Origin of the sequence: Streptococcus mitis subsp. hohhotensis, assembly GCF_020089495.2 — a bacterium.
Taxonomy (GTDB): Bacteria; Bacillota; Bacilli; order Lactobacillales; family Streptococcaceae; genus Streptococcus; species Streptococcus hohhotensis.
In genome coordinates this window covers 1-55,365 of the sequence record NZ_JAIRCA020000004.1, presented here as the reverse complement: position 1 = coordinate 55,365, position 55,365 = coordinate 1, and the positions used below count along the sequence as shown (strand labels likewise).

At 41.1% G+C, this 55,365-nt stretch carries 55 protein-coding genes; 43 read left to right on the top strand and 12 right to left on the bottom strand.

The annotated features are described in order from the left end of the window. Together K4Z77_RS02745 and K4Z77_RS02740 are read right to left on the bottom strand one after the other, a co-directional pair. Positions 1 to 1,169, bottom strand: a 1,169-nt coding sequence (locus tag K4Z77_RS02745) for a transposase (RefSeq protein ID WP_224218361.1), incomplete at its 3' end; no start/stop codon positions are given. Between the two features lie 84 nt (positions 1,170 to 1,253). Next, entirely contained in the window at positions 1,254 to 1,979 is a 726-nt protein-coding gene (locus K4Z77_RS02740; protein ID WP_224218360.1) for a 16S rRNA pseudouridine(516) synthase, read from the bottom strand. A 161-nt stretch (positions 1,980 to 2,140) separates the two neighbouring features. Between K4Z77_RS02740 and typA the strand changes: the two genes are divergently transcribed. The 7 genes from typA to pyrE all read left to right on the top strand — a co-directional run bounded on the left by typA (position 2,141) and on the right by pyrE (position 9,638). Further along, the gene (typA, locus tag K4Z77_RS02735) at positions 2,141 to 3,982 is read left to right on the top strand and encodes a translational GTPase TypA (protein WP_000164111.1); all 1,842 of its coding nucleotides are present in this window, start codon (positions 2,141 to 2,143) and stop codon (positions 3,980 to 3,982) included. Positions 3,983 to 4,001: 19 nt separating this feature from the next. Beyond that, positions 4,002 to 4,256, top strand: a complete 255-nt coding sequence (locus K4Z77_RS02730) for a DUF3165 family protein (RefSeq protein ID WP_000262672.1) — start codon at positions 4,002 to 4,004, stop codon at positions 4,254 to 4,256. A 114-nt stretch (positions 4,257 to 4,370) separates the two neighbouring features. Then, positions 4,371 to 5,723: a UDP-N-acetylmuramoyl-L-alanine--D-glutamate ligase gene (gene murD, locus K4Z77_RS02725; RefSeq protein ID WP_224218359.1), complete on the top strand. Its 1,353-nt coding sequence runs from the start codon at positions 4,371 to 4,373 to the stop codon at positions 5,721 to 5,723. A 1-nt stretch (position 5,724) separates the two neighbouring features. Further along, positions 5,725 to 6,783: a UDP-N-acetylglucosamine--N-acetylmuramyl-(pentapeptide) pyrophosphoryl-undecaprenol N-acetylglucosamine transferase gene (locus K4Z77_RS02720; protein WP_224218358.1), complete on the top strand. Its 1,059-nt coding sequence runs from the start codon at positions 5,725 to 5,727 to the stop codon at positions 6,781 to 6,783. Between the two features lie 9 nt (positions 6,784 to 6,792). Next, positions 6,793 to 8,037 carry a cell division protein FtsQ/DivIB gene (locus tag K4Z77_RS02715; RefSeq protein ID WP_224218357.1) on the top strand — a complete coding sequence of 415 codons (1,245 nt, stop codon included), beginning with the start codon at positions 6,793 to 6,795 and terminating at the stop codon, positions 8,035 to 8,037. A gap of 233 nt (positions 8,038 to 8,270) precedes the next feature. Continuing rightward, a complete protein-coding gene (gene pyrF / locus K4Z77_RS02710) occupies positions 8,271 to 8,972 on the top strand; it encodes an orotidine-5'-phosphate decarboxylase (protein ID WP_224218356.1) in 702 nt (233 codons plus the stop codon). A gap of 33 nt (positions 8,973 to 9,005) precedes the next feature. Continuing rightward, entirely contained in the window at positions 9,006 to 9,638 is a 633-nt protein-coding gene (gene pyrE / locus K4Z77_RS02705; protein WP_004261667.1) for an orotate phosphoribosyltransferase, read from the top strand. Between the two features lie 61 nt (positions 9,639 to 9,699). On the opposite strand, the gene K4Z77_RS02700 is transcribed toward pyrE, so the two are convergent. From K4Z77_RS02700 to K4Z77_RS02685, 4 genes are read right to left on the bottom strand one after another with little or no spacing between them, the layout of a single operon-like run. Further along, positions 9,700 to 10,566: a cysteine ABC transporter substrate-binding protein gene (locus tag K4Z77_RS02700; RefSeq protein ID WP_224218355.1), complete on the bottom strand. Its 867-nt coding sequence runs from the start codon at positions 10,564 to 10,566 to the stop codon at positions 9,700 to 9,702. A gap of 11 nt (positions 10,567 to 10,577) precedes the next feature. Further along, positions 10,578 to 11,336 (bottom strand): amino acid ABC transporter ATP-binding protein, encoded by a 759-nt coding sequence (locus tag K4Z77_RS02695; protein WP_000004999.1) that lies wholly within the window; start codon positions 11,334 to 11,336, stop codon positions 10,578 to 10,580. Then, a complete protein-coding gene (locus tag K4Z77_RS02690; protein ID WP_224218354.1) occupies positions 11,337 to 12,014 on the bottom strand; it encodes an amino acid ABC transporter permease in 678 nt (225 codons plus the stop codon). Continuing rightward, a complete protein-coding gene (locus K4Z77_RS02685) occupies positions 11,974 to 12,654 on the bottom strand; it encodes an amino acid ABC transporter permease (protein WP_224218353.1) in 681 nt (226 codons plus the stop codon). Before K4Z77_RS02685 ends, K4Z77_RS02690 begins: the two co-directional genes overlap by 41 nt. 215 nt (positions 12,655 to 12,869) lie before the next feature. On the opposite strand from K4Z77_RS02685, the gene lctO reads away from it, so the two are divergent. From lctO to K4Z77_RS02655, 6 genes are all read left to right on the top strand, one after another. Continuing rightward, positions 12,870 to 14,006, top strand: a complete 1,137-nt coding sequence (lctO, locus tag K4Z77_RS02680) for an L-lactate oxidase (RefSeq protein WP_000120723.1) — start codon at positions 12,870 to 12,872, stop codon at positions 14,004 to 14,006. Between the two features lie 273 nt (positions 14,007 to 14,279). Further along, positions 14,280 to 14,675, top strand: a complete 396-nt coding sequence (locus K4Z77_RS02675) for a CopY/TcrY family copper transport repressor (RefSeq protein ID WP_001167204.1) — start codon at positions 14,280 to 14,282, stop codon at positions 14,673 to 14,675. 10 nt (positions 14,676 to 14,685) lie between these two features. Beyond that, entirely contained in the window at positions 14,686 to 15,057 is a 372-nt protein-coding gene (locus K4Z77_RS02670; RefSeq protein WP_049552159.1) for a cupredoxin domain-containing protein, read from the top strand. A gap of 9 nt (positions 15,058 to 15,066) precedes the next feature. Further along, positions 15,067 to 17,310 carry a heavy metal translocating P-type ATPase gene (locus tag K4Z77_RS02665; RefSeq protein ID WP_224218352.1) on the top strand — a complete coding sequence of 748 codons (2,244 nt, stop codon included), beginning with the start codon at positions 15,067 to 15,069 and terminating at the stop codon, positions 17,308 to 17,310. A 322-nt stretch (positions 17,311 to 17,632) separates the two neighbouring features. Continuing rightward, positions 17,633 to 19,408 carry a pyruvate oxidase gene (spxB, locus tag K4Z77_RS02660; protein ID WP_050253167.1) on the top strand — a complete coding sequence of 592 codons (1,776 nt, stop codon included), beginning with the start codon at positions 17,633 to 17,635 and terminating at the stop codon, positions 19,406 to 19,408. A gap of 154 nt (positions 19,409 to 19,562) precedes the next feature. Further along, on the top strand, positions 19,563 to 19,910 hold the full coding sequence (locus tag K4Z77_RS02655; protein WP_224218351.1) for a VOC family protein: 348 nt from the start codon (positions 19,563 to 19,565) through the stop codon (positions 19,908 to 19,910). 165 nt (positions 19,911 to 20,075) lie between these two features. Here K4Z77_RS02655 and K4Z77_RS02650 read toward each other — a convergent pair whose 3' ends face one another. Next, the gene (locus K4Z77_RS02650) at positions 20,076 to 20,420 is read right to left on the bottom strand and encodes a lipopolysaccharide assembly protein LapA domain-containing protein (protein WP_000913393.1); all 345 of its coding nucleotides are present in this window, start codon (positions 20,418 to 20,420) and stop codon (positions 20,076 to 20,078) included. Between the two features lie 326 nt (positions 20,421 to 20,746). On the opposite strand from K4Z77_RS02650, the gene K4Z77_RS02645 reads away from it, so the two are divergent. The 3 genes from K4Z77_RS02645 (at position 20,747) to manA (ending at position 23,720) form a co-directional block, all read left to right on the top strand. Further along, positions 20,747 to 21,007, top strand: a complete 261-nt coding sequence (locus K4Z77_RS02645; protein WP_001291472.1) for a SemiSWEET family transporter — start codon at positions 20,747 to 20,749, stop codon at positions 21,005 to 21,007. A gap of 208 nt (positions 21,008 to 21,215) precedes the next feature. Further along, a complete protein-coding gene (locus K4Z77_RS02640; protein WP_224218350.1) occupies positions 21,216 to 22,655 on the top strand; it encodes a 6-phospho-beta-glucosidase in 1,440 nt (479 codons plus the stop codon). Positions 22,656 to 22,775: 120 nt separating this feature from the next. Then, entirely contained in the window at positions 22,776 to 23,720 is a 945-nt protein-coding gene (manA, locus tag K4Z77_RS02635) for a mannose-6-phosphate isomerase, class I (protein WP_224218349.1), read from the top strand. A gap of 40 nt (positions 23,721 to 23,760) precedes the next feature. On the opposite strand, the gene K4Z77_RS02630 is transcribed toward manA, so the two are convergent. After that, positions 23,761 to 25,098 carry a sodium-dependent transporter gene (locus tag K4Z77_RS02630; RefSeq protein WP_224218348.1) on the bottom strand — a complete coding sequence of 446 codons (1,338 nt, stop codon included), beginning with the start codon at positions 25,096 to 25,098 and terminating at the stop codon, positions 23,761 to 23,763. Between the two features lie 235 nt (positions 25,099 to 25,333). Here K4Z77_RS02630 and K4Z77_RS02625 point away from each other — a divergent pair, with 235 nt between their 5' ends. Beyond that, positions 25,334 to 26,074 carry a MerR family transcriptional regulator gene (locus tag K4Z77_RS02625; RefSeq protein WP_224218347.1) on the top strand — a complete coding sequence of 247 codons (741 nt, stop codon included), beginning with the start codon at positions 25,334 to 25,336 and terminating at the stop codon, positions 26,072 to 26,074. 41 nt (positions 26,075 to 26,115) lie between these two features. Here the strand turns inward: K4Z77_RS02625 and K4Z77_RS02620 are convergent, their stop codons facing one another. From K4Z77_RS02620 to K4Z77_RS02610, 3 genes are read right to left on the bottom strand one after another with little or no spacing between them, the layout of a single operon-like run. After that, positions 26,116 to 26,637, bottom strand: a complete 522-nt coding sequence (locus K4Z77_RS02620; protein ID WP_224218346.1) for a DUF1697 domain-containing protein — start codon at positions 26,635 to 26,637, stop codon at positions 26,116 to 26,118. A 48-nt stretch (positions 26,638 to 26,685) separates the two neighbouring features. Next, the gene (gene aao, locus K4Z77_RS02615) at positions 26,686 to 27,858 is read right to left on the bottom strand and encodes an aminoacetone oxidase (protein ID WP_224218345.1); all 1,173 of its coding nucleotides are present in this window, start codon (positions 27,856 to 27,858) and stop codon (positions 26,686 to 26,688) included. Between the two features lie 57 nt (positions 27,859 to 27,915). Continuing rightward, a complete protein-coding gene (locus tag K4Z77_RS02610) occupies positions 27,916 to 28,761 on the bottom strand; it encodes a DegV family protein (RefSeq protein ID WP_224218344.1) in 846 nt (281 codons plus the stop codon). A 124-nt stretch (positions 28,762 to 28,885) separates the two neighbouring features. Between K4Z77_RS02610 and K4Z77_RS02605 the strand changes: the two genes are divergently transcribed. The 17 genes from K4Z77_RS02605 (at position 28,886) to K4Z77_RS02525 (ending at position 44,945) form a co-directional block, all read left to right on the top strand. Then, on the top strand, positions 28,886 to 29,443 hold the full coding sequence (locus K4Z77_RS02605; protein ID WP_000004146.1) for a TetR/AcrR family transcriptional regulator: 558 nt from the start codon (positions 28,886 to 28,888) through the stop codon (positions 29,441 to 29,443). A gap of 18 nt (positions 29,444 to 29,461) precedes the next feature. Beyond that, a complete protein-coding gene (locus K4Z77_RS02600; RefSeq protein ID WP_000136976.1) occupies positions 29,462 to 29,929 on the top strand; it encodes a deoxycytidylate deaminase in 468 nt (155 codons plus the stop codon). An 88-nt stretch (positions 29,930 to 30,017) separates the two neighbouring features. Further along, on the top strand, positions 30,018 to 30,647 hold the full coding sequence (upp, locus tag K4Z77_RS02595) for a uracil phosphoribosyltransferase (protein WP_000515974.1): 630 nt from the start codon (positions 30,018 to 30,020) through the stop codon (positions 30,645 to 30,647). A 175-nt stretch (positions 30,648 to 30,822) separates the two neighbouring features. Further along, positions 30,823 to 31,413, top strand: coding sequence for an ATP-dependent Clp protease proteolytic subunit ClpP (gene clpP, locus K4Z77_RS02590; RefSeq protein WP_000613477.1), 591 nt, complete (start codon positions 30,823 to 30,825; stop codon positions 31,411 to 31,413). 78 nt (positions 31,414 to 31,491) lie between these two features. Beyond that, positions 31,492 to 31,779, top strand: coding sequence for a YlbG family protein (locus tag K4Z77_RS02585; RefSeq protein WP_020903478.1), 288 nt, complete (start codon positions 31,492 to 31,494; stop codon positions 31,777 to 31,779). A gap of 65 nt (positions 31,780 to 31,844) precedes the next feature. After that, positions 31,845 to 33,005: an ABC transporter substrate-binding protein gene (locus K4Z77_RS02580; RefSeq protein ID WP_000726113.1), complete on the top strand. Its 1,161-nt coding sequence runs from the start codon at positions 31,845 to 31,847 to the stop codon at positions 33,003 to 33,005. A 116-nt stretch (positions 33,006 to 33,121) separates the two neighbouring features. After that, positions 33,122 to 33,991: a branched-chain amino acid ABC transporter permease gene (locus K4Z77_RS02575; protein WP_000941427.1), complete on the top strand. Its 870-nt coding sequence runs from the start codon at positions 33,122 to 33,124 to the stop codon at positions 33,989 to 33,991. Positions 33,992 to 33,994: 3 nt separating this feature from the next. Continuing rightward, positions 33,995 to 34,951: a branched-chain amino acid ABC transporter permease gene (locus K4Z77_RS02570; protein WP_000662280.1), complete on the top strand. Its 957-nt coding sequence runs from the start codon at positions 33,995 to 33,997 to the stop codon at positions 34,949 to 34,951. Further along, positions 34,951 to 35,715 (top strand): ABC transporter ATP-binding protein, encoded by a 765-nt coding sequence (locus tag K4Z77_RS02565; protein ID WP_224218343.1) that lies wholly within the window; start codon positions 34,951 to 34,953, stop codon positions 35,713 to 35,715. The genes K4Z77_RS02570 and K4Z77_RS02565 overlap by 1 nt, the downstream gene beginning before the upstream one ends. After that, a complete protein-coding gene (locus K4Z77_RS02560) occupies positions 35,715 to 36,425 on the top strand; it encodes an ABC transporter ATP-binding protein (RefSeq protein WP_000062200.1) in 711 nt (236 codons plus the stop codon). Before K4Z77_RS02565 ends, K4Z77_RS02560 begins: the two co-directional genes overlap by 1 nt. Positions 36,426 to 36,727: 302 nt before the next feature. Then, on the top strand, positions 36,728 to 37,384 hold the full coding sequence (locus tag K4Z77_RS02555; protein WP_000268660.1) for a CBS domain-containing protein: 657 nt from the start codon (positions 36,728 to 36,730) through the stop codon (positions 37,382 to 37,384). 119 nt (positions 37,385 to 37,503) lie between these two features. Next, positions 37,504 to 38,599, top strand: a protein-coding gene (prfB, locus tag K4Z77_RS02550; protein ID WP_224218342.1) for a peptide chain release factor 2 whose coding sequence is annotated in 2 segments (ribosomal slippage) — positions 37,504 to 37,575 and positions 37,577 to 38,599 — 1,095 coding nt in all. Because the reading frame shifts where the segments join, the coding sequence is not laid out codon by codon here. Between the two features lie 17 nt (positions 38,600 to 38,616). After that, entirely contained in the window at positions 38,617 to 39,309 is a 693-nt protein-coding gene (gene ftsE, locus K4Z77_RS02545) for a cell division ATP-binding protein FtsE (RefSeq protein ID WP_224218341.1), read from the top strand. Then, the gene (gene ftsX / locus K4Z77_RS02540; protein ID WP_224218340.1) at positions 39,302 to 40,228 is read left to right on the top strand and encodes a permease-like cell division protein FtsX; all 927 of its coding nucleotides are present in this window, start codon (positions 39,302 to 39,304) and stop codon (positions 40,226 to 40,228) included. The genes ftsE and ftsX overlap by 8 nt, the downstream gene beginning before the upstream one ends. 184 nt (positions 40,229 to 40,412) lie before the next feature. Further along, positions 40,413 to 42,593 (top strand): PTS transporter subunit IIBC, encoded by a 2,181-nt coding sequence (locus K4Z77_RS02535; protein ID WP_224218339.1) that lies wholly within the window; start codon positions 40,413 to 40,415, stop codon positions 42,591 to 42,593. A gap of 52 nt (positions 42,594 to 42,645) precedes the next feature. After that, positions 42,646 to 43,461: an endonuclease/exonuclease/phosphatase family protein gene (locus K4Z77_RS02530; RefSeq protein ID WP_224218338.1), complete on the top strand. Its 816-nt coding sequence runs from the start codon at positions 42,646 to 42,648 to the stop codon at positions 43,459 to 43,461. A 140-nt stretch (positions 43,462 to 43,601) separates the two neighbouring features. After that, positions 43,602 to 44,945, top strand: coding sequence for a DEAD/DEAH box helicase (locus K4Z77_RS02525; protein ID WP_224218337.1), 1,344 nt, complete (start codon positions 43,602 to 43,604; stop codon positions 44,943 to 44,945). A 991-nt stretch (positions 44,946 to 45,936) separates the two neighbouring features. Here K4Z77_RS02525 and K4Z77_RS02520 read toward each other — a convergent pair. After that, positions 45,937 to 48,054 carry an LTA synthase family protein gene (locus tag K4Z77_RS02520; protein WP_224218400.1) on the bottom strand — a complete coding sequence of 706 codons (2,118 nt, stop codon included), beginning with the start codon at positions 48,052 to 48,054 and terminating at the stop codon, positions 45,937 to 45,939. A gap of 149 nt (positions 48,055 to 48,203) precedes the next feature. On the opposite strand from K4Z77_RS02520, the gene K4Z77_RS02515 reads away from it, so the two are divergent. The 9 genes from K4Z77_RS02515 (at position 48,204) to K4Z77_RS02475 (ending at position 55,244) form a co-directional block, all read left to right on the top strand. Then, on the top strand, positions 48,204 to 49,367 hold the full coding sequence (locus K4Z77_RS02515; protein WP_224218336.1) for a class I SAM-dependent rRNA methyltransferase: 1,164 nt from the start codon (positions 48,204 to 48,206) through the stop codon (positions 49,365 to 49,367). After that, positions 49,364 to 50,041, top strand: a complete 678-nt coding sequence (aroD, locus tag K4Z77_RS02510; protein ID WP_042900899.1) for a type I 3-dehydroquinate dehydratase — start codon at positions 49,364 to 49,366, stop codon at positions 50,039 to 50,041. Before K4Z77_RS02515 ends, aroD begins: the two co-directional genes overlap by 4 nt. Beyond that, positions 50,031 to 50,885: a shikimate dehydrogenase gene (locus K4Z77_RS02505; RefSeq protein ID WP_224218335.1), complete on the top strand. Its 855-nt coding sequence runs from the start codon at positions 50,031 to 50,033 to the stop codon at positions 50,883 to 50,885. Before aroD ends, K4Z77_RS02505 begins: the two co-directional genes overlap by 11 nt. Before the next feature lie 18 nt (positions 50,886 to 50,903). Beyond that, positions 50,904 to 51,971, top strand: a complete 1,068-nt coding sequence (aroB, locus tag K4Z77_RS02500; RefSeq protein ID WP_000702138.1) for a 3-dehydroquinate synthase — start codon at positions 50,904 to 50,906, stop codon at positions 51,969 to 51,971. A 9-nt stretch (positions 51,972 to 51,980) separates the two neighbouring features. Beyond that, positions 51,981 to 53,147, top strand: a complete 1,167-nt coding sequence (gene aroC, locus K4Z77_RS02495; protein ID WP_224218334.1) for a chorismate synthase — start codon at positions 51,981 to 51,983, stop codon at positions 53,145 to 53,147. Between the two features lie 9 nt (positions 53,148 to 53,156). Continuing rightward, positions 53,157 to 54,260, top strand: coding sequence for a prephenate dehydrogenase (locus tag K4Z77_RS02490; protein WP_224218333.1), 1,104 nt, complete (start codon positions 53,157 to 53,159; stop codon positions 54,258 to 54,260). Between the two features lie 10 nt (positions 54,261 to 54,270). Then, the gene (locus K4Z77_RS02485) at positions 54,271 to 54,420 is read left to right on the top strand and encodes a hypothetical protein (protein ID WP_224218332.1); all 150 of its coding nucleotides are present in this window, start codon (positions 54,271 to 54,273) and stop codon (positions 54,418 to 54,420) included. A gap of 144 nt (positions 54,421 to 54,564) precedes the next feature. Beyond that, on the top strand, positions 54,565 to 54,852 hold the full coding sequence (locus K4Z77_RS02480; protein ID WP_224218331.1) for a hypothetical protein: 288 nt from the start codon (positions 54,565 to 54,567) through the stop codon (positions 54,850 to 54,852). Positions 54,853 to 54,905: 53 nt separating this feature from the next. Then, complete coding sequence (locus tag K4Z77_RS02475; RefSeq protein ID WP_224218330.1) at positions 54,906 to 55,244, top strand: YlbF/YmcA family competence regulator; 339 nt, start codon at positions 54,906 to 54,908, stop codon at positions 55,242 to 55,244. Positions 55,245 to 55,365 lie beyond the last annotated feature (121 nt).

Sequence of the window (55,365 nt, the reverse complement as noted above, 5' to 3'; positions counted from 1 at the left end):
CTCTTGCACTTCTCAATGTCAAAGTAATGAGTGACAACTTGATTCTTATTTTGATATTTTTTCCCTGTCCTTGCTTTGCGAACAGCCATGTGTCCTTCTGGACAGACAAATAGCCCTGCATCTTTATTAAATTCAAACGCATCCTCTTCTTTACGGTAACCTTTTGAAACTGAAGGGTTCAGTTTTGACACCAAATGAATCTTTTCTTTGCGAGCTAGTTGAATATTGTCCTTTCCTGAATAAGCCGCATCACCAATAATAGTCTCGATGTCCAGACTATTTTCCTTTGTTTTGGCATATAACTCAGGTAAATATTTCCCATCGCTTTGTTCACCAGAAGTGACCACGCAAGCAGTAATAATCCGTTCATCCGTCATAGCGATATGACTTTTATATCCATAGAAAGAGCTGTCGGCTGTCTTATGTCCAAGCCTAGCCTCCTCCTTAACAGAAGCTTCCAAGTGTTCTAAGTCGTCCTCGACAGCCTCTTTTAGGTAATTGAACTTTTGAGACACAGCCGGTAGGGCTAAGAGTTCCTCGTGTTTTTCAACCACAGCCATTAATTCCTCTGTATAGGTCAACTCTGCTTCGAGGTTATCTTCCTGAGGTTTCTTTGGAAATTCTATTTTGATATCTTCTGAATGTTGATAAATTGTTTTACGTAAAGCTTTTGAACGCTCTCTAAGGATTTCTTGGGGTTTCTTATGATTATAATGAGATTTGGTGTGAGTGGCATCCACAATGAGGATTTTACTCTTAATCAAGTTATGTTCGAGTGCAATTTGAACAGACTTCTGAATCAATACATCAAGCAGTTTATCATCTTTAATTCTTAGCTTTCTAAATTTTGTCAAAGAGGATGGCTCGATAACAGAATCCTCAGGAGCTAGACCAAGAAAAAATTTAAAGGCCATATCTGACAAGGAACGTCCTACCACATCTACATCTGATAACTTATAAATATCTTTTAACAAGAGATATTTGAACATCATAATCGGTGAATAAGCTTTACGCCCAAAATCGGGACGATAATTCTTTTCTAGTTCATCATAAATAAAGCTAAAATCACAGAGTTCAGTTAGCTGACGTAAAAAGTGGGTTTTAGGAACCACGATATCATACAAACTAGAATAAGGACTGACATCCATAGTTAACTGATTATCAAGCATCATTTCACCTCATCTCTAGTATAACAAAAAAGCCATCAATTTGATGACTTTTTCAGTAAGCTCGGATGTTTCCGAGCTCATTTTTTAACCACTTTTTCTGAGAAAGTCACGAATGCTTGTCAGCTCTTCTGAGTTGAGGGGGCGATAGTCTCCTGCTTGAAGATTCTCATCCAAACTCCAAGGCCCAAAATGGGTGCGTTTGAGGGAGGTCACTTTGACACCCACTGAGAGGAACATTTTCTTAACTTGATGAAATTTTCCTTCTGAAATAGTGATAGAGGCTTGACTGAGAGAAGGACTTGCAGATAGAATCTCTAGCCTAGCAGGTTTACAGATAGTGCCATCTAAAAAGACAATTCCTTTTTGAAAGGCTTGGATATGGGCATGTGTCAGAAGTCCATTAACCTGGACTTGGTAGGTCTTATCGACATGATATTGGGGATGAAGGAGTTGAAAGCCCAAAGGGCCGTTATCGGTTAAAAGGAGAAGACCGGTCGTATCTCGGTCCAATCGGCCGACGGCATAGAGCTTGTCAGACCGAATATCAGGTGGAAGCAGGTCCATAACGGTTGGAAGTTCCTTGTCTTTGTTGGCTGTCACGACACCAGCAGGTTTATGAAGCATAAGGTAGGTGTGCTCATAGCCTTGAATGATTCGGCCCTGAAAGAGGAGTTCCTGCAGTCCTGTATCGATATTCTGGGCTAGGGAGCGGGCTGGGCAACCATCGACTAGGATTTCCCCTTTGAGAAGCGCTTGCTTCATGGCCTTTCGGCTGATTTTTTCTTGGGCTAATAAATTATCTAAACGCATACTGTGCCTATCTTATCATAAGTTGTATACTTTGAAAAGGCTTGACGTGAAAAGAAAAGCAGAGTGAAAACATTTACACTTGCTTGAGTTATGTTATTTACTTGAAAATATGGTATAATCGTTCAGTTAGAAAATAAATTTTGAATACTATAGAGGAAATCATGACAAAATTAAGAGAAGATATCCGTAACATTGCGATTATCGCCCACGTCGACCACGGTAAAACAACCCTCGTTGACGAATTATTGAAACAATCAGAAACGCTTGATGCACGTACTGAATTGGCAGAGCGTGCTATGGACTCAAACGACATCGAAAAAGAGCGTGGAATCACCATCCTTGCTAAAAATACAGCCGTTGCCTACAACGGAACTCGTATCAACATCATGGACACACCAGGACACGCGGACTTCGGTGGAGAAGTTGAGCGTATCATGAAAATGGTTGACGGTGTTGTCTTGGTCGTAGATGCCTACGAAGGAACAATGCCACAAACTCGTTTCGTATTGAAAAAAGCCTTGGAACAAGACCTTGTCCCAATCGTGGTTGTTAACAAAATCGATAAACCATCAGCTCGCCCAGCAGAAGTAGTGGACGAAGTATTGGAACTTTTCATCGAGCTTGGTGCAGATGATGACCAGCTTGACTTCCCAGTGGTATATGCTTCAGCGATCAACGGAACTTCTTCATTGTCAGATGATCCAGCTGACCAAGAAGCTACTATGGCACCAATCTTTGACACGATTATCGACCATATCCCAGCTCCAGTAGATAACTCAGATGAGCCTTTGCAGTTCCAAGTCTCACTTTTGGACTACAACGACTTCGTTGGACGTATCGGTATCGGACGTGTCTTCCGTGGTACTGTTAAGGTTGGGGACCAAGTTACCCTTTCTAAACTTGATGGTACAACTAAAAACTTCCGTGTTACAAAACTCTTCGGTTTCTTTGGTTTGGAACGTCGTGAAATCCAAGAAGCAAAAGCAGGTGACTTGATTGCCGTTTCAGGTATGGAAGATATCTTTGTCGGTGAAACTATCACTCCGACAGATGCAGTCGAAGCTCTTCCAATCCTTCATATCGATGAGCCAACTCTTCAAATGACCTTCTTGGTTAACAACTCACCATTTGCTGGTAAAGAAGGTAAATGGGTGACTTCTCGTAAGGTGGAAGAACGCTTGCAGGCAGAATTGCAAACAGACGTTTCCCTTCGTGTTGATCCAACTGATTCACCAGATAAATGGACTGTTTCAGGACGTGGAGAATTGCACTTGTCAATCCTTATCGAAACAATGCGTCGTGAGGGATATGAACTTCAAGTATCTCGTCCAGAGGTTATCGTAAAAGAAATCGACGGTGTTAAATGTGAACCATTTGAACGTGTTCAAATCGACACTCCAGAAGAATACCAAGGGTCTGTTATCCAAAGCCTTTCTGAACGTAAGGGTGAAATGTTGGATATGATTTCAACTGGTAATGGTCAAACTCGTTTGGTCTTCCTTGTTCCAGCGCGTGGTTTGATCGGATATTCAACTGAGTTCTTGTCAATGACTCGTGGTTACGGTATCATGAACCATACCTTCGACCAATACCTGCCATTGATTCCAGGTGAAATTGGTGGTCGTCACCGCGGTGCCCTTGTTTCTATCGATGCTGGTAAGGCTACAACTTACTCAATCATGTCTATCGAAGAACGTGGTACGATCTTTGTCAACCCAGGTACTGAGGTTTACGAAGGAATGATCATCGGTGAAAACTCTCGTGAAAACGACTTGACAGTTAACATCACTAAGGCGAAACAAATGACTAACGTTCGTTCAGCTACTAAGGACCAAACAGCTGTTATCAAGACACCTCGTATCTTGACCCTTGAAGAGTCTCTTGAGTTCTTGAATGATGATGAGTACATGGAAGTAACTCCTGAGTCTATCCGTTTGCGTAAACAAATCCTTAACAAGGCAGAGCGTGAGAAAGCTAACAAGAAGAAAAAATCAGCTGAATAAGAGCTAGAAAGAGATAAAGATGGTTTATTTAATCATAGGACTACTCTTATTACTACTCTATGTATTTGCGACACCAGAAAGCATTAAAGGGACAGTCAATATCGTCCTTGTCGTCTTTGCTTTCGTAGCACTCTTGATTTTGCTCATGTTGTCTGTCCTGCAAATCTTTCAGCTACCGACAGAATTTTTTATCGCAATCGCTATGCTCTTCCTAGCATACTTTAGCTTGCGAGATATTACCCTCATGTCGGTCAGTAAAAACAAAAGAAGATAAAAAGAGAGTTTTGGCTCTCTTTTTGCTTGTTAGAATGCTGAATCTGAGCATTTTCGTTTAGAATTATTTCCATAAAAATGGTAAAATAGTAGGAGTAGAAATGGAGTTCGAGACATGAAAGTAATAGATCAATTTAAAAATAAGAAAGTCCTTGTTTTAGGTTTGGCCAAGTCAGGTGAATCTGCAGCTCGTTTGTTGGACAAGCTAGGTGCCATTGTGACAGTAAATGATGGGAAACCTTTCGAGGACAATCCCGCTGCCCAAAGTTTGCTGGAAGAAGGGATTAAGGTTATCACAGGTGGTCATCCTTTGGAACTCTTGGATGAAGAGTTTGCCCTTATGGTGAAAAATCCAGGTATTCCATACAGCAATCCTATGATTGAAAAGGCTTTGGCCAAGAGAATTCCAGTCTTGACTGAGGTAGAATTGGCTTACTTGATTTCAGAAGCGCCAATTATCGGTATCACAGGTTCAAATGGAAAAACAACCACAACGACTATGATTGGAGAGGTTTTGACTGCTGCTGGTCAACATGGTCTCTTATCAGGAAATATCGGCTATCCTGCCAGCCAAGTGGCTCAAACTGCGTCAGATGCGGATACGCTGGTCATGGAACTTTCTTCTTTCCAGCTAATGGGCATTCAAGAATTCCATCCAGAGATTGCGGTTATTACCAACCTCATGCCAACTCATATTGATTACCATGGTTCTTTTGAGGAATATGTAGCAGCCAAGTGGAATATTCAGAACAAGATGACAGCAGCTGATTTCCTGGTCTTGAACTTTAACCAAGACTTGGCAAAAGAATTGGCTACTAAAACACAAGCCACTGTTGTACCATTTTCAACACAGGAAAAGGTTGATGGAGCTTATCTGGAAGATGGTCAACTCTACTTCCGTGGGGAAGTAGTCATGGCAGCGAATGAAATCGGAGTTCCAGGTAGCCACAATGTAGAAAATGCCCTTGCGACTATTGCTGTGGCCAAGCTTCGTGGTGTAGATAACCAAACCATCAAAGAAACTCTTTCAGCCTTTGGTGGTGTCAAACACCGTCTTCAATTTGTGGATGAAATCAAGGGTATCAAATTCTATAACGACAGTAAATCAACCAATATCTTGGCTACTCAAAAAGCCTTGTCAGGATTTGATAACAGCAAGGTTATTTTGATTGCAGGCGGTTTGGACCGTGGTAATGAGTTTGACGAATTGGTTCCAGATATTACTGGACTCAAGAAGATGGTCATCCTCGGTCAGTCTGCAGAACGTGTCAAACGAGCAGCAGATAAGGCTGGTGTGACTTATGTGGATGCGACTGATATTGCAGATGCGACCCGCAAGGCCTATGAGCTTGCGACTCAAGGAGACGTAGTCCTTCTCAGTCCCGCCAATGCCAGCTGGGATATGTATGCTAACTTTGAAGTACGTGGCGACCTCTTTATCGACACGGTAGCGGAGTTAAAGGAATAATATGAAAAAAATTGTCTTTACAGGTGGGGGGACGGTTGGACACGTGACCCTCAATCTTTTGTTAATGCCCAAGTTCATCGAAGATGGCTGGGAAGTCCACTATATTGGGGACAAGCGTGGTATCGAACACCAAGAAATCCTCAAGTCGGGTCTAGATGTCACCTTCCATTCTATCGCTACTGGGAAATTGCGTCGTTATTTCTCATGGCAAAATATGCTGGATATTTTCAAAGTTGGCTGGGGAATTGTCCAATCGCTCTTTATCATGTTGAGACTTCGTCCACAGGCCCTTTTTTCAAAGGGAGGCTTTGTCTCTGTGCCGCCAGTTATCGCTGCGCGTGTTTTAGGAGTGCCTGTCTTTATTCACGAATCTGACCTGTCTATGGGCTTGGCCAATAAAATAGCCTATAAATTTGCGACGAAGATGTATTCAACCTTTGAGCAAGCTTCAAGTTTGTCTAAGGTTGAGCATGTGGGAGCAGTTACCAAGGTTTCAAATCAAAAAACTCCAGAACCTGATGAATTGGTGGATATCCAAACCCACTTTAATTCCCAATTGCCAACTGTATTGTTTGTTGGCGGTTCTGCAGGTGCTCGTGTCTTTAACCAATTGGTGACAGACCATAAGAAAGAACTGACAGAGCGCTACAATATTATCAATTTAACTGGAGATTCTAGTCTGAACGAGTTGAGCCAAAATCTTTTTCGTGTTGACTATGTGACCAATCTCTATCAACCCTTAATGGAATTGGCTGATATTGTTGTGACACGAGGTGGTGCCAATACGATTTTTGAGCTTTTGGCGATGGCAAAATTACATGTTATTGTGCCGCTTGGTCGTGAAGCTAGTCGTGGAGACCAGATTGAAAATGCAGCCTACTTTGTTAAGAAAGGCTATGCAGAAGAGCTTCAAGAAAGCGATTTGACCTTGGATAGTTTGGAAGAGAAGCTTTCTCACTTACTAAGCCACAAGGAAGATTACCAAGCTAAGATGAAGGCTTCTAAGGAATTAAAATCTCTCGCAGATTTTTATGAATTATTGAAAAAAGATTTATCATAAGGAAAGTAAATGTCAAAAGATAAGAAAAATGAGGGCAAAGAAATCCTCGAAGAATTTAAAGAGTTATCAGAATGGCAGAAACGAAACCAAGAATATCTAAAAAAGAAGGCTGAAGAAGAGGCGGCCCTAGCTGAGGAGAAGGAAAAGGAAAGACAAGCTCGAATGGGAGAAGAATCTGAGAAGTCAGAGGACAAGGGGGGTTCGGAGAGTGAAGCGGACCCAGAAGATGAAGAATCAGCTAAGAGAGAGTCTGAAGAAAAAGTAGTATCCTCAGAGGGTGACAAAGAGGAAGAAGAGATAGAAGAATCAGGGTCTAAAGAGGACGAGAACCAGGATAAAAAGCTTGCTAAAAAGGTTACAAAAGAAAAACCAGCTAAAGACAAGATTCCTGGCCTCCATATCTTACGAGCCTTAACGATTTTATTTCCAAGTCTATTTTTATTGGTCGTCTCTGCCTACCTACTCAGTCCTTATGCGACCATGAAGGATATCCGTATTGAGGGAACGGTGCAAACTACGGCTGATGATATTCGACAGGCTTCAGGCATTCAGGATTCGGATTATACGATTAACCTTCTGCTAGATAAGGCAAAATATGAAGAGCGGATCAAGTCTAATTATTGGGTTGAATCAGCTCAGCTTGTTTATCAATTTCCAACTAAGTTCACTATCAAGGTCAAGGAATATGATATTGTTGCCTACTATATTTCTGGAGAAAATCATTATCCTATTCTTTCTAGTGGTCAGCTTGAGACTAGTTCTGTGAGCCTGGTCAGTTTACCAGAAACTTATTTATCTGTTCTCTTTAATGATAGCGAACAAATCAAAAGTTTTGCGTCAGAACTTGCTCAAATTAGCCCAGAACTCAAGGCGGCTATCCAAAAGGTGGAACTAGCCCCAAGCAAGGTTACATCAGATTTAATTCGATTGACGATGAATGATTCGGACGAGGTCTTGGTTCCCCTGTCTGAAATGAGCAAGAAATTGCCTTACTACAGTAAGATTAAGCCACAATTGTCAGAACCAAGTGTGGTCGACATGGAAGCTGGAATTTACAGCTACACTGTAGCGGATAAATTAATTATGGAAGCAGAAGAAAAAGCTAAAAAAGAGGCCGAAGAAGCTGAGAAGAAACAGAAAGAGGAAGAGAGGAAAAGACTGGAAGAACAGCAGAAAAAATTGGAAGAAGAGAAGAAAAAAATGGAGGAAGAAAGCAATCGAAATCAAACAAGTCAGCGTTCACCGCGTCGCTAGGTTTACCTTTTCTCCTATAGCTCTTTAGTTGCTATGTTTTTACTTGACAAGTGCTAGTAGAAATAATAGAATAGTAAAAAACCTTTAAAGCAGTCCAGAGAGGCAGCTAAGGTTAGACGGTGAAAGGGTGGAGACTACCTATTTTTCGTGGAACCTTGCTGTTGGCAGGTTCCTTTTTTCGTGGCTTCTTGTGTCTAGACTCTCTCACTAGCAAAGGTAAAAAGGAGAAACCTATGCGAGAACATCGTCCAGTCATTGCTCTTGATTTTCCTAGTTTTGAGGCGGTCAAGGAATTTTTAGCTCTTTTTCCAGAGGAAGAAAGCCTTTATCTAAAGGTAGGGATGGAGCTTTATTACGCAGCAGGGCCTGAGATTGTGTCCTACTTAAAAGGCTTGGGTCATAGTGTCTTTTTGGATCTCAAGCTGCATGACATTCCCAATACAGTCAAGTCGGCCATGAAGGTCTTGTCTCAGCTTGGTGTGGACATGACCAATGTTCATGCTGCTGGCGGTGTAGAGATGATGAAGGCTGCGCGTGAAGGTCTTGGAAGTCAAGCCCAATTGATCGCTGTAACGCAGCTGACATCAACGTCAGAAGCCCAGATGCAGGAGTTTCAAAATATCCAAACCAGCCTGCAAGAGTCAGTTATCCACTATGCCAAGAAGACAGCTGAAGCGGGTTTGGATGGAGTTGTTTGCTCGGCTCAGGAAGTGCAACTCATCAAGCAGGCTACCAATCCAGATTTTATCTGTCTGACACCGGGGATTCGCCCTACAGGTGCTGCAGTTGGAGACCAAAAACGCGTTATGACGCCAGCGGATGCCTATCAAATAGGTAGTGACTATATCGTGGTGGGACGTCCCATTACCCAAGCTGAGGATCCTGTTGCAGCTTATCATGCCATCAAAGATGAATGGACACAGGACTGGAATTAAAGAACTAGATTAGAAAAATAAAAGGAGAATACCATGACACTTGCTAAAGATATCGCTAGCCACCTCTTGAAAATTCAAGCCGTTTACCTCAAACCAGAGGAGCCTTTCACTTGGGCATCTGGTATCAAGTCACCGATTTACACTGATAATCGTGTGACACTAGCCTATCCAGAAACTCGTACACTCATTGAAAATGGTTTTGTAGATGCTATTAAAGAAGCCTTTCCTGAGGTAGAAGTGATTGCAGGAACTGCAACAGCAGGGATTCCACACGGAGCTATTATTGCTGACAAGATGAATCTGCCATTTGCCTACATCCGTAGCAAACCAAAAGACCACGGAGCTGGTAATCAAATCGAAGGCCGCGTAGCTCAGGGTCAAAAAATGGTAGTGGTTGAAGACCTTATTTCAACAGGTGGTTCTGTTCTTGAAGCAGTAGCAGCTGCTAAACGAGAAGGAGCAGATGTGCTTGGAGTTGTAGCGATTTTCAGTTACCAATTGCCAAAAGCAGATAAGAACTTCTCAGACGCAGGTGTCAAACTTGTGACGCTTTCTAACTACAGTGAACTCATCCACCTAGCCCAAGAAGAAGGTTACATCACACCAGAAGGATTGGATCTCCTAAAACGCTTTAAAGAAGACCAAGAAAATTGGCAAAATGCCTAAAACATAGAAAATCAGGTAGTCACTAGGATTACCTGATTTCTTTTTGTGATTTCATTGAGTATTAGTCAACTTTTCCGCCCTCAACAACAAGGTCATCTGCTTTAGCAGCGTCACCGTAGGTTGGATGAAGTGTTTTTTCATAGGCCTTGTGGAAGAAGTTTTCCTTACCTAATTTTTCAATATCTTTATTGATGAAGTCTAGCAATTCTTGGTTGCCTTTTTGAACTGCTGCTGCAATGGTATCTGGATTACCGAGGGAAGTAATTCCTACTTCAAATCCTTTGTTTTCAAGCGCCCAAGCTAGGACTTCCGTATTGTCAGTAGAGAAGGCATCTCCACGTCTGTCAAGAAGGGCTTGGTAGGCATCGCTATATTGGTCGTATTTTTGGAGTTTTACTTCTGGGTGATTCTTTTCAAAATAAGTCTCAGCAGTCGTTCCTTTTGTGACAATCAAGGTTTTACCTTCAAGTTGTTTGACGTCTGTAATGAGACCAGTCTTAGGTGATACGACACCAAGTGAAACTTTCATATATGGAAGGGCAAAATCAACTTGTTTCTTACGTTCGTCTGTTACTGTAAAGTTGGCAAGGGTAATATCCACCTTGTTTGAAATCAAGTATTCAGCACGGTTGGCAGCATCGACTGAAACGTATTTAACCTTGACACCAAGGTCCTGAGCCAGTTGGTTCCCAAGTTCAATATCGTAACCTTTGTAGGAACCGTCATTATCAACGTAACCAAATGGTTTCTTGTCTCCAAATACGGCTATTCGTAGCTCACCGCTTTTTTTGATTTCATCGATTGTGCGAGCCTTGGCAGTGGTTTTACCAGATGATGAACCAGCATTTCCACCTGAGCTACAAGCTGTGACAAAGATAAGGGCAAAGGCAAGTGCCAAAACAGTTAAGAGTGGTTTGAATAGTTTCATAAGAATCTCCTTTATAGATATGAGCCAAATTGGCTAAAGTCAAAGACATTTAAAAATTCCTGAGCTCGTTTGGTTTGCGGATTGGTGAAGAAGGCTTGAGCCGTTCCTTCTTCAGCGATTTTCCCTTGGTCGAGGAAGATAATCCGATCGGCAATTGCTTGAGCAAACTGCATTTCGTGGGTTACTAAAATCATGGTACGGCCTTCTTGAGCCAAGTCGTTGATGAGTTCCAGAACCTCACGCACCATTTCTGGATCCAGCGAAGCCGTCACTTCGTCAAAGAGGATAATTTCTGGGTGCATGAGGAGGGCACGAACAATTGCAACACGTTGCTTCTGTCCACCAGATAATTGACGCGCAAAGCTATGTTGTTTATCTAGCAAACCAACACGTTCCAGTAGTTGCAAAGCTTCTTCCGTTACTTCCTTCTTGTCTCTTCCCTGAGCCTTGATAGGACCTAGGATGAGGTTTTGTAGGACGTCCAGATGGGGAAAGAGTTCATAACTTTGAAAGACCATGCCAATCTTTTGGCGAACTAGGTGAAAATCTTTTTTATTTTCAACGATAGACTGACCGTCCAGAAGAATGTCTCCACCTTGAATACTTTCTAAGCCATTGAGGCAACGAAGGAGGGTACTTTTCCCACAACCAGATGGCCCTAGAATAACGACAACTTCCCCTTTTTTGATATCTAGAGAAAGTCCTTGGAGGATAGGATTGTCTCCGAAGGATTTTTTGAGTTCCTTGATTTCTAAGATAGTTTCAGACATTTAGTTCCTCCAATGTTTTTCTAGCTGAGTGGATAGTTTGGAAATAGGGAAGCAAACTGCGAAATACAAGACCAGAATGGTTCCATAAATCCAAAAGGAAGCAGTTGGGATAGTCAGGCGATTGCTATCGATGATTTGTTGTCCAACCTTGGTCACTTCAACAACCCCAATTAAGACAACCAAGGAAGTGGTTTTAATCATCCGAGTAACAAGGTTGATGGCTTGTGGCAATAATCTTCTCAAGACTTGTGGGATGATAATGTGGTAGTAAAGTTGAACATTGGTCAAGCCGAGCGCCTGTCCACTTTCAAACTGATGCTTAGGGAGGGAAGTGATAGCTCCACGGACCAAGTCCCCCATCTCAGCTGTTCCCCAGAAGGTAAAAACAATAATAGCTGAAACCTCACCTGAGATATTGATATTAAAGTTTCGAGCCAAGCCGAAATAAATGATGAAAAGTAGTACCAGCTGGGGCATGATACGGATAAATTCTAGATACAATCGTGTTAAAAATCGTACGATTCTAGAATGGGAGGTCATGATAATCCCCATGACTGTTCCGAATATCATGGATAAGAGGACAGACAGGATGGATATCCCAATCGTAACGCCCAATCCCTGTAAGATTCTCAGGAGATTATTTCCCTGAAAGAGTACTTGGATTCCCGAATCCTGCATGGCGGAGCCTCCTTTCTATCCAGCTAAAGACCAGTGAGATGGGTAGAAGCATCATCAGGTAAGCACCTACCAACATAGCTAGCGCAATGTCTGTCTCATAGTAGAGCCCAATCAAGTCCTTGGCGACGTACATGAGATCGGCCAAAGCCACTGCTGAGAAAACAGAGGTTTCCTTGATGAGGAAAATGACATTGGCACTAAAGGAGGGGAGTGCTACCGCTGTTGCTTGCGGAAGAACCACATAGCGAAAGACTTGTACAGGTGTCAGACCGATTGCTAATCCAATCTCCTGCTGGGTTTGACTGACGGCTTCCAGCCCACTTCGGAAAGATTCTGCCATATAGGAGCCTCCTAAAAAGACCAGTCCTAAAGTGGCACAGACTTCTGAAGATAGGACAATCCCGATTCGGGGAAGACCGAAGTAGAGAAAGAAGAGTTGAATCAAAAGGGGCGTATTACGTGACAATTCAATGTAGGCTGTCGCTACTTGCGCCAAAACAGGGATGCGGTAATGCCGGATGATACTGACGATTAAACCGAGCAGAAAGGATCCCAAAATTCCCCAAACTGCAATATGCAAGGTTAGAAAGAATGCCTTTTGATATAGTGGTAGATATTGTTCAACAATGGACCAATCCAAAAATAGAACCTCCTATCTAGAAATAATACAGTTATTGTAGCACTTAAAAGCTACTTTGAATAATATGTATTTTTTATTGCCGTTATAAGGATTTTTTATCATAGACAGAATCTTTCTGAAATTTCCAAACAAAATATTTGAAAAGTGTTGAAAAAAGAGGTAAGATATTTTTGTAATACACAAAGAAAACGCTTACTTATCAAGGAGGGCATTTTATGTCATACAAAACAAGCAATGCAGAAGGTCATGTAGATTTCATCAATACCTATGATTTGGAACCAATGGCGCAACAAGTTATCCCTAAAGCAGCATTTGGCTATATCGCTAGTGGGGCGGAAGATACTTTCACTTTACGTGAGAATATCCGTGCCTTTAACCACAAACTCATCGTTCCACATACGCTTTGCAATGTAGAAAATCCAAGTACAGAGATTGAATTTGCAGGTGAAAAACTGTCTTCACCAATCATTATGGCGCCTGTTGCGGCTCATAAATTGGCAAATGAACAGGGTGAAGTGGCGACTGCGCGTGGTGTGCATGAGTTTGGTTCTCTCTATACAACCAGCTCTTACTCTACTGTAGACCTTCCAGAAATTACGGAAGCCCTTCAAGGGACACCTCACTGGTTCCAATTTTACTTTAGTAAAGATGACGGAATTAACCGCCACATCATGGATCGTGTGAAGGCTGAAGGTTATAAAGCGATTGTCTTGACAGCAGACGCTACTGTAGGGGGCAATCGTGAGGTGGACAAACGTAATGGTTTTGTCTTCCCAGTTGGCATGCCGATTGTTGAAGAATACCTACCAGAAGGCGCTGGTAAATCAATGGACTTTGTTTACAAATCAGCTAAACAACGTTTGTCTCCACGTGATGTAGAATTTATCGCTGAATACTCTGGACTTCCTGTTTATGTCAAGGGACCACAATGCCGTGAGGATGTTGAACGTTCGCTTGCTGCGGGAGCTTCTGGTATCTGGGTAACCAACCACGGTGGCCGCCAAATCGACGGTGGACCAGCTGCCTTTGACTCACTTCAAGAAGTAGCTGAAGCAGTTGATAAACGCGTGCCAATTGTCTTTGACTCAGGTATTCGTCGTGGTCAACACGTCTTTAAAGCCTTGGCTTCAGGGGCAGACTTGGTAGCTATTGGTCGCCCTGTTATCTATGGCTTGGCCCTTGGTGGTAGTGTTGGTGTGCGTCAAGTCTTTGAACACTTGAATGCGGAATTGAAGACAGTCATGCAGTTGTCTGGAACTCAGACTATTGAAGATGTCAAACACTTCAAACTCCGTCACAACCCATACAACCCAACTTTCCCAGTTGACCCTCGTGACTTAAAATTGTATTGATAAAAGAGATTGCCTCCACTTGATGTGGAGGTTTTTGCTTGTGTTTTAAACACTTCGAAAATCTCTTTAAACCACGTCAGCGTCGTCTTGCCGTACTAAAGTACTGTCTGCGCCTAGCTTTCTAGTTTGCTATTTGATTTTTATTGAGTATTAATCACTTTTGTAATGAAGATTAAAAAAAGAGAAAGATTTGAATTTTATAATTGACAAATGTAGATTTTTAAAGTATACTAATAACTGTAATCGACAAATGTAGATTTAGGAGGTGTGATTATGCAGATTTCAGATGCAGAATGGCAGGTCATGAAGATTATTTGGATGCAAGGAGAGCAGACCAGTACGGATTTGATCAGGGTTCTGGCAGAGCGGTTCGACTGGTCCAAGTCAACCATTCAAACTCTTTTGGCTCGTTTGGTTGAGAAAGAGTGTTTGACTCGGAAAAAAGAAGGCAAGTCTTTTGTTTATTCAGCACTGTTAACTTTGGACCAAAGTCGGGATTTACTTGTCCAAGATATCAAAGACAAGGTTTGTTCCCGTAGGATTAAGAACTTGTTGGCTGATTTGATTGCTGAATGTGATTTTACTCAGGCTGACTTGGAAGACTTGGAAGCTGTGATTTCTGAGAAGAAATCAAGCGCTGTAACAGAAGTAAAATGTAATTGTATGTAAAGGAGACGTCATGTTAAATACTATTGTAACCATTATTTGTATTGCCCTTATCGCCTTTATCTTGTTTTGGTTTTTCAAAAAGCCTGAAAAATCTGGACAAAAGGCCCAGCAAAAAAACGGCTACCAAGAGATTCGAGTGGAAGTCATGGGAGGCTATACGCCTGAGTTGATTATCCTCAAGAAATCAGTGCCAGCCCGCATTGTCTTTGACCGCAAGGATCCTTCACCATGTTTGGACCAAATTGTTTTTCCAGATTTTGGTGTACATGCGGACCTGCCAATGGGTGAAGAGTATGTAGTGGAAATCACGCCTGAGCAGGCTGGAGAGTATGGTTTCTCTTGTGGCATGAATATGATGCACGGCAAGATGATTGTAGAATAGGAGAATGATATGACTGAAATTGTAAAAGCAAGTCTTGAAAATGGTGTTCAAAAAATCCGTATCACGGCAGACAACGGCTACCATCCAGCTCATATACAGCTTCAAAAAGGGATTCCAGCTGAGATTACCTTTCATCGAGCAACTCCTTCAAACTGTTACAAGGAAATTCTGTTTGAAGAAGAAGGCATCTTGGAACCAATTGGCGTAGATGAGGAGAAAGTCATTCGTTTTACACCTCAAGAATTAGGCCAACATGAATTTTCTTGTGGCATGAAGATGCAAAAAGGAAGCTATACAGTCGTTGAGAAGACTAGGAAATCTCTATCACTTTTACAGCGTTTTTGGATTACTAGTATCTTTACTGTGCCTCTTGTGATCCTCATGATTGGGATGTCGACAGGAGGAATTAGTCACCAAGTCATGCGTTGGGGCACCTTTTTAGCCACAACACCGATTATGCTAGTAGCAGGTGGTCCTTATATCCAAAGTGCTTGGGCTAGTTTTAAAAAGCACAATGCCAACATGGATACCTTGGTTGCTCTGGGAACCCTAGTGGCCTATTTCTATAGCTTAGTTGCCCTCTTCGCTGGCCTCCCCGTTTACTTTGAAAGTGCTGCATTTATCTTCTTCTTCGTTCTTATGGGAGCCGTTTTTGAGGAGAAAATGCGGAAAAATACTTCCCAAGCTGTGGAGAAATTACTTGACTTGCAGGCTAAAACAGCAGAAGTTTTGCGTGAGGATAACTATGTTCAAGTTCCTTTGGAGCAAGTCAAGGTAGGTGATCTGATTCGAGTGCGTCCCGGTGAAAAGATTGCGGTTGATGGTATCGTAGTGGAAGGTGTCTCCAGTATTGATGAGTCTATGGTGACAGGTGAGAGTCTGCCTGTGGACAAGACAGTTGGAGATACCGTCATTGGTTCAACCATCAATAATAGTGGAACACTTGTTTTTAGAGCAGAAAAAGTTGGTTCAGAGACTGTTTTGGCTCAGATTGTGGATTTTGTGAAGAAAGCTCAGACAAGTCGTGCGCCGATTCAGGACTTGACGGATAAAATTTCAGGGATTTTTGTCCCAGCAGTTGTCATTTTAGGGATTGTGACCTTTTGGGTTTGGTTCGTCTTGCTCAGGGATAGTGTAGTTGTGCTTGGAGCGAGCTTTGTGTCTTCGCTTCTCTATGGAGTAGCAGTTCTGATTATTGCCTGCCCTTGTGCCTTGGGACTTGCAACACCGACAGCCCTTATGGTGGGGACAGGTCGCAGTGCCAAGATGGGAGTTCTCCTCAAAAATGGAACGGTTCTACAGGAAATCCAGAAAGTTCAAACTATCGTCTTTGATAAGACCGGGACTTTGACTGAAGGGAAACCTGTGGTAACAGATATCATAGGCGACGAAGTAGAAGTGCTTGGATTGGCAGCTTCCTTGGAAGAAGCTTCTCAACACCCACTGGCTGAAGCCGTTGTGAAACGAGCGAGTGAAGCTGGACTTGAGTTTCAAACTGTTGAAAATTTCCAAGCCTTGCACGGAAAAGGTGTCTCAGGGCAAATCAATGGAAAACAAGTTCTGCTTGGAAATGCTAAAATGCTGGGTGGCATGGATATTTCTAGCACTTATCAAGAAAAACTAGAAGAACTAGAAAAAGAAGCTAAGACAGTTGTTTTCTTGGCTGTGGACAATGAAATCAAAGGCTTGCTTGCTCTGCAAGATATTCCTAAGGAAAATGCTAAGCTTGCCATCAGTCAGTTGAAAAAACGAGGTCTTAAAACAGTCATGCTGACAGGAGACAATGCAGGTGTGGCGCGTGCTATTGCAGATCAGATTGGAATCGAAGAGGTCATTGCAGGTGTCTTACCAGAAGAAAAAGCCCATGAAATCCATAAACTACAAGCAGCTGGGAAAGTAGCCTTTGTTGGTGATGGGATTAATGACGCTCCTGCCCTCAGTGTAGCAGATGTGGGGATTGCTATGGGAGCTGGAACAGATATTGCCATCGAGTCAGCAGATTTGGTGTTGACAACTAATAACCTCCTAGGAGTGGTTCGTGCTTTTGACATGAGTAAGAAAACCTTTCATCGTATTCTGCTCAATCTTTTCTGGGCCTTTATCTACAATGTCGCCGGAATTCCGATTGCAGCAGGAGTCTTTTCAGGTGTTGGACTGGCTCTCAACCCAGAACTTGCAGGTCTAGCCATGGCCTTTAGTTCTGTATCCGTTCTGACCAGTTCCCTTCTCTTAAACTTTAGTAAAATAGATTAAAAGCGGGCTTGCTCGCTTTTTATACTCTTTGAAAATCTCTTCAAATCACGTCAGCTTTATCTGCAACCTCAAAGCTGTGCTTTGAGCAACCTGTGGCTAGCTTCCTAGTTTGCTCTTTGATTTTCATTGAGTATTATAAAACAGAAGCTAAAAACGTTTTCAAACTGTACTGTAATAGAGAATAAAAACTTCTGAGCAGATTCTTAGTAAACTAAAAATAAATGTGATAAATTAGTAATGTAAAAATTTACTGAAACGTTTTCAAAAACTATATGAAACCTTTTTTAGTAGATTTAAAAATATTTGAAGGAGAGTTATCACTATGACTCAAGGGAAAATTACTGCATCTGCAGCAATGCTTAACGTATTGAAAACATGGGGCGTAGACACAATCTACGGTATCCCATCAGGAACACTCAGCTCATTGATGGACGCTTTGGCTGAAGAAAAAGATATCCGCTTCTTGCAAGTTCGCCACGAAGAAACAGGTGCTCTTGCAGCGGTTATGCAAGCTAAATTCGGTGGCTCAATCGGGGTTGCAGTTGGTTCAGGTGGTCCGGGTGCGACTCACTTGATTAACGGTGTTTACGATGCAGCTATGGATAACACTCCATTCCTAGCGATCCTTGGATCACGTCCAGTTAACGAACTCAACATGGATGCTTTCCAAGAATTGAACCAAAACCCAATGTACAACGGTATCGCTGTATATAACAAACGTGTAGCTTACGCTGAGCAATTGCCAAAAGTTATTGACGAAGCTTGCCGTGCTGCAGTTTCTAAAAAAGGTCCAGCTGTTGTTGAAATCCCAGTAAACTTTGGTTTCCAAGAAATCGACGAAAACTCATACTATGGATCAGGTTCATACGAGCGTTCATTCATCGCTCCTGCTTTGAACGAAGTTGAAATCGACAAAGCTGTTGAAATCTTGAACAATGCTGAACGTCCAGTTATCTATGCTGGTTACGGTGGTGTTAAAGCTGGTGAAGTGATTACTGAATTGTCACGTAAAATCAAAGCACCAATCATCACAACTGGTAAAAACTTTGAAGCCTTTGAATGGAACTATGAAGGTTTGACAGGTTCTGCTTACCGTGTTGGTTGGAAACCAGCCAACGAAGTGGTCTTTGAAGCAGACACAGTTCTTTTCCTTGGCTCAAACTTCCCATTTGCTGAAGTTTACGAAGCATTCAAGAACACTGAAAAATTCATCCAAGTTGATATTGACCCTTACAAACTTGGTAAACGTCACGCCCTTGACGCTTCAATCCTTGGTGATGCAGGTCAAGCAGCCAAAGCTATCCTTGACAAAGTGAACCCAGTTGAATCTACTCCATGGTGGCGTGCAAACGTTAAGAACAACCAAAACTGGCGTGATTACATGAACAAACTCGAAGGTAAAACTGAGGGTGAATTGCAATTGTATCAAGTTTACAATGCAATCAACAAACATGCTGATCAAGACGCTATCTACTCAATCGACGTAGGTGACACTACTCAAACATCTACTCGTCACCTTCACATGACACCTAAGAACATGTGGCGTACATCTCCACTCTTTGCGACAATGGGTATTGCTCTTCCTGGTGGTATCGCTGCTAAGAAAGACAATCCAGATCGCCAAGTATGGAACATCATGGGTGACGGTGCATTCAACATGTGCTACCCAGACGTTATCACAAACGTTCAATACGACCTTCCAGTTATCAACGTTGTCTTCTCAAATGGTAAATATGCCTTCATCAAGGACAAATACGAAGACACAAACAAACACTTGTTTGGTTGTGACTTCCCTAATGCTGACTATGCGAAAATCGCTGAAGCTCAAGGAGCTGTTGGATTTACAGTTGACCGTATCGAAGACATCGATGCAGTTGTTGCAGAAGCTGTTAAATTGAACAAAGAAGGTAAAACTGTTGTGATCGATGCTCGCATCACTCCACACCGTCCACTTCCAGTAGAAGTACTTGAATTGGATCCAAAACAACACTCAGAAGAAGCTATCAAAGCCTTCAAAGAAAAATACGAAGCAGAAGAACTCGTACCATTCCGTCTCTTCTTGGAAGAAGAAGGGTTGCAATCACGCGCAATTAAATAATTTCTCTCGTCGAAAATCAAATATAAACTGCGTTATCTTCACCTTGCCGTACTCCAGTACTGCCTGCAGTTTGATGCCTTGTTTATTCTTTGATTTTCATAGAGAGAAACATAAAAAGATCGGAGCAATCCGGTCTTTTTATGGAGGATAGTAAATGAATTTAAATCAATTAGATATTATCGTTTCAGATGTTCCCCAAGTCTGTGCTGGCTTGGAGCGTATTTTGGATAAAAAGTCCGATTATGCTGATGATGGTTTTGCTCAGTTTACGATTGGCAGTCACTGTCTGATGTTGTCTCAAAATCATTTGGTTCCTTTGGAAAATTTTCAGTCAGGAATCATTCTTCATATAGAGGTTGAGGATGTAGACCAGAACTACCAACGGTTGAAAGAACTTGGTATCCAGGTTTTAAACGGACCAACTGTAACCGATTGGGGAACAGAGTCCTTATTAGTTAAAGGGCCTGCTGGTCTAGTGATTGATTTTTATCGTATGAAGTAGGTAATTCTATTATCAAATTTTTTATCTAAACATTCTTGGAGTGAAACTTAAAAAGATCGGAGCAATTCGATCTTTTTTGTATTTATGCGACTTTCAGTCCGTCTCGCTCCGTTAGGTGCGAGACAAAAAACCACCCGTTTTCACGGGTGGTTATGATTTCTACACTTATTGTTTGGCTTCCTGTTTTAATTGTTGCACCTGTTCCTCGTACTGGACAAGCTCCCTGTCTTTTATATTGATAGTCGCTTCTGCTTCAGCAATGCGGCTTCTCAGATCTTGAGTCTTGTTATGGTGATAGCTAATACCAATAGCACTACCAGCAATGATCCCGATTACTAGACAAGTAAAAATCACCAAAATCAAGGGAGCAGATAGTTGTGTAAAGACAAGACTGACAGTTACTGTTTGACGATTGAGTAGACCAAATGAGATCACAATGACTAATAAGCTCAAACCGCCAATTAGATAAGCCTTATCTTTCAGTGACAATTCATTAAATTTTTTTAGCATAAGTTCCTTTTCTCCTGACTATGTTGATAGAAAACTACACACCATTTAGGTATTAACAAAATTCATTTTACTAGAAAATTTCGATACTGTCAATAATTTCTAACGGCTTATTTACCATCAATCAATCGATTCATTGAAAAGGAGTATTCATTTTCTAATATTTGATTGAGTAAACAGAACGGAGCAATTCGGTCTTTTTTCTGTTCCCTCTTTCTTATAACAAGATTGTGATAGTTTATATCTTTATAACAAAAGTTTTAAAGACTTGATTGTTTTGAAAGAATATTTTAAAATAAGATTCAGTAAAAATGAAAGAGGTTTTGAAAATGTCTGAAAAACAAATGAAAATTTTAGGTTGGGTAGCGACCTTTATGTCTGTTATGATGTATGTGTCTTACTTCCCACAAATCATGAACAATCTGGCTGGTCAAAAAGGAAATTTCATCCAGCCCTTGGTTGCTGCCATCAACTGTAGTCTCTGGGTTTACTACGGTCTTTTCAAAAAAGAAAGAGATATCCCCCTTGCAGCAGCTAATGCACCAGGTATTATTTTTGGCCTAGTGACGGTTATTACAGCTTTGATTTAAAAGGAACAGAGGAGACTAGTTTTCAGTCTTCTTTTTTGTTTCAGGGGAGGCTATTTACTTTTTCTAGAGGATAATTTTTTAAAAAACAATCTGATAAACTTAAATAGTAGAATAGTATCAGTATGTCACAGTATTTTATAAGAAAAGGTTTACAGAATAAGTTATAATATAAGTAAATGAACAAGCAAATAAGAAAGTGAGTAGAGTTATGACCGAAAAACTGACTTTTCCGGATGGTTTCTTGTGGGGCGGAGCGACAGCTGCCAACCAGTGTGAGGGTGCTTATAATTTAGAAGGTCGTGGATTGGCGAATGTGGATGTCGTCCCCATCGGTCCAGATCGTGAAGCCATTATCACAGGTCAGAAAAAGATGTTTTCGTTTGAGGAGGGCTATTTTTACCCAGCCAAGCAAGCTATTGATATGTACCATCATTACAAGGAAGATATTGCCCTTTTTGCGGAAATGGGCTTTAAGACTTATCGGCTTTCCATTGCTTGGACTCGGATTTTTCCTAAGGGCGACGAAACAGTGCCAAATGAAGATGGTCTAGCCTTTTATGAGGATTTATTTAAGGAGTGCCACAAGTATGGTATCCAACCTCTGGTGACTATCACTCATTTCGACTGTCCTATGCACTTGATTACAGAGTACGGTGGTTGGCGCAATCGTCGGATGTTAGACTTCTATGAAAAACTTTGTCGCACACTCTTTACCCGCTATAAGGGTTTGGTCAAATATTGGCTTACCTTCAACGAAATCAACATGATTCTCCATGCCCCCTTTATGGGAGCTGGGCTCTGTTTTGAAGAAGGAGAAAATCAAGAACTGGTTAAATATCAGGCTGCACACTATGAGTTGGTAGCTTCAGCTCTTGCGACAAAGATTGCCCACGAAATTGACCCAGAAAATAAGGTGGGATGTATGTTGGCTGCAGGGCAATACTATCCTAACACAGCCCATCCAAGAGACTACTGGGCAGCCATGGAGGAAGACCGCAAGAGTTACTTCTTCATTGATGTTCAAGCGCGTGGGGAATACCCAAATTACGCAAAGAAGCAGTGGGAGCGTGAGGGAATTAAGATTCAAATGACGTTAGAGGATTTGGACTTGTTGAAGAATCATACTGTTGACTTTGTTTCCTTCTCTTACTATGCGAGCCGAGTGGCCTCAGGGGATCCAGAAGTGAGGAATATGACCGCTGGAAATGTCTTTGCCTCTATCAAAAATCCTTATCTGGAATCCTCTGAATGGGGTTGGCAGATTGACCCATTGGGACTTCGTATCACCCTCAATGCCATCTGGGATCGTTACCAAAAACCTATGTTCATCGTAGAAAATGGACTCGGTGTTATAGACACGCCAGATGAAAATGGCTATGTAGCGGATGACTATCGAATTGCTTATTTAGAGGCCCACATCAAGGCTATGCGAGATGCCATTTACCAAGATGGGGTTGACTTGCTCGGTTATACGACTTGGGGATGTATCGATTTGGTTTCAGCTGGAACGGGCGAAATGAACAAGCGCTATGGCTTTATCTATGTGGATCGAGATAATGCGAGTCAAGGAAGTCTCAAACGGAGCAAGAAGAAATCCTTCTACTGGTACAAGGATGTCATTGCCAGCAATGGTGCAAGTATTGAGTAGAGCACATTTGTTCACTATTTTTATAAAATCTTCTCTCTACTTTATATAATAGGAAAAAGAGTTCAATTAGACCTGGCTTTTTGCTATAATGAGGGGAGAAAAATCAGACAGGAGAATAAGATGTCAGAACCATTATTTTTACAATCAGTTATGCAAGAAAAAATCTGGGGTGGAACCAAGCTACGTGATGAGTTTGGCTACGACATCCCAAGTGAAAAAATCGGAGAATACTGGACCATCTCAGCTCATCCAAATGGAGTCTCTAAAGTTTCCAATGGTCGTTACGAGGGAACAGACCTAGCTACTTTGTATGCAGAACACCGTGAATTGTTTGGCAATCGTCCAGAACCTGTATTTCCGCTTTTGACTAAGATTCTGGATGCCAACGACTGGCTCAGCGTCCAAGTTCACCCAGATGATGCTTATGGACTGGAGCATGAAGGCGAACTTGGAAAAACAGAATGCTGGTACATTATCGCAGCGGATGAAGGTTCAGAGATTATCTACGGTCACAATGCTAAGTCAAAAGAAGAACTCCGCCAGCAAATCGAGGATAAAAACTGGGAGGACTTGCTGACAAAAGTTCCTGTTAAGGCTGGAGATTTCTTCTATGTGCCAAGTGGCACCATGCATGCTATCGGGGCAGGCATCTTGATTCTTGAAACCCAACAGTCTAGTGATACAACTTACCGCGTCTATGACTTTGACCGTAAGGATGATAATGGCAACTTGCGTGAACTTCACCTTGAAAAATCTATCGATGTTTTGAACATTGGAGAGCCTGCCAATAGCCGTCCTGTAACTGTTAAAGCAGATGATTTGCGTTCCACTCTCCTTGTATCTAATGATTTCTTTGTAGTTTACAAGTGGGAAATTACTGGGAAAGTTGACTTTGAAAAGATAGCTGACTACAGCTTGTTGAGTGTCTTGGCTGGTCAAGGTCAACTGACTGTTGACGGAAAAAACTATCCAATCCAAAAAGGCAGCCACTTTATCCTACCAAGTGATGTTGAAGCTTGGACGATAGAGGGGCAAGGTTTGGAATTGATTGTTAGTCATCCATAAAAAAGAAAGGGCCTGAGTTTACTACTCAAGTCCTTTTTGATTACATAAATTGGGCGATGAAGACCACGATGATGATTGGAATGACGAAACGAAGAAGGAAGAGCCAGACTTGGAAAAGTCCCTGTTTCCATGCTTTTTCATCAAGATGGAGTTCCTCCATAGCAAGTGCCTTCTTAAAGATGTAGCCAGTAAAGAGTGAAAGGCAGAGGGCTCCAAATGGCATGAGGAGATTGGAAACCAAGAAGTCCATAGCGTCAAAGAAGGTCTTCCCAAAGATGTGAACATCCGCCATAACACCGTAAGAAAGGGCTGAAGGAATTCCAAAAACAAAGGTCAAGATTCCTAAAATGGCACTCCACTTAGCCCGCTTGCTGTTGTCCTGGTTGGTGATATTGCCCACATTGATTTCCAGCATAACGACTGAAGAAGTGACCGTCGCAAAGAGGAAGAGCAAGAGGAAAAGGATGTAGAAAATAGTTCCAAAAGGCATCTTGTCAAAGAGCTGTGGCAAGACGATGAAGAGGAGGCTTGGCCCACCTTCGGACTGGATGTTGAAGGCCGACATGGCTGGGAAAATGGCTAGACCTGCCATGATGGATACCGAGATGTTCATGGCTACAATGGAAATCCCTGATTGGACCAGATTGGTTTTCTTGTCTAAGTAGGACGCATAGGTCAGCATGGCTGTGACCCCTAGTGAAAGGGCAAAGAAAGATTGTCCTAGAGCATAAAGGAAACCGGCACTGGTCAGTTTTGAGAAGTCTGGTTTGAGGAAGTAGAGAACGCCTTCCATGGCATTTGGCAAACTGAGAGAGCGTCCAATGATAATGACAAAAATGATAAAGAGCAGGGGCATCATAACTTTTGAGGCTCTTTCAATCCCTTTTTGAACCCCACGTGATACAATAAAGATATTCAATAAGATAAAGGAAGCTTGAGCCCCTAGAGCAATGGCTGGATTTGAAATGATTGAAGTGAATAACTGAGCATAATCACCTGTTCCACCAAGATGGAACAATTTCCCAAACTCAATACCCAGATAGACTAGAATCCATCCTCCGATAACACTGTAAAAGGAGAGAAGGATGAAGAGGGCAAAGGCACCAATCCAACCGATAAAGTTGTACTTGTTATTGTTGCCCAGTTTTCCAAAGGTTTTGATAGCGGAAACGCTAGCACTACGACCAAGGGCAAATTCAGCAAGCAGGAGCGGGAAACCGATTAAAATGGTAGAAATAAGAAAGACTAGTAAAAAGCCTCCACCGCCATTAGCAGCAGTCATGTAGGGAAATTTCCAAACGGCTCCAAGTCCGATGGCTGAACCAGCAGATGCTAGAATAAAGCCTAGTTTCGATCCCCATTGCGATTTTTCTGACATAGTTAAACTCCTAAAATTAGTATTACAAAAGAAAAAGCTACTGCCCTTGGCAAATAGCCTCATAAGTGCTCAAAATGAGCCTTTCTTTTGATTGATAGACTTGACTATCCTATCATGTTTTCTAAGGTCTGTCAAGAAAACCATTTTCATGTTATGATAAAGTAAAAAAATTTCGCAAAAACGCTTGACTCTGACCTAAGGGGAGGGGGTATACTATTAGTGTAAGGAGGAAATCATGTACCATATAAAAGAAGCTGCGCAGCTTTCAGGCGTCTCTGTCAAGACCCTACACCACTATGACAAGATAGGACTCTTAGTTCCTTTAAAGTCGGAAAACGGCTATCGAACCTACAGTCAGGAGGATTTGGAACGCCTTCAGGTCATTCTTTACTACAAATATCTAGGCTTTTCTTTAGAAAAAATAGCAGAGCTATTAAAGGAAGAAAGGACAGATTTATTGCCTCATTTGACTAGGCAGTTGGACTATTTGACTCGAGAAAGGGAACATCTGGATACCTTGATTTCAACCTTGCAGAAAACCATTCAAGAACAAAAAGGAGAAAGAGAAATGAGTATTCAAGAGAAATTTGCTGGATTTAACTACCAAGATCATCAAAAATACCACCAAGAGGCGGTAGAGAAATATGGACAAGAAGTCATGGACCAAGCGCTCGAGCGCCAAAAAGGTCACGAAGACGAAGCTACGGCTGCCTTCAATCAAGTCTTTCGAGACTTGGCACAAAATCTTCAAGCTGGTCTACCGATAACAGCGTCTGAAAACCAAGAAGAAGCCGCTAAACTCTTGCAAGCCATTCGGACTTATGGATTTGACTGTACTATTGAAGTATTCGGTCATATCGGTAAAGGCTACGTCTATAACCCAGAATTTAAGGAAAACATTGACAAATTTGGACCTGGAACAGCCCAGTACACATCAGATGTCATTGCCCACTATGTCCAAACTCAGACAAAATAAAATCGGAGGAGTAATCTTCCGATTTTTACTAAATTCAAGTACTACTTGCTTAATAATTTTTCTACTACATTTAGTTTTCGCATTGTCAAATCTACATTGAAAAGCTTTTCAAGATAGTTGGTATGGAGTTTCTTTTGTTTAGCAGTTCTAGGGAGATAGAGGTAAAGGCAGTGGTTACCGATACAAATTTCTTCTTCATCGTAATCAATTTTCAATTTGTCTAAAGGGAGGCTTTGAATAGATTCTTGATAAAAAATCACGTGTATACGGTCATAAAGATAGTGTTCTCCAAAAGGGTTTTCTTGGACAATGTTTTTAAAAATATCCTTATTCTTAATGATTATTTTGAGATCGGCTCCAATCTTTTCCTTTATTAGAGTATGAACCTGTTCTCGTATTTTTTCTAAGGCTAAGTTACTTTCAAGAATGATATTACCACTTTGAATATAGGTTCGAACTTGTTGAAAACCGGCTTCTGTTAAGATATCTACTAGATAAGACATTTTAGGGATAGCATTTTTTCCATTAGGAGTAACTCCCCTTAACAAGATAATATGTTCCAAAGGACTTCCTTTCTTTTGGGGCTGATTTAGCCATTAAATAATTCAGATTTAGATTGGGTTTGATCCCGCCACCCAACCAGTACAGAGGGCAGAAGTGATGTTAAACCCACCCGTGTGGGCATTGATATCCAGTACCTCGCCAGCAAAGTGGAGTCCAGGTACCAGCTTACTTTCTAGAGTTTTGGGATTGATTTCCTTGAGACTGACGCCCCCTTTGGTAACAAAGGACTTGGCAAGGGACATTTTTCCGGTCACAGGGATTTTGAGTGCTTTGATAGACTGGAGAAGTTGTTCGCGTTCCTTTTCAGTCAGTTGTTTGACTTTTTCTGGATAGCCTTGCACAAAAAATTCTGCTAAACGTTCTGGTAACAAGGTTTTTAAGGCATTTTTCAAGGATTTTTCACGATTCTCTTCTAGAAATGTAGCCAAGCCCTTCTCAGAAAGTTGAGGCAAAACATCTAGCGAGAGAACCTCCCCCCCTTTGACAAAACTTGACATACGCAGAGCAGCAGGGCCTGACAAACCAAAGTGGGTAAAGAGTAAATCATGAGTGATGACATGCTTACCATAACTTAGGGTCACATCGTCTAGTGAAATCCCCTGAAGTGCTTTGTGTGGAAAATCCGTTAATAATGGACTTTCAGCAGCCTCAAGTTCGGTAATGGTGTGTTTAAAATGACGGGCAATCTCATGTCCAAAACCAGTCGAACCAGTGGAAGGATAGGATTTTCCACCAGTTGTGACAATCAGTTTATCGCAAGTGAAGCTTTGGTCTATGGATTTAAGGACAAACTGATTTTCTACCTTTTTAACCGAAACAATTTCGGTTTGAGTAGCAACTTGGCCGCCTAGCTCAGTGATTTTCTTTTCCAAGGCCTCGATAATGGTACGAGACTTGTCACTAGCAGGAAAGACGCGGCCGTGGTCTTCGACCTTAAGTTTAACACCATTTTCTGTAAAAAAGTTGATGATATCATGGTTATCAAATTGGGAGAAGACACTATAAAGAAAGCGCCCATTTCCAGGAATTCCAGCTAGTAGGTCATCTAGAGTTCCGTTGTTGGTTACATTGCAACGTCCCCCGCCTGTTCCAGCTAATTTTTTCCCAAGTTTTCGATTTTTTTCGATGAGTAGAGTTTTCTGACCATAAAAGCTACTGGAAATCGTAGCCATCATGCCAGCAGGACCTCCACCGATGACAATAGTATCAAAATGTTTCATAGCTCTATTGTACCACAAAAAAACAAGAGATGAAGTCACCTCTTGTCAAGAATGCAATTAATCAATTTCATATCCCATCAGCAAACCGCCATCTTCTGCATAGAAACTGCAGAGACCAGAGGTTGGGAGAATTTTGATGTTAGCTTGTGGGAAGGTTTCACGGATTCGCTCTGAGAGCTGTTGACAACATTTTTCGTTATTGCGTTGGGCCATGACAATACGGCCACCAGCATATCCAGCTTTTATTAACTCCTCATAGGCTGCCTGAATCGATTTCTTTGGTCCTCTTGCTTTTTGTAGCAATTCGAGGGTTCCGGTTTCACTAGCTTCTCCGACCATACGGATGTTGAGAAGGCCAACGACTGTACCAATAAGCTTGCTCAAACGGCCGTTCTTCACCAAGTTATCGACTTTGGCTAGGACAAAGAGCAACTTGGTTTTTTCTTGATAGGCAGTGATAGCTTCAACCACTCCTTCAAAAGACAAGCCCTGGTCAATCAAGTCATTTAATTTTTCTACGAGTAGGTCAACTTCACCACCAGCAGATAAACTATCAATTACATGAATCTTAGTGTCAGGATGTTCTTCCAGATAAATATTCTTGGCCAGTTGAGCACTATTGTGACTACCAGAAAGAGTACCAGTGATGGTTACTAGGAAAATGTTTTTGGCACCTTCAAATGCTCGCAAATAATCATCTGGGCTTGGACAAGCTGATTTTGAAGCCTCTGCGGTTGCATACATGGTTTCCATCATATGGTCAATATCAAGACTGGCATCATCAATAAAGACCTGATCAGCTACTTGAATGGTTAAGGGGACACTTACAAAGGTTGTGTTAATAGCTGGTGTTGGCAGTTGACGATAATCACAACCAGAGTCAGCAATAATCTTCCAAGTCATAGAAATTCTCCATCTTTGTCAGTTATACATTGACAAAGGTTCTGTCTTTTTTTACAATTATATCATGAAAACCCTTGAAACAAAAGCCTCATCTGTCTGTTGTGACAAGTAGAAAGAAAATGTTATGTCTGAACGTAGAATCTCTGAAAAGTCTCTTGAAAATCTCAGAAAATCAAACCAAGAATCCAATTTATTAACCAGAGAAGCCATTGAAACAGCCCTCTTGCAACTCTTGGAAAAAAAGGAACTGACCAAGATTAGTATTTCTGAATTGGTCAAACGTGCAGGTGTTTCGCGTGCGGCCTTTTATCGCAATTATGACTCCAAAGAGGAAATTTTAGAGAGCGTCTTTAAACGAACTGTCCATAATATTATGGAACAGCTGCATCATTACGATTTAAAGACAGACCTTTATTTGGTTTGGGTTCACCTTTTCCGGGAGGCCAGAAAGGAAGTTAGAGTGATTCAATTGGCCTTGGATTACCATCTGGAAAAAATCTTTGTCCAAGCCATGCAGGAATTTCTAGAAAAATACCATGGGAAATCAAAAGGTGTCAGCTCTTATCTTCATTCCTTCTGGAGCTCAGCCATCGTCTCTGTCCTTCTAAAATGGATCAAGGATGGCATGAAGGTACCAGCTGAAAAGATTGCAGATTTAGGTTTACCATTTTTTAAAAAATAGAGAAATAGGAGAAAAGAGATGACTGAAAAAAGACTGGCCTGGGATGAGTATTTTGCAGCCCAAGCCCTACTAATTGCCAATCGTTCCACTTGTAAACGTGCTAAAGTGGGCGCGATTCTGGTAAAAGATAATAAGGTTATTTCCACTGGTTACAATGGTTCGGTGTCAGGAACTGAGCATTGTATTGATCACGAATGTTTGGTCATTGAAGGCCACTGTGTTCGCACCCTTCACGCTGAGGTCAATGCTATCCTTCAAGGTGCTGAGCGTGGTGTTCCCAAAGGCTTTACAGCCTATGTGACCCATTTTCCTTGTCTCAACTGTACCAAACAATTATTGCAGGTTGGTTGCAAGCGCGTGGTTTATATCAACCAGTACCGAATGGACGACTATGCCCAATACCTTTATCAAGAAAAGGGAACAGAATTGACTCATTTACCACTTGAGACAGTACAGACAGCTCTTAAAGAGGCAGATTTAATGTAAAAATTATCAAAAATAAATGGTTTAGAAAGATTTTTAAACCGTTTTTTGGTATAATGAGAAGAATAAATTGAAAGAAGGAATTCCAAAAATGGGAAAAATTGAAGTTATTAATCACCCGCTGATTCAACACAAATTGTCAATCTTGCGTCGTACAGATACTTCTACAAAAGCTTTTCGTGAGCTAGTAGATGAGATTGCAATGTTGATGGGGTATGAAGTACTTCGTGATCTTCCACTAGAAGATGTGGAAATCGAAACACCAATTACAAAAACAGTTCAAAAACAATTGGCAGGTAAGAAATTGGCCATCGTTCCAATCTTGCGTGCAGGTATCGGGATGGTTGATGGGCTCTTAAGCTTGGTTCCAGCTGCTAAAGTTGGTCATATCGGTATGTACCGTGATGAAGAAACACTTCAACCAGTTGAGTACTTGGTGAAATTGCCTGAAGATATTGACCAACGTCAAATTTTTGTGGTAGACCCAATGTTGGCAACAGGTGGTTCAGCAATCTTGGCTGTTGATTCTCTTAAAAAACGTGGCGCATCAAATATCAAATTTGTCTGCCTTGTATCTGCTCCAGAAGGTGTAAAAGCCCTTCAAGAAGCTCATCCAGATGTAGAAATCTTTACAGCAGCCTTGGATGAACGTTTGAACGAACACGGATATATCGTTCCAGGTCTTGGAGATGCTGGAGACCGCTTGTTCGGTACGAAATAACATCGAAAAGAAGAAGATTGACTTGGAAAAGAATTCCAGTCACGAAAGGAGGTTGAATTTTTGTTTCTGTCTAATGAAAACAGAGCAAAAATTTGACCTTTTTTGACCAAGATATTATAATAGTCTTATCTTCAGTCATCTGACAAACAAAAATAAAACTCAAAAGGAGAAATGAATGATTCCTGTAGTTATTGAACAAACAAGCCGTGGAGAACGTTCATACGATATTTACTCACGTCTTCTCAAAGATCGCATCATTATGCTGACAGGTCCAGTTGAAGACAATATGGCTAACTCTGTTATTGCCCAATTGCTTTTCTTGGATGCCCAAGATAGTACAAAAGATATTTACCTTTATGTCAATACACCTGGTGGTTCCGTTTCAGCTGGTTTGGCAATCGTTGATACTATGAACTTTATCAAAGCAGATGTCCAAACTATCGTTATGGGAATGGCTGCATCTATGGGGACAGTCATCGCATCAAGTGGGGCAAAAGGCAAACGTTTCATGCTGCCAAATGCTGAATATATGATCCACCAACCAATGGGTGGTACAGGTGGTGGTACCCAACAAACCGATATGGCGATTGCTGCAGAACACTTGCTTAAAACTCGTAATACTTTGGAAAAAATCTTGGCTGAAAATTCAGGTCAGTCAATGGAAAAAGTCCACGCAGATGCAGAACGTGATAACTGGATGAGTGCCCAAGAAACACTTGAATATGGCTTTATTGATGAAATCATGGCCAACAATTCATTGAACTAATGATGAAAGAAGGCAAACTCGACTGAGTTTGCTTTTTTTGGTATAATAGAGGGAGATTTCTTAGAAAGAGGATTTATCATGTTTGAAAAAGTCAATCGATCTGGATTGATTATCTATCTTTACTATAATCGTGATGCCAAAAAACTGCAGGATTATGGAGATATTACCTATCATTCCAAGAAACATCGCTACTTGCAACTCTATGTTCCAACTCAAGAAGTGGAGCAATTGATCGGGCGCTTGAGCAAGGAAAAGTTTATAAAAAAAGTCAGAGTTTGTCATATCCAAGAGTTAGAAACACCCTTTGTGGGCAATCTTTATCGAGAGGAAAACGTTATCATCGAAAAAGTTCAAGAAAAGTGTTGACAATTTTCTGATAATTCGGTATATTCTTAACATGCTATTTATTTAAGAAATAAGGAGACAAAAAGATGAAGAAAAAATTTGCCCTATCGTTTGTGGCGCTTGCAAGTGTAGCACTTCTTGCAGCCTGTGGAGAAGTGAAGTCTGGAGCGTCAAACGCTGCTGGTAACTCAGTAGATGAAAAGACAATCAAAATCGGATTTAACTTCGAAGAAACTGGTGCCGTAGCAGCCTACGGGACATCTGAACAAAAAGGTGCCCAACTTGCTGTTGATGAAATCAATGCTGCAGGTGGTATCGATGGAAAACAAATCGAAGTAGTTGATAAAGATAACAAGTCTGAAACAGCTGAGGCTGCTTCAGTAACAACTAACCTTGTAACCCAATCTAAGGTATCAGCAATCGTAGGACCTGCGACATCTGGTGCAACTGCAGCTGCGGTAGCTAACGCTACAAAAGCAGGTGTTCCATTGATTTCGCCAAGTGCGACTCAAGATGGATTGACTAAAGGTCAAGATTACCTCTTTATCGGAACTTTCCAAGATAGCTTCCAAGGAAAAATTATCTCAAACTATGTTTCTGATAAATTGCAAGCTAAGAAAGTTGTTCTTTACACTGACAATGCCAGCGACTATGCTAAAGGTATTGCCAAAGCCTTCCGTGAAACTTACAAAGGTGAAATCGTTGCAGATGAAACTTTCGTAGCGGGTGACACAGACTTCCAAGCAGCCCTTACAAAAATGAAAGGGAAAGACTTTGATGCGATCGTTGTTCCTGGTTACTACACTGAAGCTGGTAAAATTGTAAACCAAGCGCGTGGCATGGGAATTGACAAACCAATCGTTGGTGGTGATGGATTCAACGGTGAAGAGTTTGTACAACAAGCAACTGCTGAAAAAGCATCAAACATCTACTTTATCTCAGGCTTCTCAACTACTGTAGAAGTTTCAGCTAAAGCAAAAGCCTTCCTTGATGCTTACCGTGCTAAGTACAACGAAGAGCCTTCAACATTTGCAGCCTTGGCTTATGATTCAGTTCACCTTGTAGCAAACGCAGCAAAAGGTGCTAAAAACTCAGGTGAAATCAAGGATAATCTTGCTAAAACAAAAGATTTTGAAGGTGTAACTGGTCAAACAAGTTTCGATGCGGACCACAACACAGTCAAAACTGCTTACATGATGACCATGAACAATGGTAAGGTTGAAGCAGCAGAAGTTGTAAAACCATAATAGAAAAATGATGAAATAGGGAATGAGCCTCTGACTCACTCCCTGTTTCGATGTTTAAGAACCTATCAAAAATTGAGGGAAAACCCTCAAAATTATAAATAGAAAGAGTGAATCTTATGCTCCAACAACTAGTAAATGGTTTGATTCTAGGTAGTGTTTATGCGCTGTTAGCCCTAGGATATACCATGGTTTACGGAATTATCAAGCTCATCAACTTCGCCCACGGTGATATTTATATGATGGGAGCCTTTATCGGCTATTTCTTGATTAATTCTTTCCAAATGAATTTCTTTGTAGCGCTTATTGTAGCTATGCTAGCGACAGCTATTCTTGGTGTCGTGATTGAGTTCCTTGCCTACCGACCTTTGCGCCACTCTACTCGTATTGCTGTTTTGATCACAGCTATTGGGGTTTCTTTCTTATTGGAGTATGGAATGGTCTATCTGGTTGGTGCCAATACTCGTGCTTTCCCTCAAGCGATTCAAACAGTTCGCTATGATTTGGGACCAGTTAGCCTAACAAATGTGCAGTTAATGATTTTGGCCATTTCCTTGATTTTGATGATTTTGTTACAAGTCATTGTCCAAAAAACGAAGATGGGAAAAGCCATGCGTGCAGTATCAGTAGATAGCGATGCAGCACAATTGATGGGGATCAATGTAAATCGTACTATCAGCTTTACCTTCGCTTTGGGTTCAGCTCTTGCGGGTGCGGCTGGTGTTCTGATTGCCCTCTATTATAACTCTCTTGAGCCTTTGATGGGAGTGACTCCAGGTCTTAAATCTTTCGTTGCTGCTGTACTTGGTGGTATCGGAATCATTCCTGGTGCGGCTCTTGGTGGTTTTGTAATTGGTCTATTAGAAACCTTTGCGACAGCCTTTGGAATGTCAGACTTCCGTGATGCCATTGTTTATGGAATCTTGTTGTTGATCTTGATTGTCCGCCCAGCTGGTATCCTTGGTAAGAATGTGAAAGAGAAGGTGTAAACGATGAAAGAAAATTTAAAAGTTAATATTCTATGGTTACTCCTTTTGTTAGCTGGCTATGGCTTGATTAGTGTACTGGTTTCAGTCGGAGTACTCAACCTATTCTATGTACAGATTTTACAACAAATTGGAATTAATATTATTCTGGCTGTTGGTCTCAACTTAATCGTTGGTTTTTCAGGACAATTTTCACTTGGGCATGCTGGTTTCATGGCGATTGGTGCCTATGCAGCAGCTATTATTGGTTCTAAATCACCAACCTACGCTGCCTTCTTTGGAGCTATGCTGATAGGGGCTTTGCTTTCAGGAGCCGTTGCCTTGCTTGTCGGAATTCCAACCTTGCGCTTGAAGGGGGACTATCTTGCGGTAGCGACTCTAGGTGTTTCTGAAATCATCCGTATTTTTATCATCAACGGTGGAAGCCTTACAAATGGTGCGGCAGGTATCTTAGGGATTCCTAACTTTACAACTTGGCAAATGGTATACTTCTTTGTCGTGATTACAACGATTGCAACCTTGAACTTCTTGCGTAGTCCAATTGGTCGTTCAACCCTCTCTGTTCGTGAGGATGAAATCGCTGCTGAGTCAGTTGGGGTTAATACGACTAAAATTAAAATCATCGCCTTTGTCTTTGGTGCTATCACTGCAAGTATTGCAGGGTCGCTTCAAGCAGGATTTATCGGTTCAGTTGTACCGAAAGATTACACTTTCATCAACTCAATCAACGTTTTGATTATTGTTGTATTTGGTGGACTTGGTTCCATTACAGGTGCAATTGTTTCAGCCATTGTTCTTGGAATTTTGAATATGCTTCTCCAAGATGTTGCCAGCGTGCGTATGATTATTTACGCTTTGGCCTTGGTATTGGTAATGATTTTCAGACCAGGTGGACTTCTTGGAACATGGGAATTGAGCCTATCACGTTTCTTTAAAAAATCTAAGAAGGAGGAACAAAACTAATGGTATTACTTGAAGTAAAACAGTTAACCAAACATTTTGGCGGTCTAACAGCTGTTGGAGATGTGACTCTTGAATTGAACGAAGGGGAATTGGTTGGACTAATCGGTCCAAATGGAGCTGGGAAAACCACCCTTTTCAACCTTTTGACAGGTGTTTATGAACCAAGTGAGGGAACAGTAACCTTAGATGGTCACCTTTTGAATGGGAAGTCACCTTATAAGATTGCTTCTTTAGGACTTGGACGTACTTTCCAAAATATCCGTCTCTTTAAAGATTTAACAGTTTTGGACAATGTTTTGATTGCTTTTGGTAACCATCACAAACAACATGTTTTTGCTAGTTTCTTACGCTTACCAGCTTTTTACAAGAGTGAAAAAGAATTAAAAGCTAAGGCTTTGGAATTGTTGAAAATCTTTGATTTAGATGGTGATGCAGAAACTCTTGCTAAAAATCTTGCCTACGGACAACAACGTCGTTTGGAAATTGTTCGTGCCCTCGCTACGGAACCTAAAATTCTCTTTTTAGATGAACCAGCAGCAGGTATGAACCCGCAGGAAACAGCCGAATTGACTGAGTTAATTCGGCGTATCAAAGATGAATTTAAGATTACGATCATGCTGATTGAACACGATATGAATCTGGTCATGGAAGTAACAGAACGTATCTACGTACTTGAATATGGTCGTTTGATTGCTCAGGGAACTCCAGACGAAATTAAGACCAATAAACGCGTTATCGAAGCTTATCTAGGAGGTGAAGCCTAATGTCTATGTTAAAAGTTGATAATCTTTCTGTACATTACGGTATGATCCAAGCAGTCCGTGATGTAAGTTTTGAAGTGAATGAAGGAGAAGTCGTTTCCCTTATCGGTGCCAATGGTGCAGGTAAGACAACTATTCTCCGTACCTTGTCTGGTTTAGTTAGACCAAGCTCAGGAAAGATTGAATTTTTAGGTCAAGAAATCCAAAAAATGCCAGCTCAAAAAATCGTAGCAGGTGGGCTTTCACAAGTTCCAGAAGGACGCCACGTCTTCCCTGGCTTGACTGTTATGGAAAATCTAGAAATGGGAGCTTTCTTGAAGAAAAATCGTGAAGAAAATCAAGCTAACCTGAAGAAGGTTTTCTCACGCTTCCCACGTCTTGAAGAACGCAAGAACCAGGACGCAGCCACTCTTTCAGGAGGAGAACAACAAATGCTTGCCATGGGACGTGCTCTTATGTCAACACCAAAACTTCTTCTTTTAGATGAACCCTCAATGGGACTTGCCCCAATCTTTATCCAAGAGATTTTTGATATCATTCAAGATATCCAGAAACAAGGAACGACCGTCCTCTTGATTGAACAAAATGCCAATAAGGCACTCGCAATCTCTGACCGAGGCTATGTATTGGAAACAGGGAAAATCGTTCTATCAGGAACAGGAAAAGAACTCGCCTCATCAGAAGAAGTCAGAAAAGCATATCTGGGTGGCTAAAACAATCCAGTGGATTGTTTTAGTCGGTGAATAGAGATTGAGAATCAATTATCTTATCCAGTGGATTATCTTAGTTGGCATATTTAGGTTGCAAACAAATCTGCATCTACTTTGAAAGATGAATTTATAATAATTGAAAAATCGAATGAAAGGTATTTTATCTTCATTCATAGAGCTCGATTTTAGAGCTCTTTTTGCTAGCTTATTCATACTTTTCTGAATTTTGAAAAAGAAATGTAAGCGTTTGATAGATTTACAAAAAGATTGTATAATAGGGATAAGAATAGAAAAGGAGAAGTCTCATGGCAGTTAAAGATTTTATGACCCGTAAGGTAGTGTACATTAGTCCAGATACAACAGTATCTCATGCAGCAGATTTGATGAGAGAGCAAGGTTTGCACCGCTTGCCTGTTATCGAAAATGATCAATTGGTTGGTTTGGTGACTGAGGGAACCATTGCGCAAGCAAGTCCATCCAAAGCAACCAGTCTTTCTATCTATGAGATGAATTATCTTCTAAATAAGACCAAAGTAAAAGATGTGATGATTCGTGATGTTGTCACTGTCTCAGGCTATGCTAGTCTAGAAGATGCAACTTATCTGATGTTGAAAAACAAGATTGGTATTCTTCCTGTCGTAGATAACCATCAAGTCTATGGTGTTATTACAGATCGTGACGTTTTCCAAGCCTTTCTTGAAATTGCTGGCTATGGAGAAGAAGGAATTCGTGTGCGCTTTGTTACGGAAGATGAAGTCGGTGTCCTCGGAAAGATTGTTTCTTTGATTGCAGAAGAAAATTTGAATATCTCGCATACAGTCAATATTCCGCGTAAAGATGGTAAGGTGATTATCGAAGTTCAAATCGATGGCTCAATTGATTTACCAGCCTTGAAAGAAAAATTTGAATCAGAGAATATTCAAGTAGAAGAAATTACTCGTACTTCAGCAAAAGTCTTGTAAGAAGGGAAGCCGAAAGGCTTCTTTTTACGTTCTTTTTACGTGTAATAAGGGATTAGAGCAAAAGATGGAAAGAAATGATAAAATATGCTATAATGAAATGATGTAAAAAAGGAGTATTTATGGACATTTCAGTAATTCGTCAGAAAATTGACGCAAATCGTGAAAAATTAGCTTCTTTCAGGGGGTCTCTTTGACCTCGAAGGCTTAGAGGAAGAGATTGCCATCTTAGAAAACAAGATGACAGAACCTGATTTTTGGAACGATAATATCGCGGCCCAAAAAACGTCGCAAGAATTAAATGAATTAAAAAACACCTACAACACCTTCCACAAAATGGAAGAGTTGCAGGATGAAGTCGAAATTTTATTAGACTTTTTAGCTGAAGATGAGTCGGTGCATGAAGAATTGGTAACGCAGTTATCCGAACTTGATAAGATGATGACCAGTTACGAGATGACCTTGCTCTTGTCAGAACCTTATGATCATAATAATGCCATCTTGGAAATCCATCCAGGATCGGGTGGTACTGAGGCTCAGGACTGGGGTGATATGTTGCTTCGTATGTACACTCGCTATGGAAATGCTAAAGGCTTTAAAGTGGAAGTATTGGATTACCAAGCAGGAGATGAAGCTGGTATTAAGTCGGTAACTTTATCATTTGAAGGTCCTAATGCCTATGGTCTTCTCAAGTCAGAAATGGGTGTGCACCGTTTGGTGCGAATTTCGCCGTTCGACTCTGCCAAACGTCGCCACACCTCTTTCACATCTGTAGAAGTGATGCCTGAGTTGGACGATACCATTGAAGTGGAAATCCGGGAAGATGACATCAAGATGGATACCTTCCGTTCAGGTGGTGCCGGTGGACAAAACGTCAACAAGGTTTCAACAGGTGTACGTTTAACCCACATTCCAACTGGAATTGTTGTCCAATCAACAGTGGATCGTACCCAGTATGGAAATAGAGATCGTGCTATGAAACTGTTGCAAGCTAAGCTCTATCAAATGGAGCAAGAGAAGAAAGCTGCGGAGGTTGATTCCCTCAAGGGTGAGAAAAAGGAAATCACATGGGGAAGCCAAATCCGTTCTTATGTTTTCACGCCATATACTATGGTAAAAGATCACCGAACTAGCTTTGAAGTTGCCCAAGTAGATAAGGTTATGGATGGAGACCTAGATGGTTTTATCGATGCCTATCTCAAGTGGCGAATTAGCTAAGATAGAAAGGAACTCACATGTCAATCATTGAAATGAGAGATGTCGTCAAAAAATACGACAACGGAACGACTGCCCTACGTGGTGTTTCGGTCAGCATTCAACCAGGAGAATTTGCTTATATCGTAGGTCCTTCAGGAGCAGGGAAGTCAACCTTTATTCGTTCTCTGTATCGTGAAGTAAAAATCGATAAAGGAAGCCTATCAGTTGCTGGTTTTAATCTGGTTAAGATTAAAAAGAAAGATGTCCCACTTCTACGTCGTAGTGTTGGGGTTGTCTTCCAAGATTATAAACTGTTACCAAAGAAAACCGTTTATGAAAATATTGCTTATGCAATGGAGGTAATTGGAGAAAGTCGCCGTAATATCAAAAAACGGGTGATGGAAGTTTTGGACTTGGTTGGATTGAAGCATAAGGTTCGTTCTTTCCCAAACGAGCTTTCAGGTGGGGAGCAACAGCGGATTGCGATTGCGCGTGCTATTGTAAACAATCCAAAAGTATTGATAGCCGATGAGCCAACAGGAAACTTGGATCCTGATAATTCATGGGAAATTATGAATCTCTTGGAACGGATTAACCTACAAGGGACAACTATTTTGATGGCGACTCATAATAGCCAGATTGTAAATACCTTGCGCCACCGTGTCATTGCCATTGAAAATGGCCGTGTTGTTCGTGACGAATCAAAAGGAGAGTACGGATACGATGATTAGTAGATTTTTTCGCCATTTATTTGAATCGTTAAAAAGCTTGAAACGAAATGGTTGGATGACAGTGGCTGCTGTCAGCTCAGTCATGATTACTTTGACACTTGTTGCTTTGTTTGCATCTGTTATCTTTAACACGGCAAAATTGGCTACGGATATTGAAAACAATGTCCGAGTGATGGTATACATTCGTAAGGATGTAGCTGATAATAGTGAAACTATTGAAAAAGAAGGTCAAACTGTTACAAATAATGACTACCACAAGGTATATAATGCTTTGAAGGGGATGTCTACAGTTAAGAATGTTACTTTTTCAAGTAAAGAAGAACAATATGAAAAATTAACCGAGACAATGGGGGATAACTGGAAAATCTTTGATGGTGACGCCAATCCTCTCTATGATGCATATATTGTAGATACTAACACACCAAGTGATGTAAAGACAGTAGCGGAAGAGGCTAAGAAAATTGAAGGTGTATCAGAAGTTCAAGATGGTGGTGCTAATACAGAACGCTTGTTTAAGTTAGCCTCATTTATTCGTGTCTGGGGACTAGTTATTGCGGGCCTCTTGATTTTCATAGCAGTCTTCTTGATTTCTAATACCATTCGTATTACAATTATTTCCCGCAGTCGAGAAATTCAAATTATGCGCTTAGTTGGTGCCAAGAATAGCTATATTCGAGGACCATTCCTACTTGAGGGGGCTTTCATCGGATTGCTTGGAGCAACTCTTCCATCGGTTTTAGTACTAGTTGTTTATCAAATGGTTTACCAATCTGTTAATAAGTCATTAGTAGGTCAAAACCTTTCTATGATTTCACCAGAAGTATTCAGTCCACTGATGATTGCCTTATTGTTTGTCATTGGAATTTTTATCGGTTCAATTGGATCAGGAATTTCAATGCGCAGATTCTTGAAGATTTAGATAAAATAGCTAATTTTATGAGGAGATTAAGTGATCTCCTTTTTTTGCTACAAAAATTTTAGAAAAAAGTCTACTTTTTTTTGTAAAAGCCTTTACAAAAAAAATTAAAGTGGTATAATTAAATCATAAAAGGTGCAAACGTTTTCGTAAAACGTTTGCCTAAATAAAAATAAAGGAGATTTGAATGATGAAAGATACATTCAAAAATGTCTTGTCTTTCGAATTTTGGCAAAAATTCGGTAAGGCTTTGATGGTGGTTATCGCGGTTATGCCGGCTGCTGGTTTGATGATTTCAATCGGTAAGTCTATCGTGATGATTAACCCAACCTTTGCACCACTCGTTATTACTGGTGGTGTACTAGAGCAAATCGGTTGGGGAGTTATCGTTAACCTTCATATCTTGTTCGCCCTCGCTATTGGAGGAAGCTGGGCTAAAGAACGTGCTGGTGGTGCTTTCGCCGCTGGTCTTGCCTTCATCTTGATTAACCGTATCACTGGTACAATCTTTGGTGTATCAGGCGATATGTTGAAAAATCCAGATGCTATGGTAACTACTCTCTTCGGTGGTTCAATCAAAGTTGCTGATTACTTTATCAGTGTTCTTGAAGCTCCAGCCTTGAACATGGGTGTCTTCGTAGGGATTATTTCTGGTTTTATTGGGGCAACTGCTTACAACAAATACTACAACTTCCGTAAGCTTCCTGATGCACTTTCATTCTTTAACGGAAAACGTTTTGTACCATTTGTAGTTATTCTTCGTTCAATAATTGCTGCAATTGTACTTTCAGCTTTCTGGCCACTTGTGCAAACTGGTATCAATAGCTTTGGTATCTGGATTGCCAACTCACAAGAAACTGCTCCAATCCTTGCACCATTCTTGTATGGTACATTGGAACGTTTGCTCTTGCCATTTGGTCTTCACCATATGTTGACTATCCCAATGAACTACACAGCTCTTGGTGGTACTTATGATGTCTTAACTGGTGCAGCTAAAGGTAGTCAAGTATTTGGTCAAGACCCACTATGGCTTGCATGGGTAACAGACCTTGTAAACCTCAAAGGTACTGATGCTAGTCAATACCAACACTTGTTAGATACTGTTCACCCAGCTCGTTTCAAAGTTGGACAAATGATCGGTTCATTCGGTATCTTGATGGGTGTCGTTGTTGCTATCTACCGTAATGTTGATGCTGACAAGAAACATAAATACAAAGGTATGATGATTGCAACAGCTCTTGCAACATTCTTGACAGGGGTTACTGAACCAATCGAATACATGTTCATGTTTGTAGCAACACCTATGTATCTTGTTTACTCACTTGTTCAAGGTGCTGCCTTCGCTATGGCTGACGTTGTAAACCTACGTATGCACTCATTCGGTTCAATCGAGTTCTTGACTCGTACACCTATTGCAATCAGTGCTGGTATCGGTATGGATATCATTAACTTCATTTGGGTAACTGTTCTCTTTGCTGTAATCATGTACTTTATCGCAAACTTCATGATTCAAAAATTCAACTACGCAACTCCAGGGCGTAACGGAAACTACGAAACTGCTGAAGGTTCAGAAGAATCTAGCAGCGAAGTGAAAGTTGCAGCAGGTTCTCAAGCTGTAAACATTATTAACCTTCTTGGTGGACGTGCAAACATCGTTGATGTTGATGCATGTATGACTCGTCTTCGTGTAACTGTTAAAGATGCAGATAAAGTAGGAAACGCAGAGCAATGGAAAGCAGAAGGAGCTATGGGTCTTGTCATGAAAGGACAAGGGGTTCAAGCTATCTACGGTCCAAAAGCTGACGTGTTGAAATCTGATATCCAAGATATCCTTGATTCAGGTGAAATCATTCCTGAAACTCTTCCAAGCCAAATGACTGAAGCACAACAAAACACTGTTCACTTCAAAGGTCTTACTGAGGAAGTTTACTCAGTAGCAGACGGTCAAGTTGTTGCTTTGGAACAAGTAAAAGATCCAGTATTTGCTCAAAAAATGATGGGTGATGGATTTGCAGTAGAACCTGCAAATGGAAACATTGTATCTCCAGTTTCAGGTACTGTATCAAGCATCTTCCCAACAAAACATGCTCTTGGTATTGTGACTGAACCAGGTCTTGAAGTATTGGTTCACATTGGTTTGGACACAGTAAGTCTTGAAGGTAAACCATTTACAGTTCATGTTGCTGAAGGACAAAAAGTTGCAGCAGGAGATCTCCTTGTCACAGCTGACTTGGATGCTATCCGTGCAGCAGGACGTGAAACTTCAACAGTAGTTGTCTTCACAAATGGTGATGCAATTAAATCAGTTAAATTAGAAAAAACAGGTTCTCTTGCAGCTAAAACAGCAGTTGCAAAAGTAGAATTGTGATATACTTGAGGTTGGAAGCTGTATTCCAACCTCTTACTTTTGGGAGAAAAGAATGAAATTTTTAACACTCAATACTCATAGTTGGATGGAAAAAGAAGCTGAGGAAAAATTCCAGATTTTGCTTGAGGATATTCTTGAAAAAGACTATGATTTGATTTGTTTCCAAGAAATCAATCAGGAGATCACTTCGCCAGTGGTGGAGGTTAATGATCTCTATCAACCTTTGCCAGCAGCTGAGCCTATTCACCAAGATCACTATGTTAGACTCTTGGTTGAAAAGTTGTCTGAGCAAGGGAAAAATTACTACTGGACTTGGGCCTATAACCATATCGGTTATGATCGCTATCACGAAGGTGTGGCTATCTTGTCTAAAACACCTATTGAAGCCAGAGAAATTTTAGTTTCAGATGTGGATGATCCAACAGACTATCATACTCGTCGTGTTGCCTTGGCTGAAACTGTAGTTGATGGTAAGGAACTTGCAGTTGCAAGTGTCCACCTTTCTTGGTGGGATAAAGGTTTCCAAGAAGAATGGGCACGATTTGAGGCTGTCTTGAAAGAATTGAACAAGCCGCTTTTGCTAGCTGGAGATTTCAACAATCCAGCAGGTCAGGAAGGCTACCAAGCTATTTTAGCTAGTCTATTGGGCTTACAAGACGCATTTGAAGTTGCTCAAGAGAAAAGCGGTAGCTATACCGTTCCACCAGAAATTGATGGCTGGAAAGGAAATACTGAACCCCTTCGAATCGATTATGTCTTTACTACCAAAGAGTTAGCGGTGGAAAATTTACATGTCGTATTTGATGGCAACAATAGCCCGCAAGTTAGTGATCACTATGGCTTGAATGCTCTTTTAAACTGGAAATAATGACTGAAAAGAGGTTGGAATCATGAAGTTCCAGCCTTTTTCTGACTAGAGAAGCTACTGGAAATAGCCTAAATAAGTGAGACTACTGTAATGGAATAAAATGTGGTATAATTGATAGGATAGATAGAATCGAGGATATTATGTCATTTACGAAATTTCAATTTAAAAACTATATTAGAGAAGCCTTGGAGGAGTTGAAATTCACAACTCCAACAGAGGTACAAGATAAGTTGATTCCGATTGTTTTGGCCGGTCGAGATTTAGTTGGAGAATCAAAAACAGGTTCAGGTAAGACTCACACTTTCTTGTTACCGATTTTCCAGCAATTAGATGAAGCTAGCGATAGTGTACAAGCCGTGATTACGGCACCGAGTCGTGAGTTGGCTACTCAAATTTACCAAGCAGCCCGTCAGATTGCTGCCCACTCAGAAGTGGAAGTTCGTGTAGTTAACTATGTGGGTGGTACGGATAAGGCTCGTCAAATTGAAAAATTGGCAAGTAACCAGCCTCATATTGTTATCGGTACTCCAGGTCGTATCTACGACTTGGTCAAATCTGGTGATTTAGCTATTCACAAGGCCAAGACTTTTGTTGTCGATGAGGCTGATATGACCTTGGATATGAGATTCTTAGAAACTGTTGATAAGATTGCTAGTAGTCTTCCAAAAGACTTGCAATTCATGGTCTTCTCAGCGACTATCCCACAGAAACTGCAACCATTCTTGAAAAAATACTTGTCAAATCCTGTTATGGAAAAAATCAAGACCAAAACGGTCATTTCTGATACTATTGATAATTGGTTGATTTCTACTAAAGGACGTGACAAGAATGCTCAAATTTACCAGTTGACTCAACTGATGCAACCTTATTTGGCAATGATTTTTGTCAACACTAAGACGCGTGCTGATGAATTGCATTCATATCTGACTGCTCAAGGATTGAAGGTAGCGAAGATTCATGGAGATATTGCCCCTCGTGAACGTAAGCGGATCATGAATCAGGTGAAAAATCTGGATTTTGAGTACATTGTCGCAACAGACTTGGCAGCGCGTGGGATTGACATTGAAGGTGTCAGCCATGTCATTAATGATGCCATTCCACAAGATTTATCTTTCTTTGTGCACCGTGTTGGTCGTACTGGACGAAACGGTCTACCAGGTACAGCTATTACCCTCTATCAGCCAAGTGATGACTCGGATATTCGTGAGTTGGAGAAATTGGGAATCAAGTTTACTCCTAAGATGGTCAAAGACGGAGAATTTCAAGATACCTATGACCGTGATCGTCGTGCTAATCGTGAGAAGAAGCAAGATAAGCTTGATATCGAAATGATTGGTTTGGTTAAAAAGAAAAAGAAAAAAGTCAAACCGGGTTATAAGAAAAAAATTCAATGGGCGGTTGATGAAAAGCGCCGTAAGACCAAACGCGCTGAAAATCGCGCTCGTGGTCGTGCAGAGCGTAAAGCAAAACGCCAAACATTTTAAAAGTAATTGTTGGAGTACTGAGCTCCAACTTTTTTGTTATGTGACGATTAGTCCGTCTCGCTCCGTTAGGTGCGAGGTAAAAAAATACCCACTATGCGGGTGCGCGTCGAAGGTTATACCGAAAAAACTCCAAACGCGATACAATAAAGGTGTTCAAGCCAATTGTAAAGCGAAAGGAGAAAAATATGGCACAAAAGGTACATAGTTTATCGCACACAAAGTGGTACTGTTCTATCACATTGTGTTCACCCTAAATATAAACGAAAAGTCATCTAAAGTCAATATTGAAGTAGTTTATCACATTCGAATCAAAAAAAATTTAAAAAATGGCAATATTTGTTAACAAGGATTTCTTAGTTTGTTATAATGTAGTTGTAAATTATTAAGATTGATAATCAAAAAATAAAGAGGGGAATGTTATGAATAAGAAATATAATATAGTTCTATTATTGTTGTTCATAGTTTATTTATTGGGATTTTTTTCAATTTCAAAAACTTTAATCCCTATAATGTGTCTTTTTCAAGTATTTTTGATAGAACATATATTTAGAGTTCGAAATAGAATTATGCAGATAGGTGAAATTATAATTATTATTGCTTCTATAATATTATTTATTGATAGTATATTGAATTTGTAACAAAAGGCTTCTCTATAGAATCAAATTTTCTAGATATCTACTGAAGCTGATTTATCTTCTCTCTATGCCTCCTCATCTTTCTTCTACAATCCTCGTCACTAAATTTGACAGACACATATTACTGAAGTAGCCTATCGAGCTAATTTACTTCTCTTTTAGGCTTTCTTATACTCTTCGAAAATCTCTTCAAACAAGATCAGCTTTGTCTTATCTGCTAGCTCAAAATAGTATTTTGAGTTGACTTCATCAGCCTTACCTATAATTTTAAAGTTAATCTGAGGCTATTTTCCTAGTTTGCTCTTTGATTTTCGTTGATAAAAAGAAATGCTCCTCCAAGACGGAAGAGCATTTTTTTATTGTGATTTTGATTCAGTTTCTACAGACTCGGGGTGGAGTTCTTGGTAACTTGGTGCCTTGAAAAGGTCAGCACTGGTTTTGCCTTGTCGTTGGCTAAAGAGACTGGTTGATTGACTACCTTTTTCCTGCTCAATCTTTTGCAGAATTTGTAAAGAATTGAGGTAAGAAATACTTTCTGTATCAACTTTTCCAAGATGATCTGCTTGGTAGAAACGTATCAAATCGCCAGTTTGAATCTGGTCGCTGATTTTTAGCTGTTGACTAGCTGCTTGACGAACAATTTCCAGTTCAGTCTGAGCTTGTTCATCAAGGTTGCTGATTTCAAGACCGCTCTCAGTATAGTAGGTTCGTCCGTCATAACTGGTGTATTTTGGTGTAACGAAGGAATTGGCAGTCCGAAAGGCAACGATTTCTTGATGATCTGGAGACAGAAGATCTTGTCCAACTTGTAGGAAGGAATTGGACTCAATACCAAGGAGGTGTTCAAGAGTCGGTAAGATATCGATTTGTCCACCGTAGGTATTGATGATTTGTCCTTTTTCATAGCCAGGCATGACCACCATAAAAGGCACTCGTTGCAACATGGCATTGTCGTAATTCGACCAGTTCTCAGAAGTCTTGCCAATCAAGGGTGCCAGTTCAGGATTGCGGGAGTTAGAAATTCCATAATGGTCTCCGTAGATGACGATGATGGATTTTTCATAGAGGCCACTTTCTTTGAGATAGTCAAAGAAGGCCTTGATAGCACTATCTAGATAGTTAGCTGTTTGGAAGTAGCCATTGATGGTTTCATCTTTGGTTTTAGCCAAGGGGAAACCAAGTTCATCGCCTGTCAGATTGCTAGCATAGGGATAGTGATTGGACACCGTGATATACTTAGCATAAAAAGGCTGCTGCAAGTGCTCTAGATATTGGATAGAATCTTTCATCATGATTTTATCATTTAAACCATATTGGAAAGAATTGCTACTGTCTTGCTTAGTAAAATAAGAAGCATCAAAGAAGTATTGGTAGCCCCATTGTTTGTAGGTCGTATTTCGGTTCCAGAACGTCCCGATATTGCCGTGAAAGACGGCACTCGATTGATAGCCGTTTTTTGATAGGATAAAAGGAGCAGCCTGCTGGGTATTGGTACCACCGTAATTGACCATAAAGGAACCTTGGTCAAGTCCAAACAAACCAGTCTCCAGCATGGTTTCCGCATCTGAGGTCTTACCAGCCTTGACTTGGTTAAAGATATTCGAAAAGGCTAGGGTTGATTGCGAATGGTAGAGGGAGTTGAGGAAGGGAGTGACTTCATGCTCAGTTCCATCTATGTTGAGTTTATAGTCAAGCAGGAACTGTTGGAAACTCTCCAAGTGGAGATAAATCACATTTTTCCCTTTGGCTAAGCCGAAATAGTCTGGATTAGGCTTAGCCGAATGTTCTTGAATATAATCTGTAATAGGTTGAAGGTCGGTCTCAGAGGCCTTAGCACGTTCTTTGTTGGCGCTATAGGATTGGTTGGCACTATAGCCTAAAAATGCTGGCAAACTAAGGGCACGAACAACATAATAATTAGAAAATCCTCGTGATAGGAGATCGGGACGCTCAATTTCAGCCAAGAAAAGATTAGCTGAAAAGAGCAGGGCTGAGAGAGCAGTGATAGCAACACTGGAGCGGAATTTGAAAGGTCTCCTATCCAGCTGGATGAATTTTTTATAGAAAAGGAAAGCCAGCAATGGGAAATCCATAAAATAGATGAAATCCCAAGGACGCAGTAACTCTAGTTCCGCAGTGCCGACAGACACCTTGCTGACCACCTTCATGGTATTAGCCGTGATAAAGTCACTAAATTCTCGATAGTAAAAGACATTGGAATAGAGCCAAATGAATAAAAGGCTATAAATAGCTATACTCAGACCATAAAAGATCTTGGTTGAGCGAGCATAGAGGGCTAGAGCCAGCAGGAGTAGTCCTAGAGGAAGGGGGTTGAAAAAGGCGATAAAGGCAAGGTAATTTCCCTGCAACTTACCTACTTGAATATCTAAATTAAAGTCAACGGTATAGGCTAATAAGGTTTTGAGCCAATAGAGGATTAAAAGGGTTAGGACAAAACCCAGTCTGGTACCCATGGCTTTTTGGATTTTGTTAAAATTAATTCTCACACATTTACTTCCTAATTTTTTATTAGTATTAGTATACCATTTTTTAAAAGAAGAGTAAAAAAGCAAGGGTAGTTTCTTTTTTGAGAATTGGCTAAAAGTTTGATATAATGGTAGTTATGAATAGAATAAGAGTTAGCAAAAGGGTTGAAAAGAAGCTCGCTAAGGGGCTGGTTTTACTAGAAGCCAGTGATCTTGAGAATGTCAATCTTAAGGATCAGGAAGTAGAAGTGCAGAGTCAGGAAGGAACCTTTCTTGGTACTGCCTACCTTTCTCAGCAAAACAAGGGCTTGGGCTGGTTTGTTAGTAAGGACAAGGTGGCTTTCAATCAAGCTTTCTTTGAAACGCTGTTTAGACAAGCTAAAGAAAAGAGAAGCGCCTACTATCAAGATGATTTGACAACTGCCTTTCGTCTCTTCAACCAAGAGGGAGATGGTTTTGGCGGTCTGACAGTGGACCTGTATGGCGACTATGTCGTCTTTTCTTGGTATAACTCTTATGTTTATCAGATTCGCAAGATTATCTTGGAAGCCTTTAGACAGATTTTTCCTGAGGTTTTAGGGACCTATGAGAAGATCCGCTTTAAGGGTTTGGACTATGAATCTGCCCATGTTTATGGTCAAGAAGCACCTGAGTTTTTCACTGTTTTGGAAAATGGTGTTCTGTATCAAGTCTTTATGAACGATGGCTTGATGACAGGGATTTTCCTAGATCAGCACGAGGTTCGTGGTAGTCTAGTTGATGGGTTGGCTATGGGCAAATCCTTGCTCAATATGTTTTCCTATACAGCAGCCTTTTCAGTGGCTGCGGCCATGGGAGGAGCAAGCCAGACTACTTCGGTTGACCTAGCTAAACGTTCACGAGAATTGTCTCAAGCGCATTTTCAGGCAAATGGAATCAGCACAGATGACCACCGTTTTATAGTCATGGATGTCTTTGAGTATTTCAAGTATGCTAAGCGAAAAGGCTTGACTTACGATGTGATTGTCCTAGATCCGCCTAGCTTTGCTCGGAACAAAAAACAAACATTTTCTGTGGCTAAGGATTATCACAAGTTGATTTCCCAGAGTCTTGAGATTTTAAATCCGGAAGGGATTATCATTGCTAGTACCAATGCTGCCAATGTATCCCGCCAGAAATTTACAGAACAAATTGATAAAGGCTTTGCAGGAAGAAGTTACCAGATTTTAAATAAATACGGTCTTCCAGCAGATTTCGCCTATAATAAAAAAGATGAAAGTAGTAATTACCTCAAGGTGATTAGTATGAAGGTTAGTAAATGAAATTAATCGTTTCAGTAATGCCAAGAAGTTTAGAGGAGGCTCAGGCTCTGGATGCCACGAGGTATCTGGATGCCGACATCATTGAATGGCGTGCTGACTATCTGCCTAAGGAAGCGATTTTGCAGGTAGCTCCAGCTATTTTTGAAAAATTCGCAGGCCGTGAGTTGGTTTTCACTCTGCGAACTCGCGCTGAAGGGGGAGAAATTGACCTTTCTCCAGAAGAATATATCCATCTAATCAAGGAAGTGGCGCAACTCTATCAACCAGACTATATTGATTTTGAGTATTACAGCTACAAGGATGTTTTTGAGGAAATGCTGGACTTCCCAAATCTCGTTTTGAGTTACCACAATTTCCAAGAAACACCTGAAAACATGATGGAAATCTTGTCAGAGTTGACGAGCCTAAATCCAAAACTTGTCAAGGTTGCGGTGATGGCTCACACGGAGCAGGATGTGCTAGACTTGATGAACTATACACGAGGCTTTAAAACCCTCAATCCTGAACAGGAATATGTGACGATTTCTATGGGCAAGGTGGGTAAAGTCTCTCGTATCACTGCAGATGTGACGGGTTCTAGCTGGTCCTTTGCTAGTCTAGATGAGGCTAGTGCCCCAGGTCAGATTTCCCTAGCTAATATGAAAAAAATCAGGGAGATTTTGGATGAAGCTTGATGGCTATACACGTTTAGCTGCCGTTGTTGCCAATCCTATTAAACATTCTATTTCCCCCTTTATCCACAATAGGGCTTTTGAGGCGACAGCTACCAACGGTGCTTACGTGGCTTGGGAGATTGAAGCGGGTGACTTGGCAGAAACAGTGGCCAATATTCGTCGCTACCAGATGTTTGGAATCAATCTTTCCATGCCCTATAAGGAGCAGGTGATTCCTTTTTTGGATGAGCTGAGAGATGAAGCGCGCTTGATTGGTGCGGTTAATACGGTTGTCAATGAGAATGGCAATTTAATTGGATATAATACAGATGGCAAGGGATTTTTTAAGAGCTTGCCTTCTTTTACAATTACAGGTAAAAAGATGACCCTACTGGGTGCAGGTGGTGCAGCTAAGTCCATTCTGGCACAGGCTATTTTGGATGGCGTCAGTCAGATTTCGGTCTTTGTCCGTTCCGTTTCTATGGAAAAAACAAGACCTTACCTAGACAAGTTACAGGAGCAGACTGGTTTTAAGGTGGACTTGTATTCTTTAGAAGATGTTTCTGAACTGCAAGCAAGGATTGCTGAGTCGGATTTACTGGTCAATGCGACAAGTGTAGGGATGGATGGTCAATCATCTCCAGTTCCTGAAAACATTGTCCTATCAGAAACTCTTTTAGTAGCAGATATCATTTACCAACCTTTTGAAACCCCGTTTTTGAAATGGGCCAGAAGTCAGGGCAATCCAGCCGTCAATGGTCTGGGGATGTTGCTCTATCAAGCTGCAGAAGCTTTTCAACTGTGGACAGGAAAGGAAATGCCGACAGAAGAAATTTGGCAGTCTTTAACAGAAAAATACCAATAAAGAAAAGGAGATTCTCCTATGAAAATCAGAATCGATATTCCTCATCATCCTTATGATATTCAGATTGAAAAAGGTTGTCTGGCTCAGGCTGGTCAATGGTTGCGAGAACTCTGGCAACCACAAAAGGTAGTCATTGTGACAGACAACCATGTAGCTTCTCTTTATGCAGAGAAGGTCAAGCTCAGCCTAGAAGATGCTGGTTTTCAGGTAGCAGTTTTTGACTTTTTAGAAGGGGAAGAAAGAAAGAATTTAACCACTGTCCAGAAAGTCTATGAATTTTTAGTCAAGCAAGGTCTGACTCGTAGCGATGGAATCGTGGCTCTTGGTGGCGGTGTCGTTGGGGACTTGGCTGGTTTTGTAGCCTCTACCTATATGCGGGGCATTCACTTTGTTCAGATTCCGACTAGTTTGACTGCCCAGGTGGATTCTTCAATCGGTGGAAAGACGGGCGTCAATACTCCATTTGCTAAAAATATGGTGGGTACCTTTGCCCAGCCAGATGGGGTTCTGATTGACCCACTTGTTCTTGAAACCCTCGGAAAAAGAGAGTTGATTGAAGGAATGGGTGAAGTTATCAAGTATGGCTTGATTGAGGATCCAGAACTTTGGGCTCTCTTGACGGAGCTGGATGGTTCTGTTGAGAGCATACTGGAATATGCAGAGACCTTGATTGAACATTCTTGTCAGGTTAAGCGCAAGATGGTAGTTGAGGATGAGTTGGACAATGGTGTTCGTCTTTACCTCAATTTTGGCCACACCATTGGTCACGCCATTGAAGCGACGGCCGGATATGGCAAGGTCATGCATGGTGAAGCTGTGGCCATGGGCATGGTTCAGATTTCCAAGGTAGCTGAGGAAAAAGGCCTTATGCCAGCTGGCATAACTCAGTCCATTACAGATATGTGTCAGAAATTTGGCTTGCCTGTTGACTATGAAAACTGGGATGTTGACAAGCTTTATCAGGCTTTGACTCATGATAAGAAGGCGCGTGGCAATACCTTGAAATTGGTCTTGGTGCCAGAGCTTGGTTCAGCGACTATCCACCCAGTTTCTTTGGAAGAGATGAAAGACTATTTGGTAAAATAAGGAGAACGTATGAGATATTTAACTGCAGGAGAATCACACGGCCCCCGTCTGACGGCTATTATTGAGGGAATTCCAGCTGGACTTCCTTTGACAGCTGAGGATATCAATGAGGACCTTAAACGTCGTCAGGGTGGCTACGGCCGCGGTGGTCGTATGAAGATTGAGAGTGACCAGGTTGTCTTTACTTCTGGCGTTCGCCACGGGAAGACGACAGGGGCTCCTATTACCATGGATGTCGTCAATAAGGATCACCAAAAATGGCTGGACATCATGTCTGCGGAGGACATTGAAGACCGCCTTAAAAGCAAACGAAAAATCACCCATCCACGTCCTGGTCACGCCGACTTGGTTGGGGGTATCAAGTACCGTTTTGATGATTTAAGAAATTCTTTGGAGCGCTCATCTGCCCGTGAAACCACCATGCGGGTTGCCGTTGGGGCAGTAGCCAAACGCCTTTTGGCTGAACTGGATATGGAGATTGCCAACCATGTCGTGGTCTTTGGTGGCAAGGAAATCGATGTTCCTGAAAATCTGACAGTCGCTGAGATTAAGAAACGAGCTGCCCAGTCTGAAGTTTCTATTGTCAACCAAGAACGGGAACAGGAAATCAAGGACTATATTGACCAAATCAAACGTGACGGTGATACAATTGGTGGGGTTGTCGAGACAGTTGTCGGAGGTGTTCCAGTTGGCCTTGGTTCTTATGTCCAATGGGACAGAAAATTGGATGCGCGATTGGCCCAGGCAGTTGTTTCTATCAATGCCTTTAAAGGGGTAGAATTTGGTCTCGGCTTTGAAGCTGGTTACCGTAAAGGCAGCCAAGTTATGGATGAAATTCTCTGGTCTAAAGAAGACGGCTATACTCGCCGTACCAACAATCTAGGGGGCTTTGAAGGTGGTATGACCAATGGGCAACCTATCGTTGTTCGTGGAGTTATGAAGCCTATTCCTACTCTCTACAAACCACTCATGAGTGTGGATATCGAAACCCATGAACCCTACAAGGCAACAGTCGAAAGAAGTGATCCAACTGCTCTTCCAGCTGCAGGTGTAGTTATGGAAGCTGTTGTGGCAACGGTTCTGGCACAAGAAATCCTTGAAAAATTCTCATCAGACAATCTAGAGGAATTAAAAGAAGCAGTGGCCAAACATCGAGACTATACAAAGAACTATTAAGGAGTTCCTATGGCAAAAACAATCTATATCGCAGGTCTTGGGTTGATCGGTGCCTCTATGGCACTCGGCATCAAACGCGATCATCCAGATTATGAAATTTTAGGTTATAATCGCAGTCAAGCTTCGAGAGATATCGCCTTGAAAGAAGGCATGATTGACCGTGCAACGGATGATTTTGCCAGTTTTGCTTCTTTGGCAGATATTATTATCCTCAGCTTGCCAATCAAACAAACTATTGCTTTCACTAAGGAATTGGCCAACTTAGACTTAAAAGAAGGCGTCATTATTTCAGATGCTGGTTCGACCAAGTCAGCTATTGTAGATGCAGCGGAGAACTATTTGGCTGGAAAACCTGTTCGTTTTGTCGGGGCCCATCCCATGGCTGGTAGTCACAAGACAGGAGCTGCCTCAGCGGATGTCAATCTTTTTGAAAATGCCTATTATATCTTCACGCCTTCGAGCCTGACAAGTCCTGATACACTTGAGGAAATGAAGGACCTGCTTTCAGGTCTTCATGCTCGTTTTATCGAGATTGATGCCAAGGAGCATGACCGTGTCACTTCTCAGATTAGCCATTTTCCTCATATTCTGGCTTCTAGCCTCATGGAACAGACCGCGGTCTATGCTCAAGAACATGAGATGGCAAGGCGCTTTGCGGCCGGTGGTTTTCGAGATATGACACGGATTGCAGAGAGTGAACCAGGTATGTGGACCTCCATTCTCTTATCTAATCGTGAAACCATTCTGGATCGAATCGAGGATTTCAAGGAGCGTTTGGATGAGGTTGGTCAGGCCATCAGCAAGGGAGATGAGGAGCAGATTTGGAACTTTTTCAACCAAGCGCGTGAGCAACGTCAGGCCATGGAAATCCATAAGCGTGGTGGTGTGGATAGCTCTTATGATCTCTATGTTGACGTTCCCGATGAAGAAGACGTTATTTTACGAATCTTGGAATTGCTACGTGGAACTTCCTTGGTCAATATTCATATCAACGAGGAAAATCGTGAAGACATTCACGGGATTCTACAAATTTCATTTAAAAATGCTCAAGACTTGGAAAGAGCTGAGCATCTCATAACAGAAAATACCGACTATACAGTCGTCATCAAATAAGGAGAAAAATATGCCTAAAATAGAGCCTAGATTCATATTTGGTATTATCTTTATTTCTTTTATCTTACTTAGAGCTTACGCTGTTAAAAAAGATGTGAAAACTACTTCAGAAGCAAGTGTTGAGACAAAAAATGAATCATCCAAGAAAGAAATAAGTTAAGAGAAAAATAATTCAAAGTATGTAGACGATAGAATTATTAATGATTTTATTAATAGCTATAATCAAAATTCTAATAGTCCATTAGAAAATATCAAAAAAGGAAATATAAAAATAAAATATTTCGCATCAAGCTACGGATACTACTTGGAGCTTTTACATGCAAATGATACTGATAAAATCAATGTAACAATAAATCAGACAAATGAAAATAGTGAATCTGGTGTTGCAGGAATGAAAGAAGTATTTCATGATATTGTTAGAGCAATTGAATCGTCTTTATCTGATGATGATATAAATAGTTATTTTGATAATCTTGTATCAAATGAAACTATGACAAATTCTAATTTGGGCTCTTTGAAAATAGAGCTTGTACTAGATAAGGAATTAAGCAATGGACATTCAAGAGGTCATATAAAAGTTATTGCACAATAATAAAGACCACAGAGTGACTAGTAATTTTAAAAGAAATAAATAAGGAGAAAATTATGTCAAATATTTACGATAGTGCAAATGAACTCAGTCGCGGTCTACGCGAATTACCAGAATACAAGGCTGTTAAAGCAGCTAAAGATGCTATTTCAGCAGATGCTGAGGCAAGCAAAATCTTTACAGAATATGTTGCTTTCCAAGAGGAAATTCAAAGACTAGCGCAGACAGGGCAAATGCCAGACGATTCCTTCCAAGCTAAGATGGAAGGCTTTGGCAAGCAGATTCAAGGAAATAGCCTCTTATCAGAATTCTTTACCAAGCAACAACAATTGGCAATTTACCTTTCTGACATTGAAAAAATTGTTTTCGAACCAGTTTCAGAATTGCTAAAATAAGAAAATAACGGTAAATTCCCAAACTAAGTTCCACCGCTAATCCAAGTGGAAGTTAGTCTGATAAAAATTCTAAAAACCAGTGGAAATCCGTGTCAGGGTAAGTTCCACTGGTTTTAATCAT

Excerpts from the sequence above, each read along its gene's own strand:
- K4Z77_RS02740 (WP_224218360.1), bottom strand. The coding sequence starts at position 1,979 with ATGCGTTTAGATAATTTATTAGCCCAAGAAAAAATCAGCCGAAAGGCC.
- typA (WP_000164111.1), top strand. The coding sequence starts at position 2,141 with ATGACAAAATTAAGAGAAGATATCCGTAACATTGCGATTATCGCCCAC.
- K4Z77_RS02730 (WP_000262672.1), top strand. The coding sequence starts at position 4,002 with ATGGTTTATTTAATCATAGGACTACTCTTATTACTACTCTATGTATTT.
- murD (WP_224218359.1), top strand. The coding sequence starts at position 4,371 with ATGAAAGTAATAGATCAATTTAAAAATAAGAAAGTCCTTGTTTTAGGT.
- K4Z77_RS02720 (WP_224218358.1), top strand. The coding sequence starts at position 5,725 with ATGAAAAAAATTGTCTTTACAGGTGGGGGGACGGTTGGACACGTGACC.
- K4Z77_RS02715 (WP_224218357.1), top strand. The coding sequence starts at position 6,793 with ATGTCAAAAGATAAGAAAAATGAGGGCAAAGAAATCCTCGAAGAATTT.
- pyrF (WP_224218356.1), top strand. The coding sequence starts at position 8,271 with ATGCGAGAACATCGTCCAGTCATTGCTCTTGATTTTCCTAGTTTTGAG.
- pyrE (WP_004261667.1), top strand. The coding sequence starts at position 9,006 with ATGACACTTGCTAAAGATATCGCTAGCCACCTCTTGAAAATTCAAGCC.
- K4Z77_RS02700 (WP_224218355.1), bottom strand. The coding sequence starts at position 10,566 with ATGAAACTATTCAAACCACTCTTAACTGTTTTGGCACTTGCCTTTGCC.
- K4Z77_RS02695 (WP_000004999.1), bottom strand. The coding sequence starts at position 11,336 with ATGTCTGAAACTATCTTAGAAATCAAGGAACTCAAAAAATCCTTCGGA.
- K4Z77_RS02690 (WP_224218354.1), bottom strand. The coding sequence starts at position 12,014 with ATGCAGGATTCGGGAATCCAAGTACTCTTTCAGGGAAATAATCTCCTG.
- lctO (WP_000120723.1), top strand. The coding sequence starts at position 12,870 with ATGTCATACAAAACAAGCAATGCAGAAGGTCATGTAGATTTCATCAAT.
- K4Z77_RS02675 (WP_001167204.1), top strand. The coding sequence starts at position 14,280 with ATGCAGATTTCAGATGCAGAATGGCAGGTCATGAAGATTATTTGGATG.
- K4Z77_RS02670 (WP_049552159.1), top strand. The coding sequence starts at position 14,686 with ATGTTAAATACTATTGTAACCATTATTTGTATTGCCCTTATCGCCTTT.
- K4Z77_RS02665 (WP_224218352.1), top strand. The coding sequence starts at position 15,067 with ATGACTGAAATTGTAAAAGCAAGTCTTGAAAATGGTGTTCAAAAAATC.
- spxB (WP_050253167.1), top strand. The coding sequence starts at position 17,633 with ATGACTCAAGGGAAAATTACTGCATCTGCAGCAATGCTTAACGTATTG.
- K4Z77_RS02655 (WP_224218351.1), top strand. The coding sequence starts at position 19,563 with ATGAATTTAAATCAATTAGATATTATCGTTTCAGATGTTCCCCAAGTC.
- K4Z77_RS02650 (WP_000913393.1), bottom strand. The coding sequence starts at position 20,420 with ATGCTAAAAAAATTTAATGAATTGTCACTGAAAGATAAGGCTTATCTA.
- K4Z77_RS02645 (WP_001291472.1), top strand. The coding sequence starts at position 20,747 with ATGTCTGAAAAACAAATGAAAATTTTAGGTTGGGTAGCGACCTTTATG.
- K4Z77_RS02640 (WP_224218350.1), top strand. The coding sequence starts at position 21,216 with ATGACCGAAAAACTGACTTTTCCGGATGGTTTCTTGTGGGGCGGAGCG.
- manA (WP_224218349.1), top strand. The coding sequence starts at position 22,776 with ATGTCAGAACCATTATTTTTACAATCAGTTATGCAAGAAAAAATCTGG.
- K4Z77_RS02630 (WP_224218348.1), bottom strand. The coding sequence starts at position 25,098 with ATGTCAGAAAAATCGCAATGGGGATCGAAACTAGGCTTTATTCTAGCA.
- K4Z77_RS02625 (WP_224218347.1), top strand. The coding sequence starts at position 25,334 with ATGTACCATATAAAAGAAGCTGCGCAGCTTTCAGGCGTCTCTGTCAAG.
- aao (WP_224218345.1), bottom strand. The coding sequence starts at position 27,858 with ATGAAACATTTTGATACTATTGTCATCGGTGGAGGTCCTGCTGGCATG.
- K4Z77_RS02610 (WP_224218344.1), bottom strand. The coding sequence starts at position 28,761 with ATGACTTGGAAGATTATTGCTGACTCTGGTTGTGATTATCGTCAACTG.
- K4Z77_RS02605 (WP_000004146.1), top strand. The coding sequence starts at position 28,886 with ATGTCTGAACGTAGAATCTCTGAAAAGTCTCTTGAAAATCTCAGAAAA.
- K4Z77_RS02600 (WP_000136976.1), top strand. The coding sequence starts at position 29,462 with ATGACTGAAAAAAGACTGGCCTGGGATGAGTATTTTGCAGCCCAAGCC.
- upp (WP_000515974.1), top strand. The coding sequence starts at position 30,018 with ATGGGAAAAATTGAAGTTATTAATCACCCGCTGATTCAACACAAATTG.
- clpP (WP_000613477.1), top strand. The coding sequence starts at position 30,823 with ATGATTCCTGTAGTTATTGAACAAACAAGCCGTGGAGAACGTTCATAC.
- K4Z77_RS02585 (WP_020903478.1), top strand. The coding sequence starts at position 31,492 with ATGTTTGAAAAAGTCAATCGATCTGGATTGATTATCTATCTTTACTAT.
- K4Z77_RS02580 (WP_000726113.1), top strand. The coding sequence starts at position 31,845 with ATGAAGAAAAAATTTGCCCTATCGTTTGTGGCGCTTGCAAGTGTAGCA.
- K4Z77_RS02575 (WP_000941427.1), top strand. The coding sequence starts at position 33,122 with ATGCTCCAACAACTAGTAAATGGTTTGATTCTAGGTAGTGTTTATGCG.
- K4Z77_RS02570 (WP_000662280.1), top strand. The coding sequence starts at position 33,995 with ATGAAAGAAAATTTAAAAGTTAATATTCTATGGTTACTCCTTTTGTTA.
- K4Z77_RS02565 (WP_224218343.1), top strand. The coding sequence starts at position 34,951 with ATGGTATTACTTGAAGTAAAACAGTTAACCAAACATTTTGGCGGTCTA.
- K4Z77_RS02560 (WP_000062200.1), top strand. The coding sequence starts at position 35,715 with ATGTCTATGTTAAAAGTTGATAATCTTTCTGTACATTACGGTATGATC.
- K4Z77_RS02555 (WP_000268660.1), top strand. The coding sequence starts at position 36,728 with ATGGCAGTTAAAGATTTTATGACCCGTAAGGTAGTGTACATTAGTCCA.
- ftsE (WP_224218341.1), top strand. The coding sequence starts at position 38,617 with ATGTCAATCATTGAAATGAGAGATGTCGTCAAAAAATACGACAACGGA.
- ftsX (WP_224218340.1), top strand. The coding sequence starts at position 39,302 with ATGATTAGTAGATTTTTTCGCCATTTATTTGAATCGTTAAAAAGCTTG.
- K4Z77_RS02535 (WP_224218339.1), top strand. The coding sequence starts at position 40,413 with ATGATGAAAGATACATTCAAAAATGTCTTGTCTTTCGAATTTTGGCAA.
- K4Z77_RS02530 (WP_224218338.1), top strand. The coding sequence starts at position 42,646 with ATGAAATTTTTAACACTCAATACTCATAGTTGGATGGAAAAAGAAGCT.
- K4Z77_RS02525 (WP_224218337.1), top strand. The coding sequence starts at position 43,602 with ATGTCATTTACGAAATTTCAATTTAAAAACTATATTAGAGAAGCCTTG.
- K4Z77_RS02520 (WP_224218400.1), bottom strand. The coding sequence starts at position 48,054 with ATGGGTACCAGACTGGGTTTTGTCCTAACCCTTTTAATCCTCTATTGG.
- K4Z77_RS02515 (WP_224218336.1), top strand. The coding sequence starts at position 48,204 with ATGAATAGAATAAGAGTTAGCAAAAGGGTTGAAAAGAAGCTCGCTAAG.
- aroD (WP_042900899.1), top strand. The coding sequence starts at position 49,364 with ATGAAATTAATCGTTTCAGTAATGCCAAGAAGTTTAGAGGAGGCTCAG.
- K4Z77_RS02505 (WP_224218335.1), top strand. The coding sequence starts at position 50,031 with ATGAAGCTTGATGGCTATACACGTTTAGCTGCCGTTGTTGCCAATCCT.
- aroB (WP_000702138.1), top strand. The coding sequence starts at position 50,904 with ATGAAAATCAGAATCGATATTCCTCATCATCCTTATGATATTCAGATT.
- aroC (WP_224218334.1), top strand. The coding sequence starts at position 51,981 with ATGAGATATTTAACTGCAGGAGAATCACACGGCCCCCGTCTGACGGCT.
- K4Z77_RS02490 (WP_224218333.1), top strand. The coding sequence starts at position 53,157 with ATGGCAAAAACAATCTATATCGCAGGTCTTGGGTTGATCGGTGCCTCT.
- K4Z77_RS02485 (WP_224218332.1), top strand. The coding sequence starts at position 54,271 with ATGCCTAAAATAGAGCCTAGATTCATATTTGGTATTATCTTTATTTCT.
- K4Z77_RS02475 (WP_224218330.1), top strand. The coding sequence starts at position 54,906 with ATGTCAAATATTTACGATAGTGCAAATGAACTCAGTCGCGGTCTACGC.